This window comes from Amycolatopsis acididurans (assembly GCF_012328925.1).
GTDB classification, from domain to species: domain Bacteria; phylum Actinomycetota; class Actinomycetes; order Mycobacteriales; family Pseudonocardiaceae; genus Amycolatopsis_E; species Amycolatopsis_E acididurans.
The window spans coordinates 1-55969 of record NZ_JAAXLS010000028.1 but is presented as its reverse complement, the minus strand read 5'-3'; the positions used below and the strand labels follow the sequence as shown (position 1 = coordinate 55969).

Annotated in this window: 58 protein-coding genes (1 of these 58 cut by a window edge); 27 read left to right on the top strand and 31 right to left on the bottom strand. The window is 69.8% G+C overall.

The window, feature by feature from the left end; all coding sequences use genetic code 11:
• Nucleotides 1–46, top strand: the final stretch of a protein-coding gene (locus tag HFP15_RS28915) for a glycoside hydrolase family 28 protein (RefSeq protein WP_168519925.1). 1322 nt of this gene lie to the left of the window's left edge; 46 of the gene's 1368 nt are visible here — the last part of the coding sequence; its start codon lies beyond the left edge, outside the window; its stop codon occupies nt 44–46.
• Here the strand turns inward: HFP15_RS28915 and HFP15_RS28910 are convergent.
• The 14 genes from HFP15_RS28910 to HFP15_RS28845 all read right to left on the bottom strand — a co-directional run bounded on the left by HFP15_RS28910 (nt 22) and on the right by HFP15_RS28845 (nt 15572).
• Nucleotides 22–648 (bottom strand): EndoU domain-containing protein, encoded by a 627-nt coding sequence (locus HFP15_RS28910; protein WP_168519924.1) that lies wholly within the window; start codon nt 646–648, stop codon nt 22–24. The two genes, HFP15_RS28915 and HFP15_RS28910, sit on opposite strands and share 25 nt — an antisense overlap.
• Before the next feature lie 101 nt (nt 649–749).
• Nucleotides 750–2243, bottom strand: a complete 1494-nt coding sequence (locus HFP15_RS43980) for a hypothetical protein (protein ID WP_168519923.1) — start codon at nt 2241–2243, stop codon at nt 750–752.
• Nucleotides 2244–2282: 39 nt separating this feature from the next.
• On the bottom strand, nt 2283–3119 hold the full coding sequence (locus HFP15_RS28900) for an amidohydrolase family protein (protein ID WP_168519922.1): 837 nt from the start codon (nt 3117–3119) through the stop codon (nt 2283–2285).
• Nucleotides 3116–4171, bottom strand: coding sequence for an aldose 1-epimerase family protein (locus HFP15_RS28895; protein ID WP_210718007.1), 1056 nt, complete (start codon nt 4169–4171; stop codon nt 3116–3118). Before HFP15_RS28895 ends, HFP15_RS28900 begins: the two co-directional genes overlap by 4 nt.
• Nucleotides 4168–4875: an SDR family NAD(P)-dependent oxidoreductase gene (locus HFP15_RS28890; RefSeq protein ID WP_168519920.1), complete on the bottom strand. Its 708-nt coding sequence runs from the start codon at nt 4873–4875 to the stop codon at nt 4168–4170. The genes HFP15_RS28895 and HFP15_RS28890 overlap by 4 nt, the downstream gene beginning before the upstream one ends.
• Nucleotides 4872–5873 (bottom strand): type 2 periplasmic-binding domain-containing protein, encoded by a 1002-nt coding sequence (locus HFP15_RS28885; RefSeq protein ID WP_168519919.1) that lies wholly within the window; start codon nt 5871–5873, stop codon nt 4872–4874. Before HFP15_RS28885 ends, HFP15_RS28890 begins: the two co-directional genes overlap by 4 nt.
• Nucleotides 5858–7051 carry a CaiB/BaiF CoA transferase family protein gene (locus tag HFP15_RS28880; protein ID WP_168519918.1) on the bottom strand — a complete coding sequence of 398 codons (1194 nt, stop codon included), beginning with the start codon at nt 7049–7051 and terminating at the stop codon, nt 5858–5860. Before HFP15_RS28880 ends, HFP15_RS28885 begins: the two co-directional genes overlap by 16 nt.
• A gap of 1 nt (nt 7052) precedes the next feature.
• The gene (locus HFP15_RS28875; protein ID WP_168519917.1) at nt 7053–7817 is read right to left on the bottom strand and encodes an enoyl-CoA hydratase/isomerase family protein; all 765 of its coding nucleotides are present in this window, start codon (nt 7815–7817) and stop codon (nt 7053–7055) included.
• A gap of 55 nt (nt 7818–7872) precedes the next feature.
• Nucleotides 7873–9756, bottom strand: coding sequence for a right-handed parallel beta-helix repeat-containing protein (locus HFP15_RS28870; RefSeq protein ID WP_168519916.1), 1884 nt, complete (start codon nt 9754–9756; stop codon nt 7873–7875).
• 57 nt (nt 9757–9813) lie between these two features.
• Entirely contained in the window at nt 9814–10593 is a 780-nt protein-coding gene (locus tag HFP15_RS28865) for an RraA family protein (protein WP_168519915.1), read from the bottom strand.
• A 12-nt stretch (nt 10594–10605) separates the two neighbouring features.
• Nucleotides 10606–12516, bottom strand: coding sequence for a DUF8034 domain-containing protein (locus tag HFP15_RS28860; protein WP_168519914.1), 1911 nt, complete (start codon nt 12514–12516; stop codon nt 10606–10608).
• 1 nt (nt 12517) lies between these two features.
• Nucleotides 12518–13417 carry a carbohydrate ABC transporter permease gene (locus HFP15_RS28855; RefSeq protein WP_168519913.1) on the bottom strand — a complete coding sequence of 300 codons (900 nt, stop codon included), beginning with the start codon at nt 13415–13417 and terminating at the stop codon, nt 12518–12520.
• On the bottom strand, nt 13414–14307 hold the full coding sequence (locus HFP15_RS43020; protein ID WP_210718006.1) for a carbohydrate ABC transporter permease: 894 nt from the start codon (nt 14305–14307) through the stop codon (nt 13414–13416). The genes HFP15_RS28855 and HFP15_RS43020 overlap by 4 nt, the downstream gene beginning before the upstream one ends.
• Complete coding sequence (locus HFP15_RS28845; RefSeq protein WP_210718005.1) at nt 14304–15572, bottom strand: ABC transporter substrate-binding protein; 1269 nt, start codon at nt 15570–15572, stop codon at nt 14304–14306. The genes HFP15_RS43020 and HFP15_RS28845 overlap by 4 nt, the downstream gene beginning before the upstream one ends.
• A gap of 176 nt (nt 15573–15748) precedes the next feature.
• On the opposite strand from HFP15_RS28845, the gene HFP15_RS28840 reads away from it, so the two are divergent.
• The 4 genes from HFP15_RS28840 to HFP15_RS28825 all read left to right on the top strand — a co-directional run bounded on the left by HFP15_RS28840 (nt 15749) and on the right by HFP15_RS28825 (nt 20406).
• Entirely contained in the window at nt 15749–16801 is a 1053-nt protein-coding gene (locus HFP15_RS28840; protein WP_168519912.1) for an FCD domain-containing protein, read from the top strand.
• A 29-nt stretch (nt 16802–16830) separates the two neighbouring features.
• Nucleotides 16831–17466 carry a hypothetical protein gene (locus HFP15_RS28835; RefSeq protein ID WP_168519911.1) on the top strand — a complete coding sequence of 212 codons (636 nt, stop codon included), beginning with the start codon at nt 16831–16833 and terminating at the stop codon, nt 17464–17466.
• Nucleotides 17467–17586: 120 nt separating this feature from the next.
• Nucleotides 17587–19116, top strand: a complete 1530-nt coding sequence (locus HFP15_RS28830; protein ID WP_168519910.1) for a purple acid phosphatase family protein — start codon at nt 17587–17589, stop codon at nt 19114–19116.
• A 45-nt stretch (nt 19117–19161) separates the two neighbouring features.
• Nucleotides 19162–20406: a hypothetical protein gene (locus tag HFP15_RS28825; protein WP_168519909.1), complete on the top strand. Its 1245-nt coding sequence runs from the start codon at nt 19162–19164 to the stop codon at nt 20404–20406.
• A gap of 3 nt (nt 20407–20409) precedes the next feature.
• On the opposite strand, the gene HFP15_RS28820 is transcribed toward HFP15_RS28825, so the two are convergent.
• A complete protein-coding gene (locus HFP15_RS28820; protein ID WP_168519908.1) occupies nt 20410–20775 on the bottom strand; it encodes a hypothetical protein in 366 nt (121 codons plus the stop codon).
• Nucleotides 20776–20833: 58 nt separating this feature from the next.
• On the opposite strand from HFP15_RS28820, the gene HFP15_RS28815 reads away from it, so the two are divergent.
• Nucleotides 20834–21274: an SRPBCC family protein gene (locus tag HFP15_RS28815; protein WP_312871795.1), complete on the top strand. Its 441-nt coding sequence runs from the start codon at nt 20834–20836 to the stop codon at nt 21272–21274.
• On the opposite strand, the gene HFP15_RS28810 is transcribed toward HFP15_RS28815, so the two are convergent.
• Nucleotides 21271–22323, bottom strand: a complete 1053-nt coding sequence (locus HFP15_RS28810) for an NAD-dependent epimerase/dehydratase family protein (RefSeq protein ID WP_168519947.1) — start codon at nt 22321–22323, stop codon at nt 21271–21273. The two genes, HFP15_RS28815 and HFP15_RS28810, sit on opposite strands and share 4 nt — an antisense overlap.
• Before the next feature lie 61 nt (nt 22324–22384).
• Between HFP15_RS28810 and HFP15_RS28805 the strand changes: the two genes are divergently transcribed.
• Nucleotides 22385–23977 (top strand): phytoene desaturase family protein, encoded by a 1593-nt coding sequence (locus HFP15_RS28805; RefSeq protein ID WP_168519907.1) that lies wholly within the window; start codon nt 22385–22387, stop codon nt 23975–23977.
• A 71-nt stretch (nt 23978–24048) separates the two neighbouring features.
• Nucleotides 24049–24999 (top strand): SDR family NAD(P)-dependent oxidoreductase, encoded by a 951-nt coding sequence (locus HFP15_RS28800; RefSeq protein ID WP_168519906.1) that lies wholly within the window; start codon nt 24049–24051, stop codon nt 24997–24999.
• Here the strand turns inward: HFP15_RS28800 and HFP15_RS28795 are convergent.
• From HFP15_RS28795 to HFP15_RS28780, 4 genes are all read right to left on the bottom strand, one after another.
• Entirely contained in the window at nt 24996–25448 is a 453-nt protein-coding gene (locus tag HFP15_RS28795) for a SixA phosphatase family protein (RefSeq protein ID WP_168519905.1), read from the bottom strand. The two genes, HFP15_RS28800 and HFP15_RS28795, sit on opposite strands and share 4 nt — an antisense overlap.
• A 10-nt stretch (nt 25449–25458) precedes the next feature.
• Entirely contained in the window at nt 25459–26775 is a 1317-nt protein-coding gene (locus HFP15_RS28790; protein WP_168519904.1) for an MFS transporter, read from the bottom strand.
• Nucleotides 26776–26824: 49 nt separating this feature from the next.
• Entirely contained in the window at nt 26825–28189 is a 1365-nt protein-coding gene (locus tag HFP15_RS28785) for an MmgE/PrpD family protein (RefSeq protein WP_168519903.1), read from the bottom strand.
• 117 nt (nt 28190–28306) lie between these two features.
• Nucleotides 28307–29044: a FadR/GntR family transcriptional regulator gene (locus HFP15_RS28780; RefSeq protein ID WP_168519902.1), complete on the bottom strand. Its 738-nt coding sequence runs from the start codon at nt 29042–29044 to the stop codon at nt 28307–28309.
• A 131-nt stretch (nt 29045–29175) separates the two neighbouring features.
• Here HFP15_RS28780 and HFP15_RS28775 point away from each other — a divergent pair, with 131 nt between their 5' ends.
• From HFP15_RS28775 to HFP15_RS28760, 4 genes are read left to right on the top strand one after another with little or no spacing between them, the layout of a single operon-like run.
• Nucleotides 29176–29703, top strand: a complete 528-nt coding sequence (locus HFP15_RS28775; protein ID WP_168519901.1) for a MaoC family dehydratase — start codon at nt 29176–29178, stop codon at nt 29701–29703.
• Complete coding sequence (locus HFP15_RS28770; RefSeq protein WP_168519900.1) at nt 29700–30917, top strand: CaiB/BaiF CoA transferase family protein; 1218 nt, start codon at nt 29700–29702, stop codon at nt 30915–30917. The genes HFP15_RS28775 and HFP15_RS28770 overlap by 4 nt, the downstream gene beginning before the upstream one ends.
• Complete coding sequence (locus tag HFP15_RS28765; protein WP_168519899.1) at nt 30917–32083, top strand: acyl-CoA dehydrogenase family protein; 1167 nt, start codon at nt 30917–30919, stop codon at nt 32081–32083. Before HFP15_RS28770 ends, HFP15_RS28765 begins: the two co-directional genes overlap by 1 nt.
• Nucleotides 32080–32898, top strand: a complete 819-nt coding sequence (locus HFP15_RS28760; RefSeq protein WP_168519898.1) for an HpcH/HpaI aldolase/citrate lyase family protein — start codon at nt 32080–32082, stop codon at nt 32896–32898. Before HFP15_RS28765 ends, HFP15_RS28760 begins: the two co-directional genes overlap by 4 nt.
• A 118-nt stretch (nt 32899–33016) precedes the next feature.
• Here the strand turns inward: HFP15_RS28760 and HFP15_RS28755 are convergent, their stop codons facing one another.
• Nucleotides 33017–33685, bottom strand: coding sequence for a TetR/AcrR family transcriptional regulator (locus HFP15_RS28755; RefSeq protein WP_168519897.1), 669 nt, complete (start codon nt 33683–33685; stop codon nt 33017–33019).
• A gap of 98 nt (nt 33686–33783) precedes the next feature.
• On the opposite strand from HFP15_RS28755, the gene HFP15_RS28750 reads away from it, so the two are divergent.
• From HFP15_RS28750 to HFP15_RS28730, 5 genes are all read left to right on the top strand, one after another.
• The gene (locus HFP15_RS28750) at nt 33784–34680 is read left to right on the top strand and encodes an AurF N-oxygenase family protein (RefSeq protein ID WP_168519896.1); all 897 of its coding nucleotides are present in this window, start codon (nt 33784–33786) and stop codon (nt 34678–34680) included.
• Between the two features lie 267 nt (nt 34681–34947).
• On the top strand, nt 34948–35253 hold the full coding sequence (locus tag HFP15_RS28745) for a hypothetical protein (protein WP_210718004.1): 306 nt from the start codon (nt 34948–34950) through the stop codon (nt 35251–35253).
• A gap of 52 nt (nt 35254–35305) precedes the next feature.
• Nucleotides 35306–36526 carry a cytochrome P450 gene (locus HFP15_RS28740; RefSeq protein WP_168519894.1) on the top strand — a complete coding sequence of 407 codons (1221 nt, stop codon included), beginning with the start codon at nt 35306–35308 and terminating at the stop codon, nt 36524–36526.
• Between the two features lie 33 nt (nt 36527–36559).
• Nucleotides 36560–36841: an ArsR/SmtB family transcription factor gene (locus HFP15_RS28735; protein WP_168519893.1), complete on the top strand. Its 282-nt coding sequence runs from the start codon at nt 36560–36562 to the stop codon at nt 36839–36841.
• Nucleotides 36838–37230 (top strand): VOC family protein, encoded by a 393-nt coding sequence (locus HFP15_RS28730; RefSeq protein WP_168519892.1) that lies wholly within the window; start codon nt 36838–36840, stop codon nt 37228–37230. The genes HFP15_RS28735 and HFP15_RS28730 overlap by 4 nt, the downstream gene beginning before the upstream one ends.
• 10 nt (nt 37231–37240) lie before the next feature.
• On the opposite strand, the gene HFP15_RS28725 is transcribed toward HFP15_RS28730, so the two are convergent.
• The 8 genes from HFP15_RS28725 to HFP15_RS28690 form a co-directional block, all read right to left on the bottom strand.
• Nucleotides 37241–38059, bottom strand: a complete 819-nt coding sequence (locus HFP15_RS28725; protein ID WP_168519891.1) for an aldo/keto reductase — start codon at nt 38057–38059, stop codon at nt 37241–37243.
• A gap of 15 nt (nt 38060–38074) precedes the next feature.
• A complete protein-coding gene (locus tag HFP15_RS28720; RefSeq protein ID WP_168519890.1) occupies nt 38075–39193 on the bottom strand; it encodes a sensor histidine kinase in 1119 nt (372 codons plus the stop codon).
• Nucleotides 39194–39204: 11 nt separating this feature from the next.
• Nucleotides 39205–39882: a response regulator transcription factor gene (locus HFP15_RS28715; RefSeq protein ID WP_168519889.1), complete on the bottom strand. Its 678-nt coding sequence runs from the start codon at nt 39880–39882 to the stop codon at nt 39205–39207.
• Between the two features lie 46 nt (nt 39883–39928).
• Nucleotides 39929–40597: an anti-sigma factor family protein gene (locus HFP15_RS28710; protein WP_168519888.1), complete on the bottom strand. Its 669-nt coding sequence runs from the start codon at nt 40595–40597 to the stop codon at nt 39929–39931.
• Nucleotides 40594–41154, bottom strand: a complete 561-nt coding sequence (locus HFP15_RS28705) for a sigma-70 family RNA polymerase sigma factor (protein ID WP_168519887.1) — start codon at nt 41152–41154, stop codon at nt 40594–40596. Before HFP15_RS28705 ends, HFP15_RS28710 begins: the two co-directional genes overlap by 4 nt.
• Nucleotides 41151–42692 carry a DUF1996 domain-containing protein gene (locus tag HFP15_RS28700; RefSeq protein WP_168519886.1) on the bottom strand — a complete coding sequence of 514 codons (1542 nt, stop codon included), beginning with the start codon at nt 42690–42692 and terminating at the stop codon, nt 41151–41153. Before HFP15_RS28700 ends, HFP15_RS28705 begins: the two co-directional genes overlap by 4 nt.
• A gap of 143 nt (nt 42693–42835) precedes the next feature.
• Nucleotides 42836–43552, bottom strand: coding sequence for an anti-sigma factor family protein (locus HFP15_RS28695; RefSeq protein WP_168519885.1), 717 nt, complete (start codon nt 43550–43552; stop codon nt 42836–42838).
• 6 nt (nt 43553–43558) lie between these two features.
• On the bottom strand, nt 43559–44071 hold the full coding sequence (locus tag HFP15_RS28690) for a sigma-70 family RNA polymerase sigma factor (protein ID WP_246272118.1): 513 nt from the start codon (nt 44069–44071) through the stop codon (nt 43559–43561).
• Between the two features lie 276 nt (nt 44072–44347).
• Between HFP15_RS28690 and HFP15_RS28685 the strand changes: the two genes are divergently transcribed.
• The 6 genes from HFP15_RS28685 to HFP15_RS28660 are packed head-to-tail and all read left to right on the top strand — an operon-like array spanning nt 44348 to nt 47989.
• The gene (locus tag HFP15_RS28685) at nt 44348–44881 is read left to right on the top strand and encodes a hypothetical protein (protein WP_246272117.1); all 534 of its coding nucleotides are present in this window, start codon (nt 44348–44350) and stop codon (nt 44879–44881) included.
• 43 nt (nt 44882–44924) lie between these two features.
• Nucleotides 44925–45635, top strand: a complete 711-nt coding sequence (locus HFP15_RS28680) for a DUF4142 domain-containing protein (RefSeq protein ID WP_168519883.1) — start codon at nt 44925–44927, stop codon at nt 45633–45635.
• 12 nt (nt 45636–45647) lie between these two features.
• Nucleotides 45648–46259 (top strand): ferric reductase-like transmembrane domain-containing protein, encoded by a 612-nt coding sequence (locus tag HFP15_RS28675; protein ID WP_210718014.1) that lies wholly within the window; start codon nt 45648–45650, stop codon nt 46257–46259.
• Complete coding sequence (locus tag HFP15_RS28670; RefSeq protein WP_312871794.1) at nt 46256–46483, top strand: ferredoxin; 228 nt, start codon at nt 46256–46258, stop codon at nt 46481–46483. The genes HFP15_RS28675 and HFP15_RS28670 overlap by 4 nt, the downstream gene beginning before the upstream one ends.
• A complete protein-coding gene (locus HFP15_RS28665) occupies nt 46476–47732 on the top strand; it encodes an NAD(P)/FAD-dependent oxidoreductase (RefSeq protein ID WP_168519882.1) in 1257 nt (418 codons plus the stop codon). The genes HFP15_RS28670 and HFP15_RS28665 overlap by 8 nt, the downstream gene beginning before the upstream one ends.
• Entirely contained in the window at nt 47729–47989 is a 261-nt protein-coding gene (locus HFP15_RS28660) for a helix-turn-helix domain-containing protein (protein ID WP_168519881.1), read from the top strand. Before HFP15_RS28665 ends, HFP15_RS28660 begins: the two co-directional genes overlap by 4 nt.
• 63 nt (nt 47990–48052) lie before the next feature.
• On the opposite strand, the gene dxs is transcribed toward HFP15_RS28660, so the two are convergent.
• The gene (gene dxs / locus HFP15_RS28655) at nt 48053–49969 is read right to left on the bottom strand and encodes a 1-deoxy-D-xylulose-5-phosphate synthase (RefSeq protein ID WP_168519943.1); all 1917 of its coding nucleotides are present in this window, start codon (nt 49967–49969) and stop codon (nt 48053–48055) included.
• A 155-nt stretch (nt 49970–50124) separates the two neighbouring features.
• Here dxs and HFP15_RS28650 point away from each other — a divergent pair, with 155 nt between their 5' ends.
• The gene (locus HFP15_RS28650; protein WP_168519880.1) at nt 50125–51594 is read left to right on the top strand and encodes an aldehyde dehydrogenase family protein; all 1470 of its coding nucleotides are present in this window, start codon (nt 50125–50127) and stop codon (nt 51592–51594) included.
• A 9-nt stretch (nt 51595–51603) separates the two neighbouring features.
• Here the strand turns inward: HFP15_RS28650 and HFP15_RS28645 are convergent, their stop codons facing one another.
• Nucleotides 51604–52512, bottom strand: coding sequence for a LysR family transcriptional regulator (locus HFP15_RS28645; protein WP_168519879.1), 909 nt, complete (start codon nt 52510–52512; stop codon nt 51604–51606).
• Nucleotides 52513–52583: 71 nt separating this feature from the next.
• Here HFP15_RS28645 and HFP15_RS28640 point away from each other — a divergent pair, with 71 nt between their 5' ends.
• From HFP15_RS28640 to HFP15_RS28630, 3 genes are read left to right on the top strand one after another with little or no spacing between them, the layout of a single operon-like run.
• Nucleotides 52584–53273 (top strand): succinate dehydrogenase cytochrome b subunit, encoded by a 690-nt coding sequence (locus HFP15_RS28640; RefSeq protein ID WP_168519878.1) that lies wholly within the window; start codon nt 52584–52586, stop codon nt 53271–53273.
• A 5-nt stretch (nt 53274–53278) separates the two neighbouring features.
• A complete protein-coding gene (locus HFP15_RS28635) occupies nt 53279–55198 on the top strand; it encodes a fumarate reductase/succinate dehydrogenase flavoprotein subunit (protein ID WP_210718001.1) in 1920 nt (639 codons plus the stop codon).
• The gene (locus HFP15_RS28630) at nt 55195–55944 is read left to right on the top strand and encodes a succinate dehydrogenase/fumarate reductase iron-sulfur subunit (RefSeq protein WP_168519876.1); all 750 of its coding nucleotides are present in this window, start codon (nt 55195–55197) and stop codon (nt 55942–55944) included. The genes HFP15_RS28635 and HFP15_RS28630 overlap by 4 nt, the downstream gene beginning before the upstream one ends.
• The last annotated feature ends 25 nt before the right edge of the window (nt 55945–55969 follow it).

Here is a 55969-nt window from a genome sequence, read left to right as displayed (position 1 = left end):
CACCGTGAACGGAGCTCCGTATCAGGGTGCGATGACCGGGAAATAGGTGAGCGGCTCGCCGGTGGCGAGGTCGAAGTAGCCGGCCAGCTCCAAGCCTCGCCACATGCCCGACCACGCGCCCGTCGCCTCGTCACGCAGGCATCCCGGCGACTGCCAGGCGCCCGCGCCGGCCTCGGACACCTCGCGCTCGGACCAGTCGCGCGGGAAGTAGGTGTGATCGAGGACGGCCGGGCGTGGCGCCCCGTCGGCGTGTTCGTCGGTGCGGATGCGCAGCGCTTCGGGGTAGTCCGGCTCGCGCTCGAGCAGCGGCAGATGCGCGGTGCTGGCGAGGAACTGGCGGAAACCGCTGAGCACAGGCCAGAACACGGACTGCGGGACGACCACGCGCTCCCAGGTCTCGTACCGGCTTTCCAGCAGCACCAGATTGTTCACGAAGTCCAGCGAGCAGCCGTTGCCGACGTACTTGCGTTCCTCCTGCCGGCACCGGCGCAGCACGGCGGCGAGCTCGTCGAGCACCGCCAGGTTCGGCTGGACGTCGGTGTACAGCCACGCCGCGAGCGGCAGGTACTGCTCAGGCGCGACGATGCGCAACCGGCGGTGCTCGTCGAAACTCATCGCCACCGAATCGGCGACGCCGAACAAACTCATGCGGGTTCCAATGCGTCTTTCGTCTGCGGCGGAGCCGTATGCCGTGAGGACGGCGGCCTGCAGCGTCGCACCGCTACCCAAACCATCGTCGGCTCGTCTCGTCAGGGCTTCATGTCGGCTTGGGTGAAGGGGTCCTGTGGCGGCTGCACGGGCGGCGTGGTGTTGTTGCCGTCCGGGTAGTACGTGCTCGCGCTCCCGCCGTTGTGGTAGCCGCCGATGTTCAGGATCGACCCCGCGTTGGGGTGGTTGCCGCTACCGCTGCCGTGCGCGGGCAGGCCCGCGTCGCCCGCGGGGTTCCACACCGGCGTGTAGGGGATCTGTGCCTGCCCGCTCCAGCTGTTGGTGCCGTGGAATCCGCCGTTGGGTGCGCCGCCGTTCCACGCCTGGTTGGCGAGCCCCTGTACCTGCGACGGGCCGAGCCCCTGCGGGAACATCGAGCTCATGCCCGGCTTGACGACCGTGCCGCCGGAGGAGTTCGTGGTGGTCGGCTTGTGCACGTCGTACACGCCGTTGGGCCGCGGCGGCGAGATGGTCGACGTGGACGAGCCCGTGACGCCGGATCCGTGCGTGCCGCCCGGAGCCGAGGGGATGTCGCCGTGCCACACGTGGCCGCCGCTGAACTTCGGCTTGCCCTTCTTCGGCACCTTCACGTCGCCGTAGATCACGTGGTCGTGCGTGTTGCCCGGGATGCCGGAGCTGCCGTACGCCGGCTGGTTCGGCGCGAACGGCTCCTCCTGCGGCGGGCGGGGGCGCGACGGGCCGGGATCGCCGAGACCGCGGGTGCCCTCCAGCGAGTTCGGCTTGGTGGACGAGTCGACCGGGCCGCTCGCCTTGATCTTCTTCAGCTGCCCGCTCGCGTCGCCGAAGACCTTGCCCGCCTTGCCCAGCAGCTCGCTCAGCTTCTTCAGCGCGCCGGTGAGGTTCTTGACCAGGCTCGCGATCCGGGTGGACGTCTTCGCGACCAGCGCCACGACCTGCGGGACCACCCAGGTGAGCCCGATCCCGAGCGTGGCGATCACCTGGATCGCCCACGAGACCAGGCGCGCGACGACTTCCGCGATCGTGTCCCGTACCAGCTCGCGCACCGATGCGACGACCTCGCCCGCGGTGGAGACCCCGCTCGCGGCACCCTGGCACGCGGCTCCCGCGGCGCCGAGCAGCGCGGCGACGTCGGCGGCCTGCCTGCGGTAGGCGTCCGCGCCGGGCCCGGTCCAGCCGGCGACGTCGGTGGTGACCTGGCCGGTCAGGTCGGTGCTGATGCTGTCGAGTTCCTGGGCGACGTTCGTCCAGGTCTGCGAGTGCGCGGCGACCGCGTCCGGGTTGCCTGCCAGTGCGTCGAGCGCCTCCTTGAGCGGGCCGACGTGCTCCATCAGCCAGCCGACACCGGCGGCGAGGATCGTGCCGAACGGGTCGGCGACCGCGCCGAGCGCGTCCATCGCGGTGCCCGCGACGCCGAGTACCGCCGAGGCCCAGTCGCCGCTCTCGATGCTGTCCTTGACGCCCATGGCGCTCTCGAGGATCGGCGCTCCCGACACCGCCGTCGTCGAGTCGACGGGCGCCGCCACCAACGGGTTCGACACGTGCATTCCCCTCATGCAAGATCACCGGCTGAGAGGACGTTACACCGAATGGGTCTAAACCTTCCAGGGTGCCCGAAGCCGGTAAACCCGTTCCGCCGTCCCGCCGAACAGCGCGTGACGTTCGGACGGCGGCAGTCCGGGCGTCAGCAGCTGGGCGGCGTCGTGCACCTGGGCGTAGGAGCCCGCGAGCAGACAGACGGGCCAGTCCGAACCGAACATCAGCCGCGCCGGACCGAACGCCTCCAGCGCGGCTTCGGCGTAGGGACGCAGATCCGCGACGGTCCAGCGCGCCCAGTCGGCCTCTGTGACGAGACCCGAAAATTTCGCGTACACGTTCGGTTCCCGCGCCAGCGCACGGATCTGACCGAGCCAGGGCTCCAGCTCCCCGCTCGCGATCGCGGGCTTGCCGAGGTGATCGAGCACGAACGTCAGCCGCGGCAGCGCCCGTACCGTGTCGAGCGCGGCGGGCAGCTGGTGCGGTCGGACCAGCAGGTCGAACACCAGGCCCGCCTCGGCGACCGTGGCGAGTCCCTTGCGGACCTCGGGCCGCGCGAGCCACCACGGATCGGGCTCGGCCTGCACGCCGTGCCGCAACCCGACGAGCTTGCCGGGACGGGCCAGCTCGGCCGCCAGCTCCGGACAGGTCAGGTCCGCCCAGCCCACCACCCCGGCGATCAGCGGCGAATTCTCGGCCAGCGCGAGGAGTTGCCGCGTCTCCTCCGGCTCGTCCACCGCCTGCACCACGACCGTCCGCTCGATGCCGAGGCCGAGCACCGCCGTCGAGAGGCCGCCGACGGTGAAGGCACGGTTGATCGGCGCCATCTCCGGGCGGGCCAGCCACGCCTGGTGCCGGAAATCCGGATGCCACAGGTGGTGGTGGGCGTCGATCATCCCAGCTCCGCGACGGCGGCCGCCCCGCGATGCACCCGGAAGGTGGTGCGGTAGGTCCGCGACTCGCCGCCCGCCAGCCGGATCATGCTGCCGTCCTCGCGCGCGGCCAGATCACCCGCCACGTGGTGTGTGGAGGGTTCCAGGCCGACCGCGTAGTTCCCGGCGCGCAGGTTCAGCCATTGGAAGAAGCACGGGAACGCCTCGGCGTCCCAGGACACGCTGACCGCCAGCTCCAGCTTGTCGTTGACCAGCGCCGCCCGGCTCCAGCCCGACTCGTCGCGATCGAGCACGTGCTCGTAGACCTGCTCCACGAAACCCGGCACCGGCTCGGGCATGACCAGGTTGTCCACGCCCTGTTCGGCCACGCTGTCGCTGCGCCACACCGTTTCCCGCACCGGGGCCACGAACCGGCTGCCATGGTCGAGCAGCGGCCAGCCCAGGTTGATGTGGTAGAGGAACATGTGCGGCATCGGGTCCACCCCGGGGTTGCGCACGGTGTCGGTCACGCGGATCTCGTCGCCGCCGAGGTCGGCCTCGATGCGGCGGGTGAGGGTCAGGTTCTCCGCGAACACCGCCGCCTGCCGCACCTCGCCCTCGGCCCACAGCACGCACCGATCGCCGTCCCATCGCTCGCCGTAGCCGGTCAGCCGCGCCGGGATGTTCGCGACCCGGCCGTGCAGGCCGTGCCGGACCACCGGGCGCGGCGGATACCGGTACTCCTGCGCCGGTACCGCACCGCCGAACAACGTGTGGTCCAGGCCTCCGGTGACCATGAGCCCGGAGAACGAGCGCAGCCAGGACAACCCGTCCTCGTCGCCGTGTTCGTGCAGGCCGGGGTTGCGGAATCCGGTCGGCGAACGCCAGCCGAAGGACCGCCCGGAGTGCTCGGCCGCGCCGATGTCGAAGCACCGGTCCACGAGCACGTCGAACGCGAGCCCGCTGCCGGTGCGGAACTCCAGCACCCGGATCCCGCGCTCGGCACCGTCGCCGAGGGTCACCAGCCGCACGCCGCCCGCCGCGGCCAGGTCGCCTGTGTACGCCGCCAGCCTCATGCCATCACCCATCCGCCGTTGACCTCGATCGTCTGTCCTGTCACGAAAGACGCGCCGGGACCGGCGAGGAACGCGACCACGGCCGCGAGTTCCGCCGGGGTGCCGCGTCGTTTGAGCGCCTGCCGGTCCATGACGAACGTCGTGTACGCCTCGGGATCCGGGTGGATCGTCTCGGCGGCCGTCGGAAACGCGCCCGGCGACACGCAGTTCACCCGGATCTCGTACGGGCCCAGTTCCCGCGCGAGCGCCCGCGTGAACGCGGCCGCCGCACCTTTCGTGCTCACGTACGCCGCGAGGTCCGCCCAGCCGCCGTGCATCGTGATCGACGCGATGTTCACGATCGCCCCGCCACCCCCGGTCATCCGCCGCGCGGCCGCCTGCGCCGCGACCCAGTACGCGCGCTGGTTGACCGCGATCACGTCCTCGTACTCGGCCAGCGGCACGTCGAGGAACGGGCGGCTCGGGTAGATCGCGGCATTGTTGACCAGGATTGCGAGATCCTCCACCGCTTCGATCGCCGCCGTGAGCGCGTCGGCGTCGCGCAGGTCGACGACCACCGGGTGCGCCCCGGACAGTTCGGCGGTTTCCGCGAGTGACGTTTCGTCCACGTCCAGCGCGGTGACCTTGTGCCCGTCCTGCGCCAGCCGGATCGCCGTCGCGCGTCCCAGCGCGCCACCGGCTCCGGTGACCACGGCCCCGCTCATCCGTTCCTCCCCAGGTTCTCCAGTTCGGCCAGCAGCCGGTGCGGCGGCATCGCGCCGAGGTTCTCCCGCAGCAGCGCGGACGCCTCGGTCTGGAACTTGATGTAGCCCTGCCGTCTCGGCCGCACCCAGGCATCTTCCATTGTGGACAGTGTGTCGGCGTGAAAACCGTTCGTGCGCCAGACTTCGGCGTCGGCGGGCTGCCCTCCGGCGGCGACGAACACCTCCCGCTGGACGCGCGGTGAGATCAGTGCCCGCGCAACCCGCGCGGCCTGTGCGCGGTTCACATCGCGCAGCGCCGAGACGGCCAGGCCGGTGCCGCCGAGCACGCTGCCGTGCCTGCCGTGCACCGTCGGTGTGTCCGCGAAGGTCAGGCGGTCCGCGTAACCGACGTAGCCGTAGACCACGGGGCAGTAGGCCGGTCCGGCGCCCGAGGCCATCGCCTCCAGCAGGCCGATCGGGTTGAGCCGCCACCACTGTTCGCGGCCTCGCAGCTCCGCCATCAGCTCCAGTGCCAGGACCCCGACCGGGCGCGGCACCTCGGGCGGCGTCGCGCCGTGCGCGAGGCAGATCGACCAGAACGTCAGCAGCGCGTGCGGGCCGCCGAGGCACAACGCGGTGTCGACCTGACGTGCCTGCGCCCAGGTGCGGGGCGCTTCGGGCAGGGTCGTGACCGCGACCTGGGTCGCCGCGTCGATCGGCAGCGCCCACTGCCGACCGTCCACAGTGTAGGAGTCGAAGGACGCCCCGGCGGACGACGACCGCCACGACGCCAGCTCCTCCGGCGCCAGCAGTTCCTCGAACGGCAGCAGGCTTCCGGCCGCCACCGCGTCCCCGAGGCCCGGGTGGTCGATGATCATCAGGTCGTAGTCCGCGGCGAGGCCCGCGATAGGGGCCGACTCGAAGCCCTCCAGCGACTGCCGGTCCCAGCGCACCGGCAGCGAAAGCGCGTCCAGCGGCGCGTAGCCGCGGGGATGGTCCCAGGTCAGTCCGCGGAGCACGCCACCACACCCTCATCAGCGAGCCGGTCGATCTGCTCGCCGTCATAGCCCAGCGACGCGAGAATCTCGCGGCTGTGCTGCCCGACGACCGGCGCACCCCGCCGCACCCGCGGCGGCGTCGCGCTGAACCGGTACGGGAAACCGGGCGTGGTCACCTCGCCCTCCGTCGGATGCTCGTAGGTGACGAAGGAACCGTTGTGCCGCACCTGCTCGTCGTCGAGGAGATCGGCGTAGGAGTACACCGGTCCGGCCCAGATCCCGGCCTTGCCGAGCAGCTCCAGCCATTCGGCGGTGGGCTTGCCGGTCAGCCTGTCGCGGACGGCCGCGGTGATCTCGTCGCGCTGTTCGTGGCCGGCCACGTGATCGTCCAGTCCGGACAGCCACGGCAGGTCCAGCACCTCGCCCAGTGCGTCCAGCGGCGGCATGGCCAGCGCGAGATACCCGTCGCTGGTGGCGAAAACGCCGTAGGGAGCGCGAATGTAGGTGTGCCCGTGCGGTTGGGCGCCACGCCGCTGCGGCACCTTGCCGACGGTGAACACCGACAGCTCCTGCATCTGCACCGCGATGGCCGCGTCGAGCATGTTCACGCTCACCAGCTGCCCCTCCCCCGTGCGCTCGCGGTGCAGCAACGCGGCCAGCGCGCCCTCGAAGGCGGTGTAGGCGGTGATCGCGTCGATCGCGTAGGTGCCCGAGGGCAGCGGCGGATCCGACTCGCGCCCGACGCTGTACATCGCCCCGCTCATCGCCTGCAGCAGCAGGTCCTGGCCGGGCCGCGCGGCGTACGGCCCGGTCTCGCCGTAGCCGGAGATCGACACGTACACCACGTCCGGTTTGAGCGCGCGAATCGACTCGTAGTCCATCCCGAGCCGTTCGGCCACACCCGGCCGGTAGTTCTGCAGGAACACGTCCGCGCCACGCACCAGCTCGTGGACGACCTGCCGGCCGGACGGCGACTTCAGGTCCACCGCGAGGCTGCGTTTGTTGCGGTTGAGCGACAGGAACGACGGGTTGACCTGGTTCCCGCCGGCGCCGCCCGCTGGCGCGCCGCGCTGCCATTCGCCGCGCGTCGGCTCGACCTTGATCACGTCGGCGCCGAGATCGCCGAGCCGCATCGCGGCCAGCGGGCCCGCCATCGCGATCGACAGGTCCACCACCCGGTAGCCGTCCAGAACACCCATGTCAGTACCCCTGAAACCGCGGCTCGCGCCGCTCGCCGAAGGCCGCGCGACCCTCGCCGGCGTCCTGAGTGGACAGACAGAACGTCTGCAGATCGCGTTCGTAGCGGATCGCCTGGTCCAGCGGCATGCTGTACGCCGCACGCAGGTTCGCCTTCGCCGACTCGGCCGCGATCGGCGCGCGGGAGGCGATCACCTCGGCCAGCTCCCGCGCTCTGGGCACCAGGTCCTCCTGCTCGTGCACCTCACTGACCAGTCCCCACGACAACGCGCGGCCGGCGTCGATCGGGTCGCCGGTCATGAGCATCAGCGCCGCGTTGCTCGGCCCGACGCTGTTGGCCAGCAGGACGGACTGGCCGCTGCCGCCGATCCAGCCCAGTTTGATCTCCGGCGCGGCGAAGCTCGCCGTGGTCGCGGCCAGCCGGATGTCGCAGGCCATCGCGATCTCCAGCCCGCCGCCGAACGCGTACCCGTTCACCGCGGCGATCACCGGTTTGCGAATCGACCGCACGATGTCTCCGTAGTCGTCGCGGTTGCGGAAGTCCCACGGCAGCGGGTAGTCGTCCAGCCCGCGGATGTCGCTGCCGGCACAGAAGGCCTTTCCGGTGCCGGTCAGCACGATCACCCGGATCGCGCGGTCGGCGTCGACCCTGGCCGCCGTCTCCCGCAACGCGGCGGCCATCTCGGCGGTGATCGCGTTGGCCTTGGCCGGCCGGTTCAGCGTCACGACGGCGACCGGGCCGTCGAGCTCACAACACAGTTCATCCATTGCGGACTCTTTCTGGAAAGGGCCCGGCCACGCGGGGTGGCCGGGCCCGCCCGGATCAGCCGACCGGCGGCACGGTCGCCGGCGGACGCTGGTACGGGAACGCACCCGTCACGCCGATCTTGTCGTACTCCATCTTCGAAGCGTCGAAATCCGCCAGCCAGTTGGCGTTCTCGACCGTGTTGCACTTGTAGGACTGGTACTTGTCGTCGGTCACCTTGCCCACCTGGATGTTGGTGAAGGTGAACCCGCAGCCACCGGCGTCCATGTGCACACCACGCGTGCCGGAGTCGGGCATCGAGGCGTCGGGGATGACGTCGCCGATGACGATCTGGTTCGCGGTGTTGTCGTTCTGGTACGGCTCGACGTTGCTGACGCCGTAGGTGTAGAAGGCGCCCATGTCACCCGAGTCCAGCCCGGCGTGCTGGATGTTGAGGTATTTGAACGTGTTGCCGCGGTTGTAGTTGTCGGCGTTGGCGACCTCGGGCCGCGATTCGAGGCTGACCCCGTAGCGGGCGCTGTGGTCGATGTAGCTGTAGCTGACCTCGTTGTGCCCGGTGTCCATCAGCTCGACCCCGGAGGCGTCGCCGGGCACCAGCTCGCCGTAGTGGTGGATGTAGTTGTCGGTGAACAGGTTGTACCCCGCGAGATCGCCTTCACCGGGATAACCGCCCTCGACCTTGATCCCGTCCGCGCCGATGTGCTCGAGCAGGCTGTCCCGGACGGTGAGGTGGTCGTTGGCGAACAACGCGTACACGCCGGTGTATCCGGTGTCGGACAGGTGCAGCCCCTGGAACGTGATGTTCGAGGTGTTGGTCAGGGTGATGGCCCCGAAGCGGTCCCTCGGCATCTCGATCTGGCGGTCGTACTGCGGGTACTTGTGCACCTCGCCGGAGTCGCCGTCGCTGATCCAGCCGTTGCGGTACCAGTCGACGAAGTCGCTGTACTGCACCGCGAGGCCGTCGAAGGTGATGTCGTGCGCCCGGTTCTGCGCCGAACCGCCCGCCACGTTGAGCACGGTCTTCACCGTCGGCCGCAACACGGTCACGTTGTCGATCGAACCGCTGCGCGGCCAGTAGTAGACCTCGCCGTTCTTGTAGTCCACATAGTACTCGCCCGGAGTGTCCAGGAAGGACAGCGAGTTCTGCAGGAAGTACCGCGATCCGCCGTCGCTGTTGACCAGCGAATAGCGCGTCCAGTACTTCAGCGTCATCTGGTTCTTCTTGTAGTTGACGTCCAGGATCGGCACCGTGTCGGTGAACCAGCTCCAGCTGCCGCCGGACCACACGACCGCCGAGGCCTGCGAGAGGTCCCAGCTGGAGTTCCAGTCACCGGGGTTGGAGTACATCCACTGGTGCACGGCCTCCTTGTCCGGCTCCGGCCGGGCCGAGGTCAGATACGGCGCCCACGTGTCGTCGGTGCCGCGGTTGGGATAGCGGGCCGTGGTCGCCCGCGTATCGTTCTCGAACAGCGTGTAGAACGGCTTGCTGGGGTCGAACTTCGCCTTGTAGATGTTGGCGTTGCCGGTCTTCTCCCAGCCGGTGATCGGCTCGGCCCCGAGGAACCGCGCCTTGCCAGGGCCGTCGGCACTGCGGTAGATCACCTTGTGCCCGCCGGTGCCGGAGTCGGCGTCGGAGAAGTCGACGGTCCGGCTCACCGGGTAGTCGCCCGCGGCCAGGTTCACCACGACATCGCACTTCATGGACTGCGGCTTGTTCAGCCCCTTGTCCCGGATCTCGTCGCGGGCCCGCTCGATGGTCTTGAACGGCGCGCGCTCCTGCCCGTTGCTCGCGTCGCTTCCCTGCGGGGACACGTAGATCTGCTTCGGATCGCACGGCCTGGCCGTCTCGTTGGCCGAGGCCGCGGGTATTCCCACGCCCAGTGCCGCGATGGCCGCGAAGGCCAGCGGCTTGACAATTCTGTGACGCCACCTACTCTGCATTGAGTCTCCTCATCACGAAAACGGACGCCCCCTTACACCTCCGTAGGCCCCTCGGCGTCACCTCCGTTCTTGGCGCCAGGCCTCGTACTCGGCGCGGCTGTCCGGGGTCAGCGGGTAGTAGTCCGACAGCCGTGCGCCCTCTTCGAGCCGGGCGCGGCTGAAGCGTTCCCATTCCTCGTGGTCGGCGGCCGCCTCGATCACGTCGGCGGCGCGGCGCCTGGGCACGATCACCGCGCCGTCGTCGTCGGCGACGACGAGATCACCCGGCAGGGTCAGCACCCCGCCGACGGCCACCGGCACGTGGTAGGCCCACGGGAACAGCTCGGCCTGCGACGCGTAGTGCGGCGTGGTGCCGGTGCACCAGATCGGCACCCCGAGATCCGCCACGCGCGGCGAGTCACGGATGCAGCCGTCCACGACGATGCCCGCACCGCCCTTGCGCTTGAAGTAGCGCACGAGCATGTCGCCGAAGCAGCCGGTGTAAGCGCTTCCGTACGCCTGCACCACCAGCACGTCGCCCGGCTCGATCTCCTCCAGCACCGCCCACAGCGCGGTGCTGCGCTCGATGTACTCCTGCCCCAGTCCCGAGGCGACGTCCTCGCGCTGCGGCATGAACTGCAGCGTCACCGCCCGGCCGGACACCTTCGCGCCGCGGTTGAGCGGGCGCGGTCCCTCGACGAAGGTCCGGCGGATGCCCTGCGCGTGCAGTTTGGCGCAGGCGGTCGCGGAGCTGATCCGTTCCAGCCGCTTGACGTGCTCGGCGTCTGCGGGCCCCGGATCCTCGCCGCGCACCGGCAGCGGCCACACGGGATCGCTGGACTGGCCGTTGTCTTCCACTGCTGCAGCTCCTCACTGTCGATGCGCGGGCCGGTAGGCGCGCGAGGTCAGGCCGAGTTCGAGCCGGATGCTCATCCCCGGCGGCAGCACGACTTCCAGGCGCGGACCGCCGACCGGCAGTTCCCGCCGCCGTGGCGTGCTTTCCGGCGCGGTGTAAGCCCTCGGGTCGCCCGGATAGCCGGTGTCGGCTTCGGTGACGACGGCGCGGTCGATGCGGTGTTCGCCGAATGAGCCGGCGTCGACACGCACCCGCCTCGTCCTGGCGAGTCCACTGTGGACCAGCTCGACGCTGATCCTGGTGTCCTCGACCTCGTGCACGAGCGCCGCGATGTCCGGTGGCAGGCCCGGCCGGTTCCGGTCGAGGTCGAAATAGGACAGCCGGGTCGGCAGCAGGCCGCCGTTGTAGAGCACCTGCGGGGTGCCGGTGGTCAGGTGCAGCAACGCCTCGGTCAGCACCGGGTTGAGCCGCTGCCAATGGTGCACGTGGATCCGCGCGGGATCGGCCTCGTCGGTGTCGATCAACGCCATCCGCCGCTGCACCTGGCCGATCGCGGCGGCCAGTATCCGCTCGGGATAGCCGGGGTTGGCACCGCGCAGGAACTCCAGCCACGGCGCCTCGTGTCCGGCCTCCTCCTTGTTGCGGAAGCCCCGCACCGTGCACCAGTCGTAGCCGCTGGCCTCCCGCAGCCGGTCCAGCCGTGCCCGGTCCTCCGGCCGCATCGCCGCCTGCCACAGCCACGCGGACAGCCCCAGTTGCGGCGGCTGGTAGTCGAACCAGCCGTTGTCGTCGTGCCGGTTGGGGACCAGCAGGGTCGGTTTGGCCGCCTCCTCGCCGAGTTCGGCCAGCCAGCGGTCGCTGATGCTCATCTCGGTTTCGGTGACCGCGCCCTGGATGCCTTGTTCGAGCACCGTGTCGATCGGACCGCGGCCGAGATCGAGCCGCCCCGCGTCGCCGGTGAGCAGGAACCCGTTGAGCGCGCCGACGACGGCGGCGGCGCCGACGCTGTAGACGCCGTGCGGCCACAGCCAGCCGTAGTTGCCGCCGTACCAGCGTCCGCCGTGCAGCTCGCCGATCGTGCCCGAGGGGCCGACGTTGTCCGGCAGCACTCCCCCGTTGGCCCGCGCACGTTCCTGCCACGCGCCGAGGTACTCCAGCACCCAGTCGGCCAGCCGGTCCTCGTGCCCGTACAGCCAGGCGTTGACGGCCAGGCTCGTCGCGGCGATGTTCACCGCCGTGTCGCCGCGCCCGATGCGGTCGATCATCGCCGCGCCCATGCGCGCGGCGTTGGCGGGATCGGCCAGATCCGACCAGTCACGGATACCGGGCAGGTCCCGCAGCGGCAGGCCGAACGGGCGCATGGTGGTCAGCTCGGCGGCGTAGCTCGTCCATTCCTCGTTGATGCCCCAGCGCGGACCACCCGCGCCGTTGTGCGGCGCGCGGATCGTGCGGGTGGCCCGGTCGTAGTTGGCCGAACCCGGCAGGTACAGCTCCGCGAACCGGTACGCACGCTCACGGAAGGACTCGTCGGCGGGGTCGGCCGCGCAGATGCCGTAGAACAACAGCATCGACTCGCCCTGATGGAACCAGTCGTAGCCGCGCTCGTACTCGTCCACGAGATAGCCGAGTTCGCTCAGCTGCGCGGTGACGCCGGTCCAGTGCCGTTTGCTCTGTTCCAGCAGATCGTCCGCGCCGCCGAGCTGATACAGCGTCGGCCAGTTGAAGAACGCCTCGTAGAAATCGTCCGCGCCGTCGCGGCTCGCGGCCTCGCCGCGATAGACGAGCCGCCCGTCGTCTTCGGTGTAGCGGGCCGCGAAAGCCCGCCACGCGTGGTCGTTCACCTCGAACAGCCGCCGTTGGAGCACAGCCCAAACCGGGGGTGACCCGGTCGGCACGCTCGCGGTCACCCGTGGGATCTCGGTCATCTCAGCCCTTCGTCGACCCGGCCGTGAGGCCGCTGATGATGTGCCGCTGCATGAAGACGAAGAAGACCAGCAGCGGCGCGATGGCCAGCAGCAACGTCGGGAACACCACCGTGTAGTCGGTCTGGTACTGGCTGACCGCCGCGTAGATGCCGGTGGTCACGGTGTAGAGACCGCTGCCCGGCGCCAGCAGGGTCTGCGGGTTCACGAAGTCGTTCCACACCGAGAAGGTGTTGAGGATGACCATCGTGGCGACCACCGGCTTCATCAGCGGGAACACGATCTGCCAGAACGTGCGCAGCCTGCCCGCGCCGTCCACCGCCGCGGCCTGGTCCAGTTCGGGCGGGATCGTCGCGATGTAGCCCGCGTACAGGAAGATCGAGAACGGCAGTGTCAGTGTGGTCTCGAACATGAGATAGCCCGGCACGGTGCCCATCAGCTGCAGCGTCTTCAGCACGTACACCACGGGAATGATCAGCACCTGGCTCGGGATGAACGTACCCGCCAGGAACAGCACCATCAGCCAGCGGTAGCGCTTCTTCGGACTGCGCGCGATCACATAGGCCGCGGGCCCGGCGAGCACGATCGACAGGACGTTGACCGCGAGCACGAACCCGATCGTGACCGCGTAGCCCTTGAAGATGTTGAACTGCGGGTTGTTCAGCGCCTTGACGATGTGCTCGGCGGTCAGCGAGCCGGGAATGCCGAACGGCTGGGACAGGATGTCCTGCTGCGATTTGAACGCGTTGACCACCAGCAGGTACAGCGGCACCAGCATGAACACCGCGACCAGCGCGAGAAACACCCACCGCAGCACGGTTCCCACGCCGGCACGACCGTGGGTCTTCTTCGGCGCCGGTGCCGTTTTCGCCGCCACCGCGGGCTTGTCGAGCACTGTGCTCATGCCATCGCTCCTTGGTCGGCGCGCTTGCGCAGCCGGGTCACGGCCAGTGCCAGCGCCGCGGTGAGCACCATCAGCACCACCGACTGCGCCGAACCGAACCCGAGCCTGCCGTCGTGGAAGGAGTTCCACAGGATCAGATAGGCCAGCGTCTGGGTCTGGCCCGCCGGACCGCCCGCGGTCAGCGACACGACGAGGTCGTAGGTCTTGAGCAGGGTGATCAGCGACAGCACGATGTTCACCGTCATCACCGACGCGATCGAGGGCAGCGTCACGTGCCGGAACACCTGCCACCGCGAACCGCCGTCGATGCGGCAGGCCTCGACCAGCGACTGCGGCACGGACTGCAGCCCCGCCACGTACAGCACGACGTTGACGCCGAAACCGGCCCACACGAGCACCGCGACGAGCGTGACCCGCGCCCAGACCGGATCGGACAGAAACGGCAGGACGTCCGCGCCGTGACTGGTGAGGAAGCTGTTCACCGCGCCGGTCGTGCCGAGGATCGCGCTCCACAGGAAACCGACGACGAGCGCGCTGAGCACGTGCGGGTAGAACAGGATCATCCGCAGCACCGAGTTCAGCCGCGACGCCTTGTTCACCAGCAACGCGAACCCGAGCCCGAGCGCGTTCATCGCGACCGTGCCGACCACCGCGGCCAGCACCGTCACGAACGCCGCCTCGCGCAGTTCGGGATCCCGCACCAGATCGGCGTAGTTCCTGCCGCCGACGACCTGCGGGCTGGCGCTGTAGCCGTCCCAGTCGGTCAGGCTCAGGTAGATCGCGAGACCGGCCGGGACGACGAGCATCAGGCAGAACAGCGCCGTGGCCGGCGTGACCATGACCGCGTTGGCCACGCCATGCCCACGGGTGCTCCCGCGCGGCCTGCTCACTTGTGCGCTCCCACCCACCGGTCGACACCTTCGGCGACGGTTTCCGGCGAGTGTCCGATGTAGAGGCCCTGGACCTCGCTGTTGAACGCGGAGTTGAACCCGCGCGGCAGTGTGGCGTCGCCGTAGCCCTCGCCCTGCGCGACCTTGGCCGGTGCCGAGTCGAGGATCTTCTGCACGTCGGCCTCCAGCGGCGTGAAGTCACGCGTGATGCCGCTGCGGAAGTTGCCGTCCTGCTTGAGCTGGCTCACCACCGCCTGCTGGTCGGTCACCAGCCACTGCACCAGTTTCAGCGCGAGCGCCTTCTGCTGCGTGCCCTTCATGATCATGTACGGGGCCGCCATCGTGGCACCCTGCGGACCCGGGCTGCTCTGTCCATTGAGGACGGGAGCGGGGATCACGCCGACGTCGAATCCCGGCTTGGCGCCTGCCACCGACGCGGTGAACCAGCTGCCCATCGGGAACATCGCGGACTTGCCGGAGAAGAACTGCTGCTGCGCGTCGGCGTATTTCAGGCCGAGCGCGTTCTTGTCGATGTAGCCGGCGTCGATCCAGGACTGGTAGAGCTTGAAGTATGGGATCATCGACTCGCCCGCCTTGATCTTCCCGGCGGCGATGTCCTGGTGCCAGGCGGGCGCGGTCTGCGCGAGCGAAGGGTCGGCCATCTGCAGCACCTGCAGGCCGGTCACGTACTCACCGGAGGTCTGCATCGGCAGGTAACCGGCGGCCTTGAGCTTGCCCATCGCCGCGGTCAGCTCGTCGAAGGTCTTCGGCATCTCGGTGATACCGGCCTTGGCGAAGGCCTGCTTGTTGTAGAAGATCAGCGACTGGGCCTGCTCGCCGACGCCGACGTTGTAGATCTTGCCGTCCAGCGCGGCCTGATCGACCAGTGGCGTGCCCTTCACCCAGCTCTCGTCGGTGAGATCGAGCAGTTGCGGGGCCAGGGTCTTATCCGCCATCAGCGTTTCCACCACGTCGGGCGCGCTGCCCGCCGCGAGCTGTTGCTGCAGCGTGTCGGAGACGCTCTTGCCCGTGGGCGCTTCGATGACCACGTCGACGCCGGGATTGGCGTCTTCGAAGGGCTTGACCAGGCTGTCCCAGTAGGCCTGGGTCAGGTTGGGCGTGATGTTGACCAGCACCCGGATCTTGCCGGTGCCGGTGCCGTCGGAGCTGGAACCGGAGAAGCCTCCGCCACCACAGCCCGCGACGACGACTGACATCAGTACCGCGAGGCCCAGCAGGGCCCGGCGCGGGCGTACAGGACGCATCGCTCCTCCTCATCGAGAAACGGCAAGGGATTTATTGATTCGCCGAACGAGTAGCGATTAAGTTCTACTTCCGCCGACAATGCGGTGTCAACCAGCAGTTTTGACAAGAAGTTCGTGAACTTTTCAGGTTTCGAGTCATAAGAAGCTGAACCACAAATTGCGGTATGGTGGCCTACATGGCGCCGCTGAGCCTTACCGAGGCCGAGCGATCGACGCTGCTCGCCTGGGCCACCGACGAGAGCGGATCGCGCAATGTCCGCAGCCGGATCGTGCTCGGCTGCGCCGAGGGCCTGTCGCAACGCGAACTGGCCACCTCGCTGGGCGTCAGCCCGGCCACCGTGGGCAAATGGCGGGACCGGTTCGTCGAGCGCGGGCTGGACGGGCTCGCCGACGCGCCCCGCGCCGGCCGCCCCCGCAGCCCGGACCGCGCGGAAGCCGAACGGCTCGTGGTCACCGCGATCTCGCAGGCGCGGCGCGGCGAGCGCGTGCCCTCGACACGCTCGGTGGCCAGGTCGGTCGGCCTGTCGCAGTCCACCGTCGCGCGGATCTGGCGTGAGCACAGCGAAAGCGAGCCGCCGCGCACCGCGGTCGCCGGCCGGCTGCCGAAGGGGCTGCTGTCCGACAGCGTGTACCAGTTGCTGCGCACCAGCATCGTCAACGGCGAACTGCTGCCGGGGCAGCGGCTCGTGGAGGCGGAGATCGCGCGCCAGCTCGGCACCAGCCAGGCACCCGCGCGGGAGGCGATCAAGCGGCTGGCGCACGAGGGGCTGGTCAGTTCCCTGCCGCACCGGGGAAACTACGTCGCCGAGATCTCCCAGGAGCAGGCGCGCGAGGTGCGTGAGGTGCGCGTGCTCATCGAGGGCTACGCCGCACGGCAGGCCGCGACCGACATGCGGCCGCGGTCGCGCAACGCGATGGCCGCCGCCGTCGAGGCGATGCGGGAAGCGGCGCGGCGCGGGGACATCGGCGCCTTCCGCGACGCGGACCTGACCTTCCACCGGGAAGTGTGCGCGGCGGCGGGCAACGCGTTTCTCAACCGCATCTGGCGCACGATCGAGTCGAGCATGTGGAACCTGCGCGTGGTCGGCAACCCGCTCTACGCGGGCGACTGGCCCGCCATGGCCGAACGGCACGCCGACCTGCTGGCGGCACTGACGGCAGGCGAGCCGGACACCGCGGAACGCCTGTTCGCCGCCCACGCGGCGGGCCACGGTTCGTCGATGGATTAGGTCGCATGCCGCGCGGCAATACTGGCCCTATGCGACCGCTGCGCTCCGCCTTCGGCGCCCTCGCCCACGTGCGGGACGCGCGCGCCTTTCACCCCAAGGGAATCCTGGCCGACGGCATTGTGACCGCGCTCGGACGGGGGCTGTTACCCGAGGAGCCGACCGAGGTCCGGGCGAGGCTGTCCAAGGGCGCCGGGGTGCCGCAGGGGTTCCGGGACGTGCTGGGGCTGGCCGTGCGGGTGCCGCTGGAAACCGGGCAGTGGGACCTGACCTTCTCCACGGTGGGGCCGTTCGGCAGGGTCGTGCCGTTCCCGTCGTCCGGCTGGTGCGACCGCCCCTTCAGCAGCCTCATGCCGTACCGCGTCGACGGGCGGCCGCGGTGGCTGCTCGCACAGGCGGCCAGGGGACAGCCGGACGTCGACGCCTCCCTGCGCGCGGCCCGTCGCCTGGTCCGCGGCGGCGGGTTCGAGCTCGTGATCGCGGAGGCGAGCGCGACGGACGTCCCCCGGCCGATCGCGCTGCTGCGCCTGCACACGGTGTGCGCCGACGCCGCGCTGCCCGCCTTCGACCCGATCCTCAACCACCCACCCGGCGTGACGTTGTACCCGGGCTGGCTGGCGAAGGCGCGGGAGATGGCCTACCTCGGCAGCCGGGAGGGACGCTCCTGACCGGGCGGGAACGGACAAAGGCGGCACCGGGGCAGCAGCCGGACCTGCCCCGCGAGGGTGTTGGGCGAGCGTTCATCTCGCGCGCCGGAGGCGTTCACGCGCCGCCGCGAACATCTCCCCATGACTCTCAGCAGACGTGGACTGTTCGCGGGTGGCGCCGGGGTCGGCGGCGCGGTACTGCTCGGCGTACCGGGCGTCGCCTCGGCCGCACCGGAGTTGTGGGCGCAGCCTGGTTCACTCGGCGCACCCCCGGTTTCCGGGCTGCACCTGCAGTTCGGCGCCGACGCCTCGAAGCAGGCTGTGGTCTCCTGGCACACCACGACCGCCGTCGCCCGACCGCGCGTGCTGCTCGGCAGCCCCGACGGCGGTTTCGGGCAGGTCGTGCAGGCCGGTACGACCACCTATCGCGACGCGAAGTCCGGCACCGAGGTGCGCGTGCACCACGCGCGGCTGGACAACCTGCGGCCGGGCACCGACTACGTCTACGCCGCCGTGCACGACGGCGCCGCGCCCGAACTGGGCACGCTGCGCACCGCGCCGCGCGGCCGCGCCGCGTTCCGGTTCACCAGCTTCGGCGACCAGGGCACGCCCACGCTGGGCAAGCTGTCGAACGGCACCTACGTCAACGACAATCTCGGCTCGCCCTTCGGTGGCGACGTCACGGCCGCGGTCGAGGGCGCGGCGCCGCTGTTCCACCTCGTCAACGGCGATCTGTGCTACGCCAACCTTTCCACCGACCGGATCCGCACCTGGTCGGACTGGTTCAGCACCAACAGCCGCTCCGCACGGCACCGGCCGTGGATGCCCGCCGCGGGCAACCACGAGAACGAACTGGGCAACGGCCCGATCGGCTACGGCGCGTACCAGACCTATTTCAGCGTGCCCGATTCCGGTTCCGACGCCGAGACGCGCGGCCTGTGGTACTCCTTCACCGCCGGTTCGGTGCGCGTGATCAGCCTCAACAACGACGACGTCGCGCTGCAGGATGGCGGAAACTCCTACGTGCACGGCTATTCCGGCGGCGCGCAGCAGCGCTGGCTCGAGGCCGAGCTGAAAAGCGCGCGGTCCAATCCGGACATCGACTGGATCGTGGTGTGCATGCACCAGGTCGTGATATCCACAGTGGACAAGTTCAACGGCGCGGATCTCGGCATCCGCGAGTCGTGGGTACCGCTGTTCGACCGCTACGGCGTGGACCTGGTGGTGTGCGGGCACGAGCACCACTACGAACGGTCGCACCCGATCCGCGGCCAGCAACCCAACGACACCCGCACCCCGATTCCGGCCGACACCAAGACCGACGTCATCGACACCACGCGGGGCACCGTGCACATGGTCATCGGCGGTGGTGGCACGTCGGTGCCGTCGAACGCGCTGTTCTTCTCGCCCGCCAAATGCCGCGTGATCACGGCGGTCGGGCCGACGGATCCGAACACCGGCAAGAAGGCGCCGGTCTACGTGCTCGAAGACGCACCGTGGTCGGCGTTCCGCGATCGCGACCACGCCTACGGTTTCGCCGCTTTCGACGTCGACCCCGGTCATCCGGGCGGTGACACCACGATCGACGTCACCTACTACGCCGTGACCGGGCCGTACGGCGCGACCACCGCGGTGGACCGGTTCCGGCTGACCCGGCCACGCCGGAGCTGATCAGGACGGGCAGAATGCACGGAAGTTGACAAACTGGGGGCTTCCGTGAAAATCCGTCATCGCGCCGGCGGGGTACTGCTGGCCGCGACGGCGCTGGTCACGTCCGCGTGCGCCACCGTCGTCGCCGGCACCCCGCTGCCACCGTCCGCACCGCCCGGTCCCGCCGTCCACCTGACTCAGCAGGTGGCCGCGGCGGCGCCGAAAACCTACGAGGGCGTGCCCACCTACGATCCGTGCGCCATCCTGACCATCGACCTGGTCCGGCAGGCGGGCTACCTGCTCGACCCGGCCAACGAGTACCACGACGACCGGTTCACCGCGAACGGTGACAAGGGCAATCCGCAGCACCCGATCGGCAGCCCGGACCCGGCGGGTGAGTGCGACATCTGGCCCAGGAACAGCGCCAACTTCGTGTCGCTGCAGATCAACCAGCTGCCGTTCCAGGACACCGACGACCGCGACACGGTCACGCGCGTCAACGATCCCGCCCGCCTCGGCGCGAACCTGGTCAAGGACGACAACCGCGACGGGATGCGCGTCGTAACGTCCACTGTGGACCAGCCGGGCCGGTACCAGGTGACCTATTTCCTCGGCGACTACTGGGCCGTGCTGCTGGTCTACGCCGGCGGCGCGGACGGGCTCACCAAGAGCCCCGAGGAGATACTGGGGTTTCTCACCGACCAGGTCGCGGCGAAGCTGCGGGCCGGACCGGGCGCCGCGGGACAGAGCGAGTTCGGGTTCGGGGGCGCCTACGCCTTCGCGCCGACCGCGTGCTCGATCTACCACGGCGAGGACTTCCCGGCCTCGTTCAACGAACCGGAGATCGGCCGCGTCGAAGAGGCCTTCCAACTCGGCGAGCGAACGCTCACGGCCGATCCGGTCGACGCCGGGCAGCACCTGGGCCCGTGGCAGTACGCGCGCAGCTCGTGCACGCGAGCCAACCACGCGGCGGTCGACTTCACCGGCACCGCGCAGAAGCTCACCGTCCAGCTCGAGTCCTATTCGGACGAGGCGGGAGCGGCCTACTCCAACACCTGGAGCTGCAGCGGCGATCCGAAGTACAAGGCGCCCTACGGTGCGCCCCTGACCCTGCAGAACAAGATCGGCGACGGCCACGTGTGCTTCGTCAAAATGGGCGAGTTCAACCCGGACTTCCAGTTCAAGGTGGGCCGTCACGTCGTGACGATCCACTCGTTCGCCGCCTCGACGTATCAGAACCTGGACACCTCGGCCGCCGTGCTGGAAAAGGTCTCCGAGCAGATCGCGCAGCGGCTGACGCAGTACAAATAAGACTCATGACGGCGTGTGGCGCTGCCGTTTGAGCTCCGCCTCGTGCACGTGCCGCACGCCGCCGGTGAGCTCCCTCGCCTCGCGTTCGAACTCGCGGAAGGGCTGGTAGTACATATCGTCGTACTCCTCGACGACCTGGAACGTCCACCGGTCGGGCAGCACGTTCCGGCCGAGCAGCTCGATCTCCAGGCGCGCGGCGAGTTTCTCGTGTCCCACCTCGCGTAACCGCCTGATCGCGTCGCCGACGGCGAAATCCGCGGTGCCGGTCAAGCGGTGGAACGCGTACAAATGTCCACGCGCGACCTCCACGGTCTCCAGCGCCTCGGTCAGCTTGCCCACGGCCGCCACGGTGTCCGGTGTGTCGTTCATGCCGGCACGGGTACCCCTGAGAACGCAAAACGATGCACAAGCGTTGCGAGGCGACACTGTGAAGCAGATCAGCCGCGAGGTGGCCACCGGCCCGGACGCCGTGTACCGGGTGCTGGCCGACGGTTGGACCTACGGCGCGTGGGTCGTGGGCAACTCCCGCGTCCGCCGTGTCGATTCCGCCTGGCCGGAGCCGGGCAGGCGGAATCGACACAGTGCCGGGGTGTGGCCGCTGCGTGTGAACGACGTGACCGAGGTGATGGCGCTCGAGCCGGAGCGCCGCCTGGAGCTGCGGGCGCGGCTGTGGCATTTCGGCACTGCGGACGTGCTGATCGGACTCGAACCGCTCGGCACGGGCCGGACTCGCGTGACAATGGCCGAGGAGTTCACCGCCGGTCCCGGCAGCCTGTTGCCCGGCCTGCTTCAGGACCTCGCGCTGTGGCCGCGCAACGCCGAGTCCCTGCGCCGCCTCACCGACATCGCACTGGGCCGCGAAACCTAGGCCTGCGACTGGTGACTGGGCCGGCCCCACGGCACCGAACCGGCCCGCGCGAACCACGACCCCGGACGCGCCGACAACGCACGACTGGGCGAGCAGGCCTGGTCCCGCAGGCCATCGGCGAACTCGCTGATCACCTCACGGGCGTCGCGCGCGGGCCGCCAGCCGAGACGTTCTCGCGCCTGCGTCGTGTCGACCAGCGCCGCCTCGTCCGCCAGCGCGAGCCAGCCCGGGTGCAGGGGCTGGATCCCGGTCCGCCACAGTGGCCACGCCAGCCCGGACAGCACGCGCCGCGGCACCGGAACCCGCGTGGCGCCGAACAGCCCGGCGAGACCGTCGCCGCGCAGCACGGGCTCGGCCGCCAGGTTCAGGGCACCGTGGAAATCCGCCTCCAGGGCCAGCGAGATCGCCTCGGCCACATCGGACGCGTGCACGGCCTGGAAACGCAGGTCCGGCCACAGGGGCAGCGGGAATCCCGGGACCGAGACGAACTCCGCGGGCAGCAACGGACTGAGCAGCCAGCGCGCGAACTGCCCACCCGCGTGGCGCTGCAGGATCGCGCACGGCCGCAGCCTCGTCAGCCGGACCCGCGGGCGCTCCCACTCGAACACGTCGAGCATCCGCTCCAGCTCGGCCTTGCCCCGGCTGTACGCGCTGCGTGCGATCCCTTCGCACGGCCAGTCCTCACTCACCCGCTGCCAGCGCGGCGCGGGCCCGTAGGCCGCGACGGACGACGCGACCACCAGCCGCGGCACCCCGGCGCGGGCGACGGCGTCGAGCAGCCGGCGGGTGCCGCCGAGGTTCGTGCTCTCCATCGGCGGGTCGGCGGTGCTCGGGTTGATCGCCCAGGCCAGATGCACGACCGCGTCCGCATCGGCCAGCACGGACGCCGGCGGCGCGGACTCGCTCAGGTCCCAGGGCACCCACTCGATTCCGGAATAGACGTCGGCGGCGGGCGGGACCCGCCGGGCCAGGCCGGTCACCGGCCCACGCCAGATCTTGGCCAGTGCCGTGCCGACATTGCCGGTCGCTCCTGTCACCACGATGCGCATCCCGACCGGTTTTCCGCGATCCGACGGGTCAAAACCGGCGGCAACGGGTAAGGCTGGAGACATGAGCGAATCCGTGGACGCGGTGGTCATCGGCGCGGGCCCCAACGGCCTGGTCGCGGCCAACCTGCTCGCCGACGCGGGCTGGGACGTGCTCGTGCTCGAAGCGGGCCCCTCCCCCGGCGGCGCCGTCCGCACCGCGGAGCTCACCGCGCCGGGCTTCCGCAACGACGTGCTCAGCGCGTTCTACCCGCTCGCGGCGGTCTCACCGGTCATCAACAGCCTCGACCTCGGCGCGTACGGCCTGCGCTGGCGGCACGCCCCGGCCGCGCTCGCCCACGTGCTGCCCGACGACCGCAGCGCCGTGATCTCGCGGGAGCTGGACACCACGATCGCCTCGGTGCGGGAGTTCGCGCCCGAGGACGGCGACGCCTGGCAGGACGAGTTCACCTCGTTCACCCGGATGAAGAACCCGCTCATCAACGCCTTGTTCCAGCCGTTCCCGCCGGTCCGTGCCGGGCTGCGGCTCGCGCGCACGCTCGGCGTCGCCGACGGGCTGCGGTTCGCCCGCCTGGTCACCATGCCGGTCCGCACGCTGGCCGAGGAACGCTTCCGCGGCGCGGGTGCCCGGCTGCTGCTCGCCGGCAACGCGCAGCACACCGATCTCGGGCCGGACGACGCCGGCAGCGCCGTCTTCGGCTGGCTGCTGGCGATGCTCGCGCAGGACGTCGGATTCCCGGTGCCCGAAGGCGGCGCGGGGCGGCTGACGATCGCGCTGGCGAACCGCCTGGCAGCGGCCGGCGGGCGCATCGAATGCGACCGGGCCGTCACCCGCGTGCACACCGCGGGCGGCGAGGCGGTCGGCGTCACGGACGTCACCGGTCGTGTCGTGCGTGCCCGGCGGGCCGTACTGGCCACCGTGCCCGCGCCCACCCTGTACGAGAACCTGCTCAGCCCGCACGATCTGCCACCCCGGCTGCTGCGCGACCTGAAGTCGTTTCACTGGGACGACGGCACGGTCAAAGTGGACTGGGCGCTGGACCGGCCGGTCCCGTGGCGCAATCCCGAGGTGAGCAAGGCCGGCACGGTGCACCTCGGCGGCGACATGCACGGGCTGGCCCGGTATCACCAGGACATTTCCGCGGGCCGGGTACCGGTGGATCCGTTCCTGCTGATGGGCCAGATGACCACGGCCGACGACACACGCTCCCCCGAGGGCACCGAATCGGCCTGGGTGTACACGCACGTGCCGCGCGAATACCGCTGGGACACCGATTCGCTGCGGCATTTCGCCGACCGGCTGGAGGCCGTGGTGGAACGGCACGCACCGGGTTTCACCGGCACCATCAAGGACCGCTGCGTGCAGGGGCCGGGCGATCTGTGCCATGTGGACGGTAACCTGCTCGGCGGCTCGATCAACGCCGGTACCGCGGCGATCCACCAGCAGCTGTTCTTCCGTCCCGTGCCGGGTCTTTCGCGCGCCGACACCCCGGTGGACCGGCTGTACCTGGCGGGCGCCTCGGCACATCCCGGCGGCGCCGTGCACGGTGGCCCCGGTGCGAACGCCGCCCGCGCCGCACTCCGCAGGGCCGGCCGGGGCGGGCGCGCCTACCGCGCCGTGATCCAGCGCCTCAACGACGCCGTGTACCGCGACTGAAACCTGGCCCCGGCGGTCCTACGAAAACCGGACGACTGCCTGCCTCCGGGCCGAGAGCGCACGCTGGGGCCATGACCGAACCCGGAACCGTTCTTGTCACCGGCCCGACCCGCAACCTGGGCCGCCACGCCGCGCTCGCCATGGCCGCCCGTCCGCGGGACCGGCGCCCCGACCTGCTGCTCGTCGGCCGCGCCGGGCGCGATCTGACCACCGTCGCCGATGAGGCCCGCGCCCTCGGCGCCCACGTCCGCGAGATCGGCTGCGACCTCTCGCGCCTGGCCGACGTCCGGGCCGCCGCCACCACCGTGCGCGACCTGCTCGCGTCCGGGGCCGTGCGGCCGCTGCGGGCACTGGTCGCCAACGCCGGCAGCATGTCCTCGGACACCCGGCAGGCCTCGCCCGACGGCTATGAGCTGACGTTCGCCGTCAACTATCTCGCGCACGCCCAGCTCATCGGCGACCTGCTCGGCTCGTTCACCGCTCCCGCGCGGGTGGTCCTGGTCGGCTCGAACACCTATCACGCCAACTTCTGGCGCAGGCTCCTGGGCGTGGCCGAAGCCGAGTGGGCCGATCCGCTCGACCTCGCCCGCCCGGCCACCGGTGACAAGGCCCCCGGCATGACCGCGTCCGGCGTCGCCTACTCCAACGCCAAGCTGGCGATCCTCTACTACGCCCACGAACTGCAACGCCACACCGGCGCCGGAATCACCGTGTCGGTGTTCGAACCGGGCTGGATGCCCGGCACCGCGCTGGGCCGCGGCACCCCCGCGGTGGCCCAGGCGATCGGCCGCGCACTGGGTCGCATTCCCGGCGTGTCGACGCCCCAGCGCTCGGGGCCGCTGCTGGCCGCGATGGCGCTCGACGACAAGTGGGCCCACCTTCGCGACGGCGCGTTCGTGGTCAAGACCAAGCCGACCGAGGTGCGGCCCGTCGCCCACGACCGCGCCCGGGAACGGCGCCTGTGGGAGGCGACCGCCGAGCTGCTGGAGAACGCGGGCGCCGCGCGCCCGTCCGAGCGCTAACCGCGAGGGGTCGCCGTCGCCCGCACGGTCTTCGTGGCGAGATCGACGACGGCGATCGACGAGGTCCGCAGCTCGCACTCGCCGCCGCTCAACCGTTCCACCAGCATGCTCAAGTCCGGGTTGTGCCCGACGAACAGCACCGTCTTCGGCCCGGCCGGCACGTCGAGCAGCACGTCCAGCAGCGCGCCGACGCCCTCGTCGTACAGGCGGGGCTCGAACCGCACCTCCGGCTGCGAGGGCAGCTCCGCGGCGACCCGTTTCCACGTCTGCCGGGCGCGTTTGGCGGGTGAGCACACGACCAGATCGATCGCACCGGCGTTGTCGGCGAGCCAGCGTCCGGCGGCGGGCGCGTCACGGCGGCCGCGCCCGGCCAGCGGGCGGTCGAAGTCCGGCACGTTGCCGGTCCAGTCGGACTTCGCGTGCCGGAGGACGATCAGTGTGTCGGGCATGCCTTCAGTATCACGCCGTGCGCAGCCGCTTCGACAGCACCACACCGGCCACCGTGAACAGCCCGCACAGCACGAGCGTCAGCGACAGCGGGGCCGACGAGCCGCCGAACTCCGGGACCAGCGCGAGCGCACCGATCGGGATGAGCCCGCCGGCCAGCGCGGTGCCGAGCGCGATGCACAGGCCGGAGCCGGTGTAGCGCGAGGCGACCGGGAACAGGTCCGCCATGAGCGAGGGCACCGCACCGTTGAACGCGGCGTAGCACACCGTGCCGACCAGCATCGCCACGAGCATCGCGCCGAAGCCACCGGAGTCGATCAGCCAGAACGCCGGGAACGCCCACAGGATCAGCAGCACCCCCGAGGACAGCACGAGGCGCTCGCGCCCCCACTTGTCCGCCTTGACCGCACTCAGCAACGTCAGGCCCAGCAGCACGATCGACGTGATCACCAGTCCGGTTTGGACTTCGGTGCCGCTCAGCCCGGGCACGTAACTCTTGGTGTAGGCGACCAGGCCGGTCATCAGCACGTACAGGTACGAGCACGGCGCCGACCACATCAGCGAACCCGCGATCAACGCGGGCCACTCGTCGCGGAACACGGTGCGCACCTTCGGCCGCGTACCGGTTCTCGCCTCGTGCCCGGCCAGTTCCGCGACGAACTCCGGGGTCTCCTCCAGCCGCTTGCGCAGCACCAGTCCCAGCAGCACGAGCAACGCGCTGGCCAGGAACGGGACGCGCCACGCCCAGGACTGGAACGTCGAGGCGCTCACCCACGAGTTGACGGCCAGGATCACCGCGCTCGCCACGCCGATGCCCAGCACGGTGCCCAGTTGCACGAACGATCCGTAGAACGACCGCTTGTTCGGCGGCGCGTGCTCGACAGCCACCAGCACCGCGCCGCCCCATTCGCCGCCCACCGCGAGTCCCTGCAGCATCCGGCACGCCACCAGCAGCACCGGCGCCCACAGACCGACGTCGGCGAAGGTGGGCAACAGTCCGATCGCGACGGTCGAGGCACCCATCAAGACCATCGAACCGAGCAGCGCCACGCGGCGGCCGCGGGTGTCGCCGAGCCAGCCGAACAGCAACGCGCCCAGCGGCCGCATCCCGAACGCGACGGCGTGCGTGCCCAGCGCCGCGAGCGTACCGATCCACGGTGACACGGCGGGAAAGAACAGCGGCGCGAACACCAGCGCCGCCATGAAGGCGTAGACGATGAAATCGAAGATCTCGATCATCGTGCCGATCATCGACGACCCGGCGATGCGCACCGGGGACAGCGGTTTCCCGCTCATCGTGCCGGTGCGGGCACGGACTGTTTCGGACATGGGGGTACCACCCTAGGTTTTCCGGTACGGGGAGGGGAATTGTCTTTCGTCAGGCCTGGCGCAGTTTTTCCGCGAAATCGCGGGCGCTGCCTTCGGTGCCGAGCGCGAGGACGTGCGCGCGGACCTCGGCGGCCTCGGCGCCCGCGTTGCCGGTGAACTTCGCGCGGATGTCCTCGTGCGACAATGGACGTTCGGCGTGGCCGCGGTTGATGTCCTCGCGGCGGGTGAGCGTGCGCCCGTCCTTCAGCGCGATCTCCACGGCGGCCGAGTACGCGTGCGGGAACCTGCTGTCCGGATCGCCTGCGATGTCGACGAGCTGGGCCAGTTCGAGAATCTCGTTGTCCGCCAGCGCTTCGTCGGCGAACTCGGCCAGCGTGAGCCTGCCGCGCGAGACGCACGCCCCCGCGATGAACGGCAGGCTGAACTTCGCGTCGTAGTCGTCGCGCGGCTTGCGCTTGTTCTCGATCGGCTCGCAGACCACCGCGCCGGGTGTCGGATGGATCAGACAGCGGATGCGCTCGATGTCGGCGGCGCCGAACCCGTCGCGCTCGCGCAGGAACAGGATCGCGTCGGCGAACGCGTGCGTGAAATGGCAGCTGGGATAGGGCTTCACCGCGGTCTTGAGCAGTTCCCAATGTTCACCGAGCCCGTCGGTCATCGCGCCGGTGTCCCATTCGCGCTGCTGCAAATGCGTCGCGTACAGGCCGTAACGCCCCTCGTACACGGCTGTAGGCCCCGGCCAGTCCTCGGCGGCGAAGGCACTCGCGGTGAGCGCGGCGTTCGCCGCCCAGCCCGGATGCAGCCGCTTGGTCCACGCGCCCTCTTCGAGGAACTCCAGGATCCCCGAAGCCATCGAGCCGACGATCTGTTGCGCGGCGGTGATTCCGCGGGCCTCGAGTCCCGCGAGTTTCGCCGCCGCGACCGAGGCTCCGAACGCGCCGGCCAGCCCCGTGGGGTGGAACCCCGCGTCGTGGAAGCCACCTCGTGCGACTTCCCCGACGCGGGCGCTGATCTCGATACCGAGGATGTAGGCGGCGAGCAGGTCCGCCGAGGACCGGTCGTGCTGGATGGCGGCGGCGAGGCCGACCGGCAGCGCGGAGGCCGACACGTGCGTGACCGCACCGACGTGCGTGTCGTCGAAATCGAGGCCGTGCACCAGAACCGCGTTGAGCATCGCCGCCTCGCGCGGGCCGAGCCGGTCCGGCAGGCCGAGCACGGGCTGATCACCGGAGCCCAGCCTCGCCAGCGCACGGCGGGCGCGGCGGGTGAACTCCTGATCCGTGGCGGCCAGAGCGACCCCGACGGAGTCCAGCGCGAGATGCCGCGCGCGTTCCACGACTTCGGCGGGAATGTCGTCGAGTGTGGTCTTCGCGGCGAACTCGCCAAAGATCTCGGCGATGGGGGCGCCCGGCATCCTTGCCTCCTCGGGACTCGTCCTTGATGACCCGCGGGCCTCCGCAAGGGGTGCCCGCCCACTCAGTCTGCAATGTGGACGGAAACGAGGCAAGGAAAACTTCAGACGTTTTTGGGATCAGTCGTCTTTCATGCGTTCGTAGACCGGGCGAAGGGCGAGCAGATGGGCGCGATTGAGCCGCTCGGCCTCCTCGGCGTCACCGGCCGCGACCGCGTCGTAGATGCGCTGGTGATCCTCGTCGATCTCGCGCCAGCGGCCCGCCGCGATCCGCTCGCGATGCAGCCTGCTGTGCAGCACGGCGTTGATCGGCTGGCACATCAGCCGCAACAGCGGGTTGCCGGTGATCGCGACGAGTGTCGTGTGGAAGTCCCAGTGCAGTTCGAACCCGGTCGCCGGATCGAGATGCGAGGTCTCTTCCATCGTGCGCCGCAGTTCCGCGAGGTCCTCGGCGGTCGCGCGCTCGGCGGCGATCCTGGCTGCGGGCGGCTCCACGATCAGCCGCGCTTCCAGCAGGTTGTCCACACTCAGGTTGTTGGCGTTGACCAGCAGGCCGAGTGCGCCGCCGAGGCTTTCCGCGACGGCGCCGGCATCCGGCGCGGCGACGAAACTGCCGCCCGACACGCCGCGCGTCGTGTCGATCAGCTGCTGACTGGCCAGCAGCCGCAGCGCTTCGCGCACCGTGCTGCGGCTGACCCCGAACAGCCCGCACAGCTCGGCCTCACTCGGCAGCCGCGTGCCCGTGGCCAGCGCGCCGGACAGGATCTGCTCCTTGAGCTGATCGGCCACCTGCCGGTAGGCGGCCTGCACCCGCTTCACCCGCAGCCCGGCAGTCGCCGCACCGTTCTCGACAGTCATCCACTCAGCCTACGGCGTATGGGCCAAGCAACCCCAGCGGCAATCCTGCGCAAAATGTCAGACGTATTGACGAACGCCCCTCGCCTGGCGCAGACTGCGGGGACGGAACTTCGACACGAGGAGGTGCGGCCGTGACCGTGCACGACGGCTGGCAAGGCAGGTTCTACGAGGACTTCGTCGTCGGGGATGTGTACCGGCATCCGCTGGGGCGCACGATCAGCGAGGCCGACAACACCTGGTTCACGCTGCTCACGATGAACACCCACCCGGCGCATTTCGACGCCAACTACGCGTCGAAGACGCCGTTCGGCAAGATCCTCGTGAACTCCGGGCTCACCATCGCGATGCTCATCGGGCAGAGCGTCAGCGACATCAGCCAGCGCGCGATCGCGAACCTCTCGCTCACCAACGTGCAACTGACCCACCCGGTCTTCGTCGGCGACACGCTCTACGCCGAATCGATCTGCACGGGCAAGCGCGAGTCGGGTTCCCGTCCCTACGCGGGCCTGGTCAACGTGCACACCCGCGCGCTCAACGCCGACGGCGACGAATGCCTGTCCTTCGACCGCACGGCGTTGATCTACAAGCGTTCCGAGGCCAAGACGATCAACGCCTTCCCCGAAGCCAAGAGCGGCCCGCTGGAGCTGAAGAACGCATGAGCGACCGGCTTCCACTGGCAGATTTGAGAATTCTCGCCGTCGAGCAGTACGGCGCCGGCCCGTTCGGCTCGGTGCATCTGGCCGACCTCGGCGCCGAGGTGATCAAAATCGAGGACCCGCGCTTCGGCGGGGACGTCGGCAGGCACACCCCGCCCTATGCCGAGGACGGCGATTCGCTGTTCTTCGAGGCGTTCAACCGCAACAAGCGTTCGGTCGTGCTGGATCTGACCAACCCGAAGGGACGCGAGACGTTCGAGAAACTGGTCGCGGTCAGCGACGCGGTCTACTCGAACCTGCGCGGCGACGTGCCCGCGAAGATGCGCATCCGCTACGACGATCTCAAGCACATCAACCCGCGCATCGTGTGCTGTTCGCTGTCCGGCTACGGGATGACCGGTTCCCGCAGCGCGCAGCCCGGCTACGACTACATGCTGCAGGGGCTGGCCGGCTGGATGTCGGTGACCGGTGAACCGGACGGCCCGCCCACCAAATCGGGACTGTCCATGGTGGACTATTCCGGCGGGATCGTGGCGGCGCTGTCGATGATCTCGGCCATCCACGCGGCCCGCCGCGACGGTGTGGGCATGGACTGCGACGTGAGCCTGTACGACACCGCGATCGGCATGCTCACCTACCTCGCGACCTGGCACCTCAACGAGGGGTTCGAACCGGTGCGCACACACCATTCCGCGCATCCGAGCCTGGTGCCGTTCCAGAACTTCCCCACCGCCGACTCGTGGATCGTCATCGGCTGCGCGAAGCAGAAGTTCTGGGAACGGCTCGTCGAGGCACTCGGCTCGCCTGAGTGGGCGGCGGACGAACGCTTCGCCACCCCGGCCGCGCGGTACGCGAACTCGCCGGAGTGCGTCAAACTCCTCGAACTCGAACTCGCCCGCAAGACCACCGGGGAATGGTTGCCGCTACTGGAAAAGGCGGGCGTTCCGGTCGCTCCGATCAACACCGTGCCGCAGGCTCTGGCCGAACCGCACACCCACGACCGCGGCATGGTCGTGACCACCGAGCACCCCCGGTTCGGCACCGTGCTGCAGGTCGCGTCGCCGGTGCGCGCTGGCGCGCCGCGCGACGAGCACCGCCGCGCTCCCTTCCTCGGCGAGCACACCGAAACCATCCTGCACGACCTGCTCGGCACCGGCGCCGACGAGTTCGGCGAACTGCGCCGGGCCGGTGCCTTCGGCGCGAAGGAGAACGCGTAGTGGACTTCCAGCTGACTCCCGACCAGGCTCAGTTCCAGTCGGCACTGCGGGATTTCGTGGACAAGGAGATCGTGCCCGTCGCGAAGGACTGGGAACACGAAGGCCGCTACCCCACCGAAATCGTCGAGCAGATGAAGCAGCTCGGCCTGTTCGGGCTGATGATTCCCGAGGAGTACGGCGGCGCGGACGCCGACTTCACCTCCTTCACGCTGATGTTCGAGGAAATCGCACGTGGCTGGATGGGCATCGCGGGCATCCTCGGCAGCCATTCCCTGTCGTGCTGGATGCTCGCGCGGCACGGCACCGAGGAGCAGAAGCGCAAGTACCTGCCGGAACTGGCCACCGGCGCGCGCCGCACCGGGATCGCGCTCACCGAACCGGACGCGGGCACCGACCTGCAGGGCATCCGCACCACGGCCGAGCGTGACGGCGATTCGTACGTGATCAACGGCAGCAAGATGTGGATCACCAACGCGCGCTACGCCGATCCGCTGCCGGTGCTCGTCAAGACCGATCGCACGGTTTCCCCGGCGCACAAGGGAATGAGCGTGCTGCTGGTCGAGGCCGGCACGCCGGGATTCGAGGTCACCAAGGACATCCCGAAGCTCGGCTACAAGGGCACCGAGTCGTGCGAGGTCGTGTTCGACAACGTGCGCGTGCCCGCGGCCAACCTGCTCGGCGGTGTCGAAGGCCGCGGTATGCAACAGGTTCTGTCGGCACTGGAGGTCGGGCGGCTCAACATCGCCGGGCGCAGCCTCGGGATCGCGCAGCGCGCGTACGACGAGGCGCTGGCCTACGCCAAGGAGCGGCACGCGTTCGGCAAGCCGATCGCCGATTTCCAGGCGATCCAGATCAAGATCGCCGAGATGGCCACGCAACTGCAGGCCGCGCGGCTGCTGACCTACTGGGCCGCGACCCGGCTCGATCAGGGCGAGCGTTCGGACCTGCAGACCGGGATGGCCAAGCTGTTCTCCTCCGAGGTCGCGTTGCAGGCGGCGCAGGACTCGATGCGCGTGCACGGCGGGTACGGATACTCGGCGGAGTTCGAGATCGAGCGGCTGTACCGCGACTCGATCCTGATGACCATCGGTGAGGGCACCAGCGACATCATGCGCACGGTGATCGCGAAATCCCTCGTCGCCGGGAAGGGCAAGGTCGGCTGGTGATCGCGCGCAGCTGGCTGTTCTGTCCCGGCGAGCGCACCGACCGGCTCGCGAAGGCGGTCGGTGTGGCCGACGTCGCGGTGGCGGATCTGGAGGACGCCGTGCACGCCGAGCGCAAGGACGCGGCGCGCACGGCGGTCACGGAAGCGTTGCGGGCGGATCCGGCGGCCGCGCGCCGCACGTGGGTGCGCATCAACAACGACGGCGTGCACACCCGCGCCGACCTCGATGCCCTGGCCGGACTGGAATTCGCGGGAATCGTCGTGCCCAAGGCGTCGGCGGAGAGCATGCGCGAGGTCGCCGCGCGATCGTCGGTACCGTTGCTGGCACTGGTGGAAACCGCGGCCGGACTGTGGGACGCGGCGAAGATCGCGGCCGGGGAACGCGTGGTGACGGTGACGCTCGGCGAGTACGACCTCGCGGTGGAACTGGGTGTAGCACGTCCCGACGTGGACGACGAACCGCTGGCGTGGGCGCGTTCGCGAGTGGTCGCCGCCGCGGCGGCCGCGGGGTGCGCACCGCCGCCGGCGCCGGTGTCGTCCGTGATCGAGGACACCGGCCGGTACCGCGCGGACACGGGGCGGCTGGGACGGTTCGGCTTCTTCGGCCGGATGTGCATCCATCCGCGTCAGGTCGAGGTCGTGCACGAGGTGCTGCGCCCCGGCGACGAAGAAGTGGCGGCGGCGAGCTCCGTCGTCCGCGCGGCAGAAGACGCCGAACGCACCGGCGCGACCGTACTGATCGTCGACGGCCGTCTCGTGGACCCGCCGGTCGTCCACCACGCACACCGGATCCTGGCGCTGGCCGAGCGCGGTTGATCGTTACGCTTTCGGCGGAAGGCGCCGACGAACCGGGCCAGGAACCCGCCCCGCGACTGCCCACGGCGAAGGCTGTCGACGAGATCCTGACCCGGTGGTTCTCGCTACGGTTGGCGAACTAGACCTGCGCGCCGGGCAAGGGCCGGTGCGGATCGAGCTCCACGCCGCCGGCGCGCATCATGTCGTCGAGCAGGCGCCAGACCCATCTGGTCAGCAGCGCCGCCAGCTCGTCGCGGGTGAGCCCGGACGGGTTGGCCAGCCAGCGCGCCGCGGCGGACTCCACCAGGCCCACCACCCCGAACGCGATGGGTTCGGCCAGCCGCGCGTCGAGGCCGAACAACCGCAGGTAGTGGTCGAACAGCCCGGTCAGGTTCGTCGCGATCGTGGTCTTCACGTCGGCGATCGCGTCCTGCCCGGACAGTGAGTGCATGGTCAGGTAGCGGTAGAGGTTCTCGTTGTCGGCCAGCCAGCGGGTATGCGCCTCGACCCCGGCCTCGATCATCTGCATCGGCGTGCCGCGCGGGGTCCACACCGGCGCCAGCTCGGCGGTGATCAGCTCCCCCACCCTGGCCGCGATCGCGATCTGCAGGTCGGCGCCGTCCGCGAAGTACTTGTAGACCCGCGTGCGCGCGACGCCGGCCTCCTCGGCGATCTGCTCCGTGGACACCTCCGGCCCGTGCTGCGCGATCGCCCGCAACGCCGCCGCCACGAACTCACGGCGCCGGCGCTCGCGCTGACCGGCCCATCGCGCGGCGCGCCCATCCATTCGCCCAGGTGAGGAGGTCATCCACCCCACCTTATCGGGGGAGAACACGGACACAAATATAGCGGGTACACCATGTACCTGTTACCGTGAGTTCGGGTAAACACGAGGAGGTGCGGACCATGACCACGGCCGAGCGGACATCGCGGGAGCCGGACGTCTCCCGCCGCCTGCTGCAGTCAGCCGACACGCTGTCCTACGACCCGGCGACGGAGATCGACTGGGACGCGCCGCTGCCGGCAGGCGCCTACGGGCTGAACCCGGAGTGGAGCACGCTGTACGGCACGCCGCTGTGGGACGAGATGACCAAGGCGCAGCGCGTCACGCTCACCAGGCACGAGGTGTGCTCGATCATGAGCACCGGCATCTGGTTCGAGATGATCCTGCAGCAGATGATCCTGCGCGATCAGTACGCGCACGACCCCGCCGATCCCGAGTTCCGCTTCGCGCTGACCGAGATCGCCGACGAATGCCGTCACTCGATCATGTTCGCGCGGATCTGCGAGAAGCTCGACGTGCCCGCGTACTTCCCGCACCGCGCGATCCTGGAGGCCGCCCGCGTCTTCAAGGCGACCGCGCGCGGCGAGGTCGCCTACGGCGCGACGCTGGTAGCCGAAGAGGTCCTCGACGTGATGCAGCGCGACTGGATGCGTGGCGAGAACGTGCTCGACATCGTGCGCACCAGCTCCAAGATCCACGTGGTCGAGGAGTCGCGGCACATGACCTTCGCCCGGCACGAGATCCGTGCGCACATGGCGGGCATCAGCCCCCGCCGTCGCCGCCGCGCCGCCGTGCTGATCGCGCTCGTCGCGACGGTCATCGTGCGCAGCATGGTCAACCACGGCGTGTACCGCGCCGCGGGGCTCGACGTCGAGCGTGCCGTGCGGGAGGCCGCGCACAACCCGCATCGCGAGGCGATGCTGCGCAGCGCGTGCGCCGGGCTGATGGACTTCCTGTCGCAGGCGGGGCTGCTCACCCGGCCCGCGGTCGCGCTGTACCGCCGCGTGCACCTGATCTGACGCGAAGCCTGGCGAGAGGGGGAATCGCCGGTCATGCGCTCGCCGCCCCGCGGTCCAACGGCTGCCCGGGCGCAGGGGGCCCGGGCAGTACGTCGGGGCGGCGAGCGCTTGAACTCGCCGGTGCGCACTGCCAGGCATGGCGGATGAGATCTTCTGGGGGGACGCTTTCACCGGCCGCCGGCACCGTGGTGACCGCGCTGTCCGTGGCGGCGTGGATGTTCGCGGCGGGACACCTGGCATCCGGGATGTGCCGGTGCCCCGGCGGCGGTGGCCGCGATACTGCTGTTCGTGACGGCCTACTTCGGCGCCGACAGTCTCGTCACGGTGTTGCTCACGAATGGTTACGGCACAAGCCTTTCTCAGCCGGAATGGTCCAGAGCGTTCGCCGTGGCACTGGTGGCCTGGACCATCGCCGGAACCGGCGTCGGCCGCCGTGAACGCACCGAGCCTGTCGGCGGCGTACGGGACTTTCGCGGTTTTCCTCGCGGGAGCGGCATTCGCGGCGGCCCGGGTCGGGGCGCGGTGATCGTGGCCGGTGCGGCCATCGATGTCAGCCTCATGTCAGGGCCGTGACAGCGCCACCGGCGAACGTGGTCGCATCAAGCCGGCCACGGAAGGACACCCGATGACGCGCACCGCCTCGATCCCCCACGGTCTGCCCATGGATCGCGACGCAGGCCCCTTCGACCCGCCCACCGCGATCACCCGGCTGCGCGAGACCCGCCCGGTCAGCCCCATGATCTTCCCCGACGGGCACGAGGGCTGGCTCGTCACCGGCTACGACGCGGTGCGCCGGCTGATGACCGACACCCGCTTCAGCTCCCGCCAGGACATCGGCCCCATCCATGTGCCCTACGAGGTCCCCGGCATGCCCCCGGTCACCGAACCGTCGCCGCAGGTGCCGGGCCTGTTCATCAGCATGGACCCGCCGCACCACACCCGGCTGCGGCGCAAGCTCACCGGCGCCTTCACGGTCCGGCGCATGCAAGCCCTCGAAGAGCAGATCCTCGACATCACCGAGCGGCAACTGGACCGGCTGGCGAGCCTGACCCCGCCCGTCGATCTGGTCAGGGAGTTCGCGCTGCCGGTGCCGTCGCTGGTGATCTGCGAACTGCTCGGCGTCCCGTACGAGGACCGCGAGACCTTCCAGGTCAACTCCGCCACATTCCTCGTCAAGGACCAGGAACTCGGCGAGAAGATGGCCGCCTACGGCGCCATGACCACCTACCTGGCCGAACTGGTCGCCCGCAAGCGCGCCGAACCCGGCGAGGACATCCTGTCCGACCTGGCCCGCCACGACGACCTCAGCATCGAGGAGCTGACCGGCACCGCCTTCCTGCTGCTGCTCGCCGGCCACGAGACCACCGCGAACATGCTGGCGCTGGGCACTTTCGCGCTGCTGGAGCATCCCGCGCAACTGGCCGAACTGCGTGCCGATCCGCGGCTGCTGCCGGGCGCCGTCGAGGAACTCATGCGTTATCTGTCCGTTGTGGACATCATCTACCGCTACGCCACGGAGGACATCGAACTCGGCGGGGAAACGATCCGCGAGGGTTCGACCGTCGTCGTCTCGATACTGGCCGCCAACCGCGACCCCCGGCACGTCGAGCGCCCCGACACTCTGCACCCGCACCGCAGCGCCCGCACCCATCTGTCCTTCGGTCACGGTGTCCACCAGTGCCTCGGCCAGCAGCTGGCCCGCATCGAGATGCGCGCCGGTTTCGCGGGCCTGCTGCGCCGCTTTCCCTCGCTCGAACTGGCCGTCCCGGCCGCCGAGGTGAAACTGCGGACCGACATGAACATCTACGGCGTGCACGAACTGCCGCTCACCTGGACGACCAGTTGACATGCAAGTGACGACTTGCCTATCGTGGCGGACGTGGGTGACGTCTTCAAAGCCTTGGCCGATCCCACCCGCCGGACGATCCTCGACGAGCTGACCGACCGGAATGGACAGACGCTGTTCGAGATCTGCGCGCGGCTGAGCGGAAAGCACGGGCTCGCTTCGTCACGGCAGGCGATCTCGCAGCATCTCGACGTTCTCGAGGACGCGGGCCTGGTGGAGACCAGGCGCGACGGCCGGTACAAGTTCCACTACATCAACACCGAACCGCTCGAACCGATTGTGGCGCGGTGGCTCACCAAGAGGGGACCGACATGAGGATCAATCTGGCCAACGTGTTCGTCGACGACCTGGCGAAGGCGCAACGGTTCTACACCGACGTGCTGGGGTTCGTGACGAAGAACGACATCCCGCTGGGCGGCGGTGCCCGGTGGCTGACCGTGGTGTCCGCCGAGGACAAGGACGGCACCGAGCTGCTGCTCGAACCGAACGGGCACCCGGCGGCGAAAACGTTCCAGGAGGCGCTCGTCGCCGACGGCATCCCGTTCACGATGTTCTTCGTCGACGACGTCCACACCGAGTACGACCGCCTCCGCGAGCAGGGCGTGCGCTTCACCCAGGAGCCGGCGAACATGGGCACGGTGACCACCGCCGTGTTCGACGACACCTGCGGCAATCTGATCCAGATCGCCCACTACAACAGCTGAGGGCCGCGCGTCAGGCGTGCGTGTCGGGGTTCGGGCCGAGCCTGCCGTTGACCTCCAGCGACGCGATCCCGGCGATGTCGTGGGCGTCGAGTTCGAAGTCGAAGATGTCGATGTTCTCGCGGATACGCTGCGGGGTCACGGACTTCGGGATCGCGACGAGGCCCATCTCGATGTGCCAGCGCAGCACGATCTGTGCCGGGGTCTTGCCGTGCTTGCGCGCGATCGTCGTCAGCACCTCGTGGTCGAGCATCCGGCCGCGCGCCAGCGGGCTCCACGACTCGGTCACGATGCCGTGGTCGGTGTCGAACGCGCGCAGCGCGGCCTGCTGCAGGTTCGGGTGCAGCTCGATCTGGTTGACCGCGGGCACCACGTCGGTCTCGTCGAGCAGCCGCTCCAGGTGCGGCACCTGGAAGTTCGACACGCCGATCGCCCGTGCCCTGCCGTCGGCGTTGATCTTCTCCAGCGCCCGCCACGTGTCGACATAGAGATCACGGCTGGGCACCGGCCAATGGATCAAGTACAGGTCCACGTAGTCCAGGCCGAGCTGGTCGAGACTGTGGTCGAACGCACGCATCGCCGCGTCGTAGCCGTGGTCGGTGTTCCACAGCTTGGTGGTGATGAACAGCTCCGAACGCGGCAGGCCACTGGCCCGCACGGCCGCGCCCACACCCCGCTCGTTGCGGTACAGCGTGGCGGTGTCGATGGCGCGGTATCCCGCCTCGATCGCGGTGTGAATGGCCTGCCCGACCTCGTCATCGGCGATCTTGTACACGCCGAAGCCGAGCCGGGGCATTTCTACGTCGTTGGTGAGGCGAACGTTGGGGACCATGCCCAAACCATAACTTCACGCCATCGCGGGCAGCAGCACGGTCACCGACAGACCGCCTCCGACCACGGGTTCCGCCGTCACCCTGCCCTCGTGCGCCTCGACCGCGGCCCGCACGATCGACAGCCCCAGCCCGGCGCCGCCGCGGGCGGTGCGCGCGACCCCGGCCCGCCGGAACGGCTCGAACAGCTCGGCCACCGTCGCCGGGTCGATCAGCCCGCCCGAGGAGCGCACCCGCAAGGTCGCCCACTGCGGGCCCGGCCGGGTGAAGACCTCGATCCAGCCGCGTTCGACGTTGTGCCGGACCGCGTTCTCCAGCAGGTTGCCCGCGATGCGCTCCAGCAGTGCCGGATCCCCGCTCACCGGCGTGGGCGCCAGGTCGAACTTGGCTTCGATACCCCGCTGGTCGGCCTCGCCGCGGGCCGCCCGCCACGCGCTCTCGACCAGCATGGCCAGATCCGTGGGCTCCCGCATCGCCAGGCCCGCGCCGTCGGTGCGGGCGAGCAGCAGCAGCGAGCCGACCAGCTGGTTCGCGCGTTCGGTCGCCTCCCGCACGACGCCGCCCATCCGGCGCAGCTCCGCCGGATCGGCGTCCGGATCGGACAACGTCACGTCCAGTTCTGTTCTGATCACCGACAGTGGCGTGCGCAGCTCATGGCTGGCGTTGGCGACGAAATGCCGCTGCGCCTCGAACGCGGCCTGCAGCCGGTCCAGCATCGCGTCGAACGTGTGCGCCAGCTCCGCCAGCTCACCGCGCGCCTCGACCTCGCCGATGCGCTCCCCGAAGGACTCCACCGACAGCCGCCGCGCGGTGCCGGTGATGTCCCGCAGCGGCCGCAGCACGCGTGAGGTGAACGTCCACGCCAGGATCGCGGTGGCCACGACCACGCAGAGGAACGCGATCGACCCGGCCACCAGCACCTTCTCACGGGCGTGGTCGCGCAGGTGCGCGGCCAGCGCCGAGGCGTCGACGTCGACCCCGTCGACCCGCACCACCGAACCGGGCGGCATCTGTGGCACCGCCGCCACCGCGTCGCCGACCAGCATCCAGGCAAGCCACAACAACACGAGGCTCACCCCGGCCGCGAGGCCGGTGGCGAGCAGCGTGATCCGCGCGCGCAGGCTGCCGAACGGCATCGCGCGCCGGTTCACTCCTTCGCGGAACCGGTGCTCGGCACCCGGTATCCAGATCCCACCACGGTCTCGATGATCCCAGGCTCGCCCAGCTTCTTGCGCAGGGTCATGACGGTGACCCGGACGGTCGTGGTGAAGGGGTCGGCGTTCTCGTCCCACACCCGTTCCAGCAGCTCCTCGCTGCTGACCACCGCGCCCTTCGCGGCCAGCAGCACCTCCAGCACCCCGAACTCCTTGCGGGTCAGGTCGATGGGGCCGGTGGCGCGGCGCACGGTGCGACGGGCCGGGTCCAGCTCGACGTCGCCCGCGGTGAGCAGGGGCGGCGCGGCCGGGGTTGCGCGGCGGCCGAGCGCCCGCACGCGGGCGACCAGTTCGGGAAAGGCGAACGGCTTGGCGAGGTAGTCGTCCGCACCGAGGGACAGCCCCTCGACCCGGTCGTTCACCGTCCCGCTCGCGGTCAGCATCAGGACCCTGGTCAGCTCGCCCGAGGCGACGATCTCCTTGCACAGCTCGTCACCGGACATACCGGGCAGGTCGCGGTCCAGCAGCACCACGTCGTAGCGCGTGATGCTCGCCTTCTCGTGCCCGTCGTCACCGTTGAGCGCGATGTCCACGGCCATGCCTTCCCGGCGCAGCCCGCGAGCGATCGCGTCCGCGAGTGGTTCCTCGTCCTCGACTACCAGAATCCGCACGTCAATCACCGTGCCACATATTCCTGAGAAGCACCTGCGCCCGTTCTCAGACTCGTACAGTTACATACTTCCGGCCGTCGAAGCTCTCGACCTCGATGGCCGCCACGTTGTCCGGTGCGACCAACGCCGCGCCGCCGAGATGAGTTCCCGCACCCTCCCCCGCCGCCGGCACCAGCCAGCTTCCGGCCTCCTCGCGGGTACCGTCGCGACCCACCACGAACAACCGGCACTTCTCCCCCGCCGGGATGCCGGATACCGTCGCGTCCAGCCGCACCCAGCCCGCCGCCGGCCCGAGGACGACGCTCATGCTCGCCCCGGTCGCGGAGTCGGTGGCCGACAGCGCCGTGCCGGCCGGGGCCGCGGCATCGAGGGCGGTTGCCCGGCCCAGCACCACGCCGCCGCCGGCGAAGGCGGCGGCGACCGCGGCCGCCGCGACGCCGACTGCCAGACGGCGGCGCCGCGATCGCGCCGCGGCCTCGTGCCGCACCTGCCGCAGCACTCGCCGCAGCAGCAGTTCGCCGTCCTCCGGCGGGCCCTCCAGCAGGGCCTCGAGCGGGAGGTCGTCGAGCGCCGCGCGACTCATGCGCAGCTCCACCAGTTCGGCCTGGCAGCGCCCGCACGAGGCGAGGTGCCACTCCATCGCGCGTATCTCCTGCGGGTCCAGCGCCGCGAGCACGTAGGCACCGAGCGAGTAGGCATGGTCATCCACGCTCACGCACTCACCTCTTCGAGCGCGACCTGTCTCCCGCCGCCGAAAGCCTGTCGCATCGCCCGTAGCGCGTAGTACGACCTGGATTTGACCGTGCCCTGCGGAACCCCGAGGGTCGCCGCGGCCTCGGCGACGCTGCGGCCGCGGAAGTAGATCTGTGTCAGCACGTCCCGGTGTTCGGGGGACAGCTTGTCCAGTGCTTCCAGCACGATCATCGAGGTGACCACGGAGTCGGCGTGATCGGCCGCGACGGCCGTGGTGACCGGGGTTTCGGCCACCTCGGCCGGCCGGGCCGCTCTGGCGCGGTACCGGTCGGTGACGATGTTGCGGGTGACCGTGAGCAGCCAGCCACGCACCGACCCCTTGCCGTTGACGAGCGCGTCCGGATGCCGCCAGGCACGCACCAGGGTTTCCTGGACGACGTCCTCGGCGGCCGCGCGGTCGTTCATCAGCCGGGTCGCGTAGGCGAGCAGTGCCCGCCCGTGCTCCTCGTAGAGCGCACGGATCAGTGCTTCTTCAGCGACCGCCGCTCGGTTACGGGCCCAGGTCGAGGTTCTTTTCACTCGCTACACGTCCTGCCCCGGTTGATGCAGTTCACGACGCGGGTCATGATGCACTGCGACATCACGTTGGCGAAGTCGTCATGGTCGGAGCGCGGGTTGTGACTTTCTTCCGGGAAAGAGTCCACTTTGTACTGTCCGGCTAGCTGCACGTCCCGTGGCACGTTGTAGACCAGGCTGATTCGCAGCTGTGGTACCGCGACGAAACCGCGTGCGCACCGACCGTTCGCGCCGGGGAACACGATGTGGGTGCGGTGGTTGGCGCTGTCGATGTTCCTGCCGTCCCAGCAGCTCGGGAAATCGTGGATCCGCTCGACCTTGCTGCCCTCCGGGCAGATCGGGTATTTGTCGATGAGCCGGTCCTCGAAGCCGGTGCAGGTCCAGCTCGCCTTGGTGTTCGTGGTTCCGTTGACGCTCGGCTTCGCGTCGCCGTAGAGCACGCGCAGGAACTTCGGCATCGCCCGCACCCGGGTGACCGGACTGCCGCGGAAGGTCAGGCTCACGCTCTCCGGCCGCTGGATCTCACCGTCGTTGCCCGAGAGTTCGTTGTTCTCGTCCGGCCCCGGCAGTTGCGAGGCCGATGTCGAGGTGGCAGAGGCGGTTGTAGCGGTCGCGCTGGAGGAAGCGCTTTCTGCCGGGGAAGCCGTCGTAGGGGCACTGCCGGTGCTCGTCGCGGCGGCGCTGCTGGTGGTGCTTCGCCGACCGGCGCCCGGATCGCTGTTCTCGGCACCGTTGTCGATGCCACCGTGGTCACGATCCCGCACCGTGCAGCCGGACAGATCCCGCCGCTGGCGCTGCCCGGTCAGGCTGCCGATCCGGTCGAGGCCGCTCGTGCGCTTGTCTCGCAACGAGGTCAGCACCTCGTCGGTGTTCGCCGCGGTGGCCAGCCGCCGGTCGGCCTGCGTCTCCGCGGCCTCGATCGCGTTCAGCTCGTCGCCGACGGCCGCCATGGCGGCGTCGGGCACGTCGCCCAGTTCGCTGGCGATGTCCGGGCATTCGACACGCGGTCGCTGCGCCGAAGCCGCGGCCTGCGCGCGCTCGGCGTCGAGATCGTTCTGTGCCGGCGATTCCGGCGCGTTGCTCTCTCGCGCGTCCTCGCGGTCGATGCGCAGCACGGGCCAGTAGTAGGTCGACTTGTCGCCGTTCTTGCAGGTGGTGCCGCCGGCGTCGAGACTCTCGTCGGTCGAGTCGGCGTTGGTGGTCAGGTTCCCGACGTAGTCGTGCAGATGCTGGGCGCCGTTGCGGACTCCGGGCTGCGCGATGAAGTTGTCGGGGTTGAAGTGCCCGTTCTCGTTGCGGCCGCAGTCGACCGTGAAGGTGCCGGTGGAGGCACCGCTACCGGCGGCAGGTGCCCGCACGGTGGGCTGGACTGTGGTGATGTCGACGAAGAACGATTTGCCGACGGCGTCGGCGCTGGCGTCCTGCGTCTCGCCCGCCGTCGTGGCGATCGCGATACCGCCGAGCGCGAGCGCGAAACCGGACAGCGCCGTCGCGATCTTCGTTCTCCTGCCACTACGATGTCGGCCTTCATTTCGGGACATGGTTTTCCACACCTCGTTTGGTGAAGGGGTGACCGATGACTGACGGAGAAGGCCCCCGAGACCCGTCACCAAGAGATACGGACGAAACGGGTGAGGTAGTTCAAAATGCGATCTGCCCGTTATCTTGCCGTTATAATACCAGCTCAGCGCGGGATGGTCGCGAGCACGGCGCCGGTCTCGTCGCGGATTTCGAAGCGCGCGATGTCCGCGGAGGCCAGCGCGGTGCCGCCGGAGATGCGCAGCGGGTGCGCCGCATCGGCCGCGGGTGCGGCGCCGGGCACCGTCCAGGTGGTCACCGTCTGATCCGGCCCTGCCCATGGGACAGCGACCAGAGCGCACTGCCGGGGACCGCTCATCCCGCTCAGGATCAGATCGACCTGCGAACCCCAGCTAGTGGTCTGGACAATTACCTGCGCCTGCATGGCGCTGGACGCCTGCCCGCCCGCGAACAGGCTCGCCGAACCGGTCGTGGCCGGCGCGGACTGCGGCGGCTGGACACTCGCCAGGGCAGGCGGCGCGGCCTGAGCCGGGTCGCCCGCGGAATGGAAAGCCAATGCCAGCACAGGGCCCGCGACGATCAGCAGCAGCGCGGCGGCCGCGACGAGCCAGCCGATGCGGCGTTTCCGGTTGCGGCGCGCGGCGACCTCGTCGAGCAAGCCGTCCAGCGCGCGGGGCTGCGGAATCGGCGGATCCGGCCAGTATTTCCCGACTTCGGCGAGAATCTCGGGGATCTCGTACATCTCCAGCAGATCCAGCTGGCAGTGCGGGCAGTCGGACAGGTGCGCCTCGAACAAGGCCCGTTCGGCTTCGTCGAGCACGCCGAGGACGTAGGCGGCGACGTCTGTGTGCGTGACCCCCACCGCACGTCACCCCCGATCTCGTAACGCCCGCCGCAACGCGCGTACCGCATGGTAGATGCGGGATTTGACGGTACCGGGCGGAATCCCGAGCGTCTGCGCGACCTCGTTCACGGTTCGATCGCGGATGTAGGTCTGCAGCACGGCTTCCCGCTGCTCCGGGGACAGGTTGCGCAGCGCCTCGTAGACCACCATCGCGGCCAGCGTGCGATCCGATTCGTCCGGCACGCCGACGGTGTCCGCGTCGGCCTCTTCCACCTCCTGCGGCCTGGCCTTGCGACTGCGCCAGCCGTCGATGACGATCCGGCGCGCCACGGTGTAGAGCCACGCGCGCAGCATCTCGGGTTCCCGGTTGAGCTTGTCGGCGTTGCGCCAAGCCCGGATCAGCGTCTCCTGCACGACGTCCTCGGCCCACAGCCGGTCTCCCGCCGTCAGCGTGATCACGAAAGCGAGCAGCGGGCGGCCGTACTCCTGGTAGAGCGCGGCCGCCAGGTCGTCGCGGCCGGTGTCCGCTTCTGGCATGACGACGGTTCTCAAGGATCTGTTGTGGCTTCCCACGGGCGACATCCTGTCCTGGCACGGCATGTTCGTCCAGTGGCAAGAATGCGACAAGAATCTTTGAACCGTGTCCGTACCGTTATCGTATCCCCCGGCGAAGGCCCCGAAAAGCGCTGACCCCCGACAGCGTAAATTCCACTATGGACAGTTTTGTCCACAGTGGATCCATTGCGCCCTTGTACAGGGAATACCCGGTACAGGAGCGTCCGCCCTGGCCCCCGACAGGGAAGGAAACACCAGTTGACTCACCGTAATGCCAGAGCCATGATCCCGCTCGCCGCGGCCGGAATCGTGGTCACCGCCTCGACAGGCTGTGACTATTCGGGCACAACCGCGGCGAACAGTGTGCCGATAACGACAGATCATTCCGCCGCCGACGGCAAACCGGCGCTCAACGCCGTGCGCGCCTTCGATCTCGGCGAGCTCGTCGTCGACGGAGCCGGATACGCGCTCTACCGCTATGACGAAGACGCTACGATGCCACCGAAATCGGCCTGTGACACCACCTGCACGCGGCAGTGGAAACCCGTTCCCGGTGCGGCCGCGCAGAATCTGCACGGCGTCGAGCCGGCCCTCGTCGGCACCATGACCAGGGCCGATGGCACCGACCAGGTCACGCTGGCCGGCTGGCCCCTGTACCGCTGTGTCGCCGACGAGATGCCCGGCGAGACCGCGGGGCGGGGTATGGCCGGCGCGTGGTTTCCCGTCACGCCGCAAGGCGCGAAGGTCGTGACCGCGGCCGACCCCGGGCAGTCCGATGCGTTCGGCCTGTGACGGTGGAGCACGCCGGCTGGTCGCCCTGCTGACGGTGCTGGTGATGAGCCAGTTGGCCCTGCAAGGAACCGCCCGTGCGCAAGGCGTGACGCTCACCGATGCCGATCGCGATCTGCTCGTCCGCGTGCGTCAGGCGGGCCTGTGGGAAATGCCCGCGGGCGACTGGGCACGAACCCGCGCGGCCGACCCGCACGTCAAGGATGTCGGAATGACGCTGATGGTCGACCACGGACGGCTCGATGTCGCGGTGCGCGACATGGCCGCGCGTTTCGGCGTGCGACTGCCCGAGCAGCCCACCAAAGATCAGCAAAGCTGGCTGCGGGAAATGCGGGACGCGCCCTCGGCCTCGGATTTCGAGCGCGTGTTCGCCAACCGGCTGCGCGCCGCGCACGGCGTCGTCTTCGCCGTCATCGCCGGGGTTCGCGCCGGTACCCGCAACGACGAGATCCGCCAGTTCGCCGCCACCGCCAACCAGGTCGTGCTGCGGCACATCACGTTGCTGGAGAGCACCGGGCTCGTCGACTTCGGCCGGCTGCCGCAGCCCACGGTGTCCACCACGGCCACGACGTCGGCCGCGTCCGCGCTGAACCTCAGCGCGAAAGACGTCACCACGAGCGTCGTACTCGGGCTGCTGCTGTGCGGAGCGACGCTGCTGCTGCTGTGGCTGATCCGGCATTCCCTGCGAAAACGAAACCGACCAGGAGACAACGAAGATGCGACTGCGCGTCAGCCGGCCAGGCCACCGGCAACCTAGGAGGACGTCGTGATGTTCTCGACCGGCCTGTGGGCCTCGGCGATGCCGCTGGCCCAGTCCGCGTCCTCCGACGCGGGGTTGCGCAGCGTCGCGCAGTTCTCCGCGCGCCTTGCCTACGTGTTCATGTGCCTCACCCTGTGGTGGGGCGTGCTGACCGCGACGGGCTGGGTCCGCAACATCACCGGCCGCAAGGCGTTGCGGGGCGGGCACATGATGCTCGCCATGCTCACGCTCGCCTTCGGCGTCGTGCACGCGGCGGCGTTCGCGTTCCTGTCCAGCGACGCGTTCACGGTCATGCAGCTGACCGTGCCGATGACCTCGGGCACCCTGGCACGGCACGCGTTCGGCATCATCGGCACGGAGCTGATGATCGCCATCGCGATCACCGCGGTGATGCACCGCTTCACCACCTACCGGCGCTGGCTGTGGCTGCACCGGCTGGCCTATCTCGCGATCCCGTTGCTGGTGGTGCACTCGTTCTTCGGTGCGATCGCCAACGGGCATCTGGCGATGCTGTGGCTGGCGGGCATCACGCTGCTGGTGCCCACCATCACCCTGGCCGTGCTCCGCTTCCTGCCTGGACGGGTGCTGGAACGGATCGGGCTCGTCGAGGAGCTGGTGTGAAGGCCCTCGACCGTTTCCGTGGTCCGCGCGTCAGCGTGGACGACGACCGTTGTGAACTGTTCGGCACCTGTATGTGGGAGGCACCACGCGTGTTCCGGCTGGAGAAGGACGGGCGGCTGCGCTTCCGGCGGCAGCTGACCGAAGAAGATCTGGAGCAGGCCGCGGCCGCGGCCCGCTCGTGTCCGATGCAGGCCATCGTGCTGCGGGGTGTGACCGATGAGTGATGGAGACAGGATCGTCATCGTGGGCGCCGGGGTCGGCGGACTCCGCGCGGCGGAACGCTTGCGGGAGCTGGGTTTCGACGGCGAGGTCATCATCGTCGGCGACGAGCGCCGCAAGCCCTACCACCGGCCCATGGTGTCCAAGCAACTGATCACCGGCAACGTCCGGCCGCACGACATCGAGCTGAAGGCCTACACCGATCTCGACGTGCACTGGCGCCTGGGCACACGCGCCACGCATCTGGACACCAAACAGCGCGTCGTGCACCTGCCGGGGAAGGAGGAACTCTGGTACGACGGGCTGATCATCGCGACGGGCGTGGTGCCAAGGCATCTGCCCGGTTCACCGCGTCACGATCCGCGGGTACGTGTGCTGCGCACCGTCGAGGACGCGGTGTCGCTGCGCCGGGCGCTGATGGCGAGTACGAAACCCGCCGTGGTGATCGGCAGCGGGCTCATCGGCTGCGAGTTCGCGGCCAGCATGCGCACGCTCGGCCGTGACGTCACGCTCGTCGGGCACGCGAAGGCCCCGTTGTACCGGTTCGGCCCGCACGTCGCGGAGGCGGTGACCGAGACGCACCGCAAGCACCGGGCGGCGCTGGCGATGAACTCCGAGGTACGGCACTGGATCAGCACGAAGGAAGCGTTCGGCCTGCACCTGACCAACAACAAGCTCGTCGTCGCGAGCTGTGTCGTGCTGGCCATCGGCAGCGTGCCGGCGACGGACTGGTTGCGGGGTTCCGGGCTGATCGTCGACGACGGTGTGCTGTGCGAGCCGACGCTGTTCGCCGAGAACGGCGAGGACATCGTGTGCGTCGGCGATGTCGCGAAATGGCCGAACCTGCGTTTCGACGAGGTGCCGCGACGGGTCGAGCACTGGCTCAACGCCGTCGAGTCCGGCCGGGCCGCCGCCGAGAACCTCATGGCGGGGCGCGCGCTGGCCCGTCCCTTCACGCCGATGCCGAGGGCATGGTCGAGCATCTACGAGCACCGCTTGCAGATGGCGGGCATGCCCGCGCTCGGCGAGGACACCGTGCAGCTGGAAGACGGGGTGACCGGGTTCGTCAAGGGCGGGCAGCTGATCGGTGCCTGCACGTGGGACAAACCGCGCACGATGCTCAAATGGACCGAGGAACTCGAACGCACCTTGCCGGTGCCCGAGTACACGCCGGTCGCGGGGATCCCGGAGCAGGAAGCGGTGTTCAGCGACGAAGAGTGGATGGCCGTGGGCGCGGGAGGTCTGACGACATGACCGACCTTCCCGCGGTGAGCGCGGGCGAGTTGCTCAACGCCGTGCGCGGTCACCGCCTGGCCGAGATCAGGCGGAGCCGGGGTATCACCCAGCACCACCTCGCACAGCGCATGGGCGTGCCGCAGAACCAGGTGTACGAAATCGAACGCGGCTCGATCACGGGCCGCGAAGCACTGGCCCACTACGCGATCGCCCTGGGCGGCCGCCTCCGTGAGGCCATCCATTTCGACGACGGTGACATCGCCGTAGTGGACTGACCACGGCCGTGAGGGACCCCCTCGTGGTGCGATCGCGCCGCGAGGGGGTTCCTTTTTTGTGCCTCAGTCCCGGGGCGACTCGGCTGCCTCGTGTTGTGGATCGGGCAGGAGGCTGGACGCCCAGCCGGTGACCCGCAGCGCGACGTCCTGCGCGGTCAGGCCGAACCTGGCCAGCACCTCCTCGCGCGAACCGTGCGCGTGGAACCGTTGCGGCACCGCCAGATCCCGCAGCGGTACGTCGCACTCGGCGTCGCGCAGGACGGCCGCCAGTGCGGAGCCGAAGCCACCGTGCCTGCCACTGTCCTCGATCGTCACGACGAGCCGGTGCCGTTCGGCGAGCCCGACCAGCTCTCCCGGCACCGGCAGGATCCACCTCGGGTCCACGACCGTCACGCCGATGCCCTGATCCGCGAGCCGTTCCGCCGCCGCGAGGCCGAGCTTGGCGAACGCGCCGATCGCGACCAGCAGCACATCCGCACCCGCCCCCTCGGCGGGCTTGTGCAGCACGTCGACCACACCGGTCCGCTCGATCGCGGGAACCGACTCGACCACGCCGCCCTTCGAGTACCGCAGCGCCGTCGGCCCATCGGAGACGTCGATCGCCTCGCGAAGCTCCTCGCGCAACGTCCGCGCGTCTCGCGGCGCCGCGACCCGCATCCCGGGCACCAGGCCCAGCAGCGACAAGTCCCACATGCCGTGGTGACTCGGACCGTCGGGGCCGGTGATGCCGGCCCGGTCCAGCACCAGCGTGACCGGCTGGCGGTGCAGCGCGACGTCCATCAGCAGCTGGTCGAAGGCGCGGTTGAGGAACGTCGAGTACACCGCGACGACCGGATGCAAACCGCCCATCGCCAGGCCCGCCGCGGAGGTCAGCGCGTGCTGCTCGGCGATGCCCACGTCGAACCAGCGGTCCGGGAAGCGCTCGGCGAAGGTGTGCAGGCCGGTCGAGCGCAGCATCGCCGCGGTGATCGCGACGACGTCCTCACGCTCGGCACCGATCCTGACCAGCTCCTCGCCGAACACCGAGGTCCAGCTGCGGCCCTTCGGCTTGGGCAGACCGGTTTCCGGATCGATCGGGTCGGTCTGGTGCATCTGGTCGTTGCCGTCGTTGACCGCGGGCGGGTAGCCGTGCCCCTTCTCCGTGACGGCGTGCACGACGACCGGACCGCCGAACGCCTTCGCCGCCTGCAGCGCCCGCTCCAGGGCCACGAAGTCGTGCCCGTCGACCGGGCCGAGGTATTTCAGGCCGAGGTCGGAGAACATCATCTGCGGGCTCAGCGCGTCCTTGATGCCCGCCTTCGCCGCGTGCAGCGCCGCGTAGATCGGCTTGCCGACGACCGGGGTGTGCAGCAGCAGCTCGCGGCCACCGTCGAGCATCCGCTCGTAGCCGGGCTGCAGGCGCAGGGAGGCGAGGTGCTCGGCAAACCCGCCGATCGTGGGCGAGTAGGAACGGCCGTTGTCGTTGACCACGATGACCACGGGACGGCCGGGCTCGGCGGCGATGTTGTTCAGCGCCTCCCAGCACATGCCGCCGGTCAACGCGCCGTCCCCGACCACGGCGACAGTGTGCCGCCCGCCGCCCGCCAGCTCGAACGCCTTCGACAGACCGTCCACATAGGACAATGCCGTGGAGGCGTGGCTGTTCTCCACGAAGTCGTGCTCGCTCTCGGCGCGGATCGGGTAGCCCGCGACCCCGCCGGTCTGGCGCAGCAGCTCGAAGCCCTCGCGCCGGCCCGTCACGATCTTGTGCACATAGGCCTGGTGACCCACGTCCCACACGATCGCGTCCTTCGGCGAGTCGAAGACCCGGTGCAGCGCCAGCGTCAGCTCGACCACGCCGAGATTGGGGCCGAGGTGCCCACCGGAGCGGCGCACCTTGTCGATGAGAAAGTCCCGGATCTCCCCCGCGAGCTTCTCCAACTGGCCGTGCCCCATGCGTTTGAGGTCGGCTGGTCCGTGCACTGACTCCAGCAACGTCACTTTCCACCTCACCCTGTCGATCCTCGGACCGTCCGCACAGTCTACGGAGGGAGCAAAGCCCGGCGCTCGCCCGCGCCATGCGCATCACGCGGTAGAAACGTGAAGAGCTAACGGACTACGACATCAGCGTGTGAGTGAGGTCACGGGGAGTGGTGATGACTGAACTGTTCATCGGGGGCGAATGGGTGGCTGCGAAACACGGCCGGACGAGGCGGATCCAGTGCCCGGCCGACGGATCGGTCGTGGGCGAGGTCGCGGAGGCGACGCGCGAGGACACCGAGGCCGCGATCGCCGCCGCGCGCACCGCCTTCGATGCGGGCCCCTGGCCTTCGACCCCCGCCATGACGCGGGGCGATCTGCTGCTGCGGGTCGCGGACCTGCTCGAACGCGACAAGGCCGGCTACGCGCGGGCGGAATCGCTGGACACCGGCAAGCGGCTGGTGGAAAGCGAATACGACATCGCCGACGTGACCGCGTGCTTCCGCTACTTCGGCAAGCTCGCCGGGCAGGACGCCGGGCGCGTGGTCGACGCGGGCGGCCCGGACGCGTTCAGCCGGATCGTGTACGAGCCGGTCGGGGTGTGCGGGCTGATCACGCCGTGGAACTATCCGCTGCTGCAGACCGCGTGGAAGGTCGCGCCGGCGCTCGCCGCGGGGAACACGTTCGTGCTCAAGCCGAGCGAGCTGACCCCGCACACGGCGGTGATGCTGATGCGCACGCTCACCGAGGCCGGGTTGCCCGCCGGGGTCGGCAACCTCGTGCTGGGCGCGGGGCCGGAGGCCGGGGCACCGCTGTCGGAACATCCCGGCGTGGATCTGGTCTCGTTCACCGGCGGCCTCGCCACCGGCCGCGCGATCGCCGCGGCCGCGGCCGGGACGGTCAAGAAGGTCGCGCTGGAACTGGGTGGCAAGAACCCGAACGTGGTCTTCGCCGACGCCGACTTCGAGACCGCCGTGGACTACACGCTGACCGCGGTGTTCCTGCATTCGGGACAGGTGTGCTCGGCGGGCGCGCGGCTGATCGTGCAGGAGGAACTGCACGACGCGCTGGTGGACGAGGTGGTGCGCCGCGCCGCCGGCATCCGGCTGGGCGGTCCGTTCGATCCCCGGGCGCAGACCGGTCCGCTCATCTCTGCCGCGCATCTGGCGAAGGTCGAGCAGTACGTCGAGAAGGCGCTCGCCGAAGGCGCGGTCCTGCGCACCGGCGGCCGCCGCCCCGCGGAACCGGAACTGGCAGACGGGTACTTCTACCTGCCCACGGTGCTGGACAACGCGCCCACCGGCGGTTTCGCGGTGACGGAGGAGTCGTTCGGGCCGGTGCTGACGGTGGAGACCTTCCGCGACGAGGACGAGGCCGTCCGGCTGGCCAACGACACGCACTACGGCCTCGCGGGCGGGGTGTTCAGCTCCGACGCGTCCAGGGCGCAGCGCGTGGCGAACCGGCTCCGGCACGGCACGGTGTGGATCAACGACTATCACCCGTACCTGCCGCAGGCGGAGTGGGGCGGCTTCAAGCAGTCCGGTTTCGGCCGGGAACTCGGCCCGACCGGGCTGGCGGAGTACCAGGAGGCCAAGCACATCTACCAGAACCTGCGGCCGGGACCGTCGGGCTGGTTCAGCTCCTGATCTCGGCGCTCACGGCTGGTGCAACGTGACTCCCTCCGGCAGCGCCGCCGTGTGCAGGTGGGTGAGCAACGTCGCACGGAAGGCGCGCGCCGCGTGGGTCGGGGCGACGTCGGTGCGGTGCGCGAGCGCGATGGTGCGGCTGATCACGGGATCGCGCAGCGGTGCGGCGTGCAGCCCGGCCCGCCCGCCGACGACGATGCTCGGCACGATCGCCACGCCGAGCCCGATCTCCACGAACCGCAGCACGGCGTCCATCTCCCCGCCCTGCACGGCGAACCGTGGTTCGAAACCGGCCGCGCGGCACGCGTGCAGCGTCGTGTCGCGCAGGTCGTAGCCCTGCCGGAACATCACCAGCGGGCGGCCCCGCAGGTCGCGCAGCGCGACCGTCTCCCCCAGCGGTTCCGCCGACGCGACGACCAGCCGCTCCCGCAGGATCGGGGTCGTCGTCAGCGCGGCCTCTTCTCCCCGCTCGGGCGCGGTGAGCACGGCCAGGTCCAGCTCCCCGTGCGTGAGCGCGCGCACCAGATCCTTCGAGCCGCTCTCCTCCACCGACAGCTCCACACCCGGGTACTCCTCGTGAAACCGGTGCAGCACATCGGCGAACAGGCTCACGCACAGGCTCGGCGTCGCGCCCACCCGCACCCGCCCGCGCCGAAGCCCGACCAGCTCGGCGATCTCGAGGCGCGCCGTGTCCACATCGGAGGTGATGCGGCGCGCGATGGGCAGCAGCGCCTCCCCCGCCGCGGTGAGCGCGACGTTGCCGCGCGCCCGGCTGAACAACGGCGCGCCGAGCTCGTCCTCCAGCGCCCGGATCTGCTTGCTGAGTGAGGGCTGCGCCACATAGGCCTGCTCGGCGGCGCGCGTGAAATGCCGCGTGTCCGCCACGGCCAGGAAGTACAGGAGCTGCTGCAGCGTCATAGCCTCAGGCTATCGAGTCGAGCGTTTCCATGTATTGGACGCCTGATCACGGGCGAACTTAGCGTCGGTCCGTGGCTGTTCTCGATCCACCCCGGCTCCGGCGGCTCTGGTCGTCCACCGTCGGCAAGAAAGCCGTCATGGGCGTCACGGGGCTGCTGCTCCTGCTGTTCGTGACCGCGCACATGCTGTCCAACCTCAAGGCGTTCATCTCGCCGGCGAGCCTCGACCACTACGCGGCCTGGCTGCGCACGGTGCTCGACGGCGCGCTCGGGCACGGCGGTTTCCTCTGGATCGCGCGGATCGGGCTCGTCGTCTGCGTCGTGCTGCATGCGACCGCCGCCGTCCAGCTCGCCCGGCGTGCCCGCGCGGCCCGCCCCGTCCGCTACCGCCACCGCGCGCGCGTCCAGGGCGACTACGCGGCGCGCACGATGCGGTGGGGCGGGGTGATCCTGGCGTTGTTCGTCGTCTACCACCTGCTCGACCTCACGGCCGGGTACCTGAACCCCCACGGCGTGCAGGGTGACGTCTACAACAACGTCGTCGCCGACTTCCGGCTCTGGTACGTCACGCTGTTCTACGCGCTGGCGGTCGTGTCGCTCGGCTTCCACATCCGGCACGGGCTGTGGAGCGCCTTGCAGAGCCTCGGTGCCTCGGCCGCCGCACGCCGCGCCTGGCAGGCCACCGCCACCGGGTACGCCGTTTTCATCACCGCGGGCTACCTGTCCGTCCCGTTCGCCGTGCTGACCGGATTGCTGAGGTGAGCAGCTTGTATGACCAAGGAGCACCGGTCGCGGACACCCGCGCCCCGGATGTGCCGCTGGAGAACCGCTGGGAGGAAAGGAGATTCTCCGCACGGCTGGTGAATCCGGCGAACCGGCGCAAGCTGAGCGTGATCGTCGTGGGCACCGGGCTCGCGGGCGCATCCGCCGCCGCGACGCTCGGCGAGCTCGGGTACCAGGTGACCTCGTTCTGCTACCAGGACAGCCCGCGCCGCGCACACAGCATCGCCGCGCAGGGCGGGATCAACGCCGCCAAGAACTACGCCGGGGACGGCGACAGTGTCCACCGGTTGTTCTACGACACCGTCAAAGGGGGTGACTTCCGCGCCCGCGAGTCCAATGTGTACCGGCTCGCGGAGCTGAGCGTGCGGATCATCGACCAGGCCGTGGCTCAGGGTGTGCCGCTCGCCCGCGAGTACGGCGGGCTGCTCGACACGCGCTCCTTCGGTGGCGCGCAGGTGTCGCGGACGTTCTACGCGCGCGGGCAGACCGGGCAGCAGCTCCTGCTCGGCGCGTATCAGGCACTGGCACGGCAGATCCATGCCGGGCGCGTGCGGATGCACCCGAGGACCGAGATGCTGGACCTCGTGGTCGCCGGCGGGCGGGCGCGTGGCGTGGTCGTGCGCGATCTGCTGACCGGCGAGGTCTCGACCCATCTCGCCGACGCCGTCGTGCTCGCGACCGGCGGCTACGGCAACGTGTTCCACCTGTCCACCAACGCGAAGGGCTGCAACACGACCGCGATCTGGCGTGCGCACCGGCGGGGCGCGTTGTTCGCGAACCCGTGCTTCACGCAGATCCATCCGACGTGCATTCCCGTCAGCGGCGACCACCAGTCGAAGCTGACGCTGATGAGCGAGTCGCTGCGCAACGACGGCCGGGTATGGGTTCCGGTGCGAGCACACGATTCCCGTGCGCCGCAGGAGATTCCCGAGGACGAGCGCGATTTCTTCCTCGAACGGCTCTATCCCTCGTTCGGCAATCTCGTGCCGCGTGATATCGCGTCGCGGGCGGTGAAGGCGGTCTGCGATGCCGGCCGCGGCGTCGGTCCGACCGGCCTCGGCGTGTACCTGGATTTCGCGGACGCGCTGGAACGACTCGGGCGCGACGGGGTCGAAGCCAAGTACGGCAACCTGTTCACGATGTACGAGCGGATCACCGGCGAGGATCCGTATCGCGTACCGATGCGCATCTTCCCGGCCGTGCACTACACGATGGGCGGGCTGTGGGTGGACTACGACCTGCGCAGCACGATTCCGGGGCTGTTCGTGATCGGCGAGGCGAACTTCTCCGACCACGGCGCGAACCGGCTCGGCGCGAGCGCGCTCATGCAGGGGCTGGCCGACGGCTACTTCGTGCTGCCCACGACCATTGGCGACTATCTGGCCGATGGTCCTTTTGAGACGGTCGGTCAGGACGTGGTGGCGGAGGCCGAGTCCGGCGTGCGAGCTCGGGTGTCGCGGCTGCTCGCCGTTCAGGGCGACCGCACGGCGGAGGATTTCCACCGCGAGCTGGGGCGCCTGCTGTGGGATCACTGCGGGATGGCGCGGACCGAGGAGAGCCTGCGCAAGGCGCTGGAGCAGATTCCGTTGCTGCGGAACGAGTTCTGGCAGCGGATACGCGTTCCCGGGCAGGGCGCGGAGCTCAATCAGGCGCTGGAGAAGGCCGGGCGCGTCGCCGATTTCCTGGAACTGGCCGAGCTGATGTGCATCGACGCGTTGCACCGCACGGAGTCCTGTGGCGGGCATTTCCGGGAGGAGTGCCAGACCGCGGACGGCGACGCCCTGCGCGACGACGAGCGGTTCTCGTATGTCGCGGCGTGGGAGTACACCGGCGGGAGGCCGGTCCTGCACCGGGAACAGCTGAATTTCGACCGGGTCACCCCGAGCCAGCGGAGCTACAAGTGAAACTCGTTCTGAAGATCTGGCGTCAGCGCGACGCGGCCGATCGCGGGCGGCTGGTCACCTACCGGCTGGAGGATCTGTCACCGGACATGTCGTTCCTCGAGGCGCTGGATGTGCTCAACGAACGGCTGACCGCCGACGGGGAGGACCCGGTGGCGTTCGATCACGACTGCCGCGAAGGAATTTGCGGCGCGTGCGGCGTGATGATCAACGGTGTCGCACACGGCCCCCAGCGTGCGACGACGGCGTGTCAGCTGCATTTGCGGCATTTCGCCGACGGGCAGGTGCTGACCGTGGAGCCGTGGCGGGCGCGGCCGTTTCCCGTGGTCAAGGACCTCGTGGTCGATCGCGGGGCGTTGGACCGGGTGATCGAGGCGGGCGGGTACATCACCGCGCCGACCGGTGCCGCCCCGGACGCCCACGCGACGCCCGTGCCGAAGCCGGATGCCGACTCGGCCTTCGAGGCCGCGGCGTGCATCGGCTGCGGCGCGTGCGTGGCGGCCTGCCCGAACGGCTCGGCGATGCTGTTCACCGCGGCGAAGGCCACGCATCTCGGCCTGTTGCCGCAAGGCCAGCCGGAACGGTACTCGCGCGCGGCGGACATGGTCGCCGAACACGACGCACTGGGCTTCGGCGGCTGCACCAACGCGGGCGAGTGCACGACGGTGTGCCCCAAGGAGATCCCGCTGAGCACGATCGCGCGCCTGAACCACGACGTCCTGAGCGGTTCGCTTCGCCCGGCGGGGTGAGGTGGGGCGGCGATGTGGGGTTGGG

Coding starts and splice junctions, on each gene's coding strand:
- HFP15_RS28820 (WP_168519908.1), bottom strand. CDS start 20,775: ATGAACGACACACCGGACACCGTGGCGGCCGTGGGCAAGCTGACCGAG.
- HFP15_RS28770 (WP_168519900.1), top strand. CDS start 29,700: ATGAGCGACCGGCTTCCACTGGCAGATTTGAGAATTCTCGCCGTCGAG.
- HFP15_RS28900 (WP_168519922.1), bottom strand. CDS start 3,119: ATGATCGACGCCCACCACCACCTGTGGCATCCGGATTTCCGGCACCAG.
- HFP15_RS28690 (WP_246272118.1), bottom strand. CDS start 44,071: ATGCCAGAAGCGGACACCGGCCGCGACGACCTGGCGGCCGCGCTCTAC.
- HFP15_RS28725 (WP_168519891.1), bottom strand. CDS start 38,059: ATGGTCCCCAACGTTCGCCTCACCAACGACGTAGAAATGCCCCGGCTC.
- HFP15_RS28750 (WP_168519896.1), top strand. CDS start 33,784: ATGACCACGGCCGAGCGGACATCGCGGGAGCCGGACGTCTCCCGCCGC.
- HFP15_RS28910 (WP_168519924.1), bottom strand. CDS start 648: ATGAGTTTGTTCGGCGTCGCCGATTCGGTGGCGATGAGTTTCGACGAG.
- HFP15_RS28840 (WP_168519912.1), top strand. CDS start 15,749: ATGGCGCCGCTGAGCCTTACCGAGGCCGAGCGATCGACGCTGCTCGCC.
- HFP15_RS28660 (WP_168519881.1), top strand. CDS start 47,729: ATGACCGACCTTCCCGCGGTGAGCGCGGGCGAGTTGCTCAACGCCGTG.
- HFP15_RS28835 (WP_168519911.1), top strand. CDS start 16,831: ATGCGACCGCTGCGCTCCGCCTTCGGCGCCCTCGCCCACGTGCGGGAC.
- HFP15_RS28810 (WP_168519947.1), bottom strand. CDS start 22,323: ATGCGCATCGTGGTGACAGGAGCGACCGGCAATGTCGGCACGGCACTG.
- HFP15_RS28650 (WP_168519880.1), top strand. CDS start 50,125: ATGACTGAACTGTTCATCGGGGGCGAATGGGTGGCTGCGAAACACGGC.
- HFP15_RS28800 (WP_168519906.1), top strand. CDS start 24,049: ATGACCGAACCCGGAACCGTTCTTGTCACCGGCCCGACCCGCAACCTG.
- HFP15_RS28755 (WP_168519897.1), bottom strand. CDS start 33,685: ATGACCTCCTCACCTGGGCGAATGGATGGGCGCGCCGCGCGATGGGCC.
- HFP15_RS28855 (WP_168519913.1), bottom strand. CDS start 13,417: ATGAGCACAGTGCTCGACAAGCCCGCGGTGGCGGCGAAAACGGCACCG.
- HFP15_RS28665 (WP_168519882.1), top strand. CDS start 46,476: ATGAGTGATGGAGACAGGATCGTCATCGTGGGCGCCGGGGTCGGCGGA.
- HFP15_RS28875 (WP_168519917.1), bottom strand. CDS start 7,817: ATGGATGAACTGTGTTGTGAGCTCGACGGCCCGGTCGCCGTCGTGACG.
- HFP15_RS28675 (WP_210718014.1), top strand. CDS start 45,648: ATGTTCTCGACCGGCCTGTGGGCCTCGGCGATGCCGCTGGCCCAGTCC.
- HFP15_RS28730 (WP_168519892.1), top strand. CDS start 36,838: ATGAGGATCAATCTGGCCAACGTGTTCGTCGACGACCTGGCGAAGGCG.
- HFP15_RS28845 (WP_210718005.1), bottom strand. CDS start 15,572: ATGCGTCCTGTACGCCCGCGCCGGGCCCTGCTGGGCCTCGCGGTACTG.
- HFP15_RS28795 (WP_168519905.1), bottom strand. CDS start 25,448: ATGCCCGACACACTGATCGTCCTCCGGCACGCGAAGTCCGACTGGACC.
- HFP15_RS28700 (WP_168519886.1), bottom strand. CDS start 42,692: ATGTCCCGAAATGAAGGCCGACATCGTAGTGGCAGGAGAACGAAGATC.
- HFP15_RS28790 (WP_168519904.1), bottom strand. CDS start 26,775: ATGTCCGAAACAGTCCGTGCCCGCACCGGCACGATGAGCGGGAAACCG.
- HFP15_RS28780 (WP_168519902.1), bottom strand. CDS start 29,044: ATGACTGTCGAGAACGGTGCGGCGACTGCCGGGCTGCGGGTGAAGCGG.
- HFP15_RS43980 (WP_168519923.1), bottom strand. CDS start 2,243: ATGAGGGGAATGCACGTGTCGAACCCGTTGGTGGCGGCGCCCGTCGAC.
- HFP15_RS28645 (WP_168519879.1), bottom strand. CDS start 52,512: ATGACGCTGCAGCAGCTCCTGTACTTCCTGGCCGTGGCGGACACGCGG.
- HFP15_RS28870 (WP_168519916.1), bottom strand. CDS start 9,756: ATGCAGAGTAGGTGGCGTCACAGAATTGTCAAGCCGCTGGCCTTCGCG.
- HFP15_RS28740 (WP_168519894.1), top strand. CDS start 35,306: ATGACGCGCACCGCCTCGATCCCCCACGGTCTGCCCATGGATCGCGAC.
- HFP15_RS28860 (WP_168519914.1), bottom strand. CDS start 12,516: ATGACCGAGATCCCACGGGTGACCGCGAGCGTGCCGACCGGGTCACCC.
- HFP15_RS28680 (WP_168519883.1), top strand. CDS start 44,925: ATGAGCCAGTTGGCCCTGCAAGGAACCGCCCGTGCGCAAGGCGTGACG.
- HFP15_RS28880 (WP_168519918.1), bottom strand. CDS start 7,051: ATGGGTGTTCTGGACGGCTACCGGGTGGTGGACCTGTCGATCGCGATG.
- HFP15_RS28720 (WP_168519890.1), bottom strand. CDS start 39,193: ATGCCGTTCGGCAGCCTGCGCGCGCGGATCACGCTGCTCGCCACCGGC.
- HFP15_RS28785 (WP_168519903.1), bottom strand. CDS start 28,189: ATGCCGGGCGCCCCCATCGCCGAGATCTTTGGCGAGTTCGCCGCGAAG.
- HFP15_RS28895 (WP_210718007.1), bottom strand. CDS start 4,171: ATGAGGCTGGCGGCGTACACAGGCGACCTGGCCGCGGCGGGCGGCGTG.
- HFP15_RS28830 (WP_168519910.1), top strand. CDS start 17,587: ATGACTCTCAGCAGACGTGGACTGTTCGCGGGTGGCGCCGGGGTCGGC.
- HFP15_RS28890 (WP_168519920.1), bottom strand. CDS start 4,875: ATGAGCGGGGCCGTGGTCACCGGAGCCGGTGGCGCGCTGGGACGCGCG.
- HFP15_RS28805 (WP_168519907.1), top strand. CDS start 22,385: ATGAGCGAATCCGTGGACGCGGTGGTCATCGGCGCGGGCCCCAACGGC.